Raw genomic sequence first — 52,466 nt, 5'->3', positions numbered from 1 at the left:
TCGCTAACGTTTGCAGCCAGACGGCGAACATCGCCTGATTTTGCTGCATGTTATCGCTGCCGATATACCTGACCATTGGGTTATGCGCGGTCACGATGGCATGGACCGGCACTTTCGGTTTTTTACGCTGAGCTTCAACGATGGCTTCGCTATGGGGGACAGCGCTGTGCACCGGCCGGCTATCGAGGATCACCCGGTTAACGGAACGCTCAAGCAGGCCGCGATTGAGCGCTTTTTCTGCTTCGCCCTTCGCAAAAAATTCAGGATGCCTGACTTCAACGCCGTAGGCGAATTCACGGGGCAGGGCATCCAGGAACTGCCAGAGCGCAGGTAAATCGCGCGGGCCAAACGTGGCGGGCAGCTGGATCCAGTACTGACCGATGCGGTTCGCCAGCGGCGACATGCGCGTAAAAAACTCTTCGGTCAAATCCCCGCAGTTGCGCAGCGCGGCCTGGTGGGAAATGGTGGCCGGAAACTTAAAGCAGAAGCGGAAGTCGTCGGTCGTTTGTTCCCGCCAGCGCGTAACAATCTCGGCTTTAGGGAGCGCATACAGGGTGGTGTTACCCTCGACACAGTTGAAGTGCCGGGCATACTCCTCAAGGCTGGTGATGCCAAGGCGCACCCATTTCGGGTGCGACCACTGGGGCAGGCCCACGTACATCATAGCGCGCTGACAATCTCATCCGTGCTGCGCACGCGGCCGATGCGCGGGAAGATATGGGTCATGCTGCCCTGGTGCTGTTCCGCGGAGGCCGCGCTGCAGGCATCTTCGGCGATCACCAGGTTAAAGCCCAGCTCCCACGCGTTGCGGGCGGTAGACTCCACGCCGATGTTGGTGGAAATGCCGCACAGGATGATGGTGTCGATGCCGCGACGGCGGAGCTGCAGCTCGAGATCGGTACCGTAAAATGCCCCCCACTGGCGTTTGGTCACTTCGATGTCGCTGTCGCGTGTGCCGAGTGCGGCCGGGTACGTCCACCAGTTTTCAGGCAGGGCGCGTGCCGGAGCCTGGGCATCAATGGGCTGTTTTAACGCTTCAGCGTAATCAGCGGACCAGCCGACGCGCACCATGACAACAGGCGCACCGCTGGCACGACATGTTTCCGCCAGGCGAGCTGCGCGGCTGACCACATCATCCGCGGTATGCGGGCCGCCGGCGAAGGGCAGAATGCCTTCCTGTAAATCAATCACGACAAGTGCGGTTTTACTGGCATCAAGTGTTAACATCGTTACTCCCGTTAAATGAATCACTTCCAGACACCATACGATGTGATGGCCTGTTCCTGGGCGGATAATTTTGTTAATTTTTGTGAGAATGCGCAATAAGAGTGCAGCAAACGACCGCCAGGCCGTGGTTCGCTCTTATCGTCCGGCGGAATTTCCAGTATAATAGCCGCCTTTTTTCATCCAGTTGTGACATACAGAAAGCTGCGACATAGTAGCCTGCATACCAGGCGACATTTAGCCTGCGGCTAATTAAGGGATATCTCATGCGTACAGAATATTGCGGGCAGCTGCGTCAGTCCCACGTTGGACAGCAGGTAACCCTGTGTGGTTGGGTCAATCGTCGTCGTGATCTTGGTAGCCTTATCTTCATCGATATGCGCGACCGCGAAGGTATCGTTCAGGTGTTCTTCGATCCGGATCGCGCAGATGCGTTGAAGCTGGCCTCTGAGCTGCGTAATGAGTTCTGCATTCAGGTTACCGGCACCGTGCGCGCGCGTGACGAGAAAAACGTCAACGCCGACATGGCGACGGGCGCCATCGAAGTGCTGGCGTCCGATCTGGTGATCATCAACCGTGCAGAAGCGCTGCCGCTGGACTCCAACCACGTCAACACTGAAGAAGCGCGTCTGAAATACCGCTACCTGGATCTGCGTCGTCCGGAAATGGCTCAGCGCCTGAAAACCCGTGCGGAAATCACCAGCCTGGTGCGTCGCTTTATGGATGACCACGGTTTCCTCGACATCGAAACCCCGATGCTGACCAAAGCCACGCCGGAAGGCGCGCGCGATTACCTGGTCCCATCCCGCGTTCATAAAGGCAAATTCTACGCGCTGCCGCAGTCTCCACAGCTGTTCAAACAGCTGCTGATGATGTCCGGCTTCGATCGCTACTATCAGATCGTGAAATGCTTCCGCGACGAAGACCTGCGCGCTGACCGCCAGCCAGAATTTACCCAGATCGATGTGGAAACCTCCTTCATGACCGCCGAGCAGGTGCGTGAAGTTATGGAAGCCCTGGTGCGTAGCCTGTGGAACGACGTGAAAGGCGTTGAGCTGGGCGATTTCCCTATCATGACCTTCGCTGAAGCCGAGCGTCGTTACGGCTCTGACAAACCAGACCTGCGTAACCCGATGGAGCTGGTGGACGTAGCAGACCTGGTGAAAGGCGTTGAGTTTGCCGTCTTCGCTGGCCCGGCTAACGATCCTAAAGGCCGTGTGGCCGCCCTGCGTGTACCGGGCGGTGCGGCACTGAGCCGCAAGCAGATCGACGACTACGGCAACTTCATCAAGATCTACGGTGCGAAAGGTCTGGCCTATATTAAAGTGACCGAGCGTGCGAAAGGTCTGGAAGGCATCACCAGCCCGGTAGCGAAATTCCTTAACGCGGACATCGTGGAAGCGATCCTTGAGCGCACCGGCGCGCAGGACGGCGACATGATCTTCTTCGGCGCAGACAACAAGAAAGTCGTGGCGGATGCGATGGGCGCGCTGCGTCTGAAGCTCGGCAAAGACCTGAGCCTGACCGACGAAAACAAATGGGCGCCGCTGTGGGTTATCGACTTCCCAATGTTTGAAGACGACGGTGAAGGCGGCCTGACCGCAATGCACCACCCGTTCACCTCGCCAAAAGACATGACGGCGGCAGAGCTGAAAGCGGCACCGGAAGATGCGGTCGCGAACGCTTATGACATGGTGATCAACGGCTACGAAGTGGGCGGCGGTTCCGTGCGTATTCACAGCGGTGAAATGCAGCAGACCGTGTTCGGCATTCTGGGCATCAACGAGCAGGAGCAGCGCGAGAAGTTTGGCTTCCTGCTGGACGCCCTGAAATACGGTACGCCGCCGCACGCGGGCCTGGCCTTCGGTCTTGACCGTCTGACCATGCTGCTGACCGGCACCGATAACATTCGTGATGTTATTGCCTTCCCGAAAACCACTGCCGCAGCGTGTCTGATGACCGAAGCGCCAAGCTTTGCCAACCCGGCCTCTCTGGCCGAGCTGGGCATTGAAGTGGTGAAGAAGGAAGAGAAAAACTGATATGGCATATAAGCTTCCCGTTTCGGTCCTGGTGGTCATTTATGCAGAAGACACGAAGCGGGTGCTGATGTTGCAGCGGCGCGATGACCCTGATTTCTGGCAGTCGGTTACCGGCAGTCTGGAAGAGGGGGAAACCGCGTCGCAGGCCGCCGCGCGCGAAGTAAAGGAAGAGGTCACCATTGACGTTGCCCGCGAGCAACTGACCCTGAAGGACTGCCAGCGCACGGTGGAGTTTGAAATTTTTAGCCATTTACGTCATCGCTACGCGCCGGGTACCGAGCGCAATACGGAGTCGTGGTTCTGTCTCGCGCTCCCCCATGAACGGGAGATCGTGTTTACCGAACACCTGACCTACCGCTGGGTGAATGCGGCGGATGCCGCCGCACTGACCAAGTCGTGGAGCAACCGGCAGGCGATTGAAGAATTTGTAATTAACGCAGCCTGAGAAGGCGCGATTTTTGGAGAACTTTTTATGGCAGGTCATAGTAAGTGGGCCAACACCAAACACCGCAAAGCGGCACAGGATGCCAAGCGCGGTAAGATCTTTACCAAAATCATTCGCGAGCTGGTGACAGCAGCGCGTCTGGGCGGCGGCGACCCGGCATCTAACCCGCGTCTGCGCGCGGCGGTAGATAAAGCGCTGTCAAACAACATGACGCGTGACACCCTGAACCGTGCAATCGCACGTGGCGTGGGCGGTGATGAAGACGCGAACATGGAAACCATCATTTATGAAGGTTACGGCCCCGGCGGTACTGCGGTGATGGTTGAGTGTCTGTCCGACAACCGTAACCGTACCGTTGCGGAAGTGCGCCACGCGTTCACCAAAACCGGTGGCAACCTGGGCACTGACGGTTCCGTTGCTTACCTGTTCAGCAAAAAAGGCGTCATCTCCTTCGAGAAAGGCGACGAAGATGCGATCATGGAAGCGGCGCTGGAAGCCGGTGCGGAAGACGTGGTGACCTTCGATGACGGTGCTATCGACGTTTATACCGCGTGGGAAGAGATGGGTGCCGTGCGCGACGCGCTGGAAGCGGCTGGCCTGAAAGCGGACAACGCTGAAGTGTCCATGATCCCGTCCACCAAAGCGGACATGGATGCGGAAACGGCACCGAAACTGCTGCGTCTGATCGACATGCTCGAAGACTGCGACGACGTGCAGGAAGTGTACCACAACGGTGAAATCTCTGATGAGGTTGCAGCGACTCTCTGATGAGAGCGTTTAAACCCGTTACAGGAGACGCGTGATGTCGATTATTCTCGGGATTGACCCAGGCTCACGCGTCACCGGTTATGGCGTTATCCGTCAGGTGGGACGCCAGTTAACCTACCTGGGCAGCGGCTGTATTCGCACCAAAGTGGACGATCTTCCTTCGCGCCTGAAGCTCATTTATGCGGGCGTGTCGGAGATCATCACCCAGTTTCAGCCGGACTATTTCGCCATCGAGCAGGTCTTTATGGCGAAAAACGCCGATTCGGCGCTAAAGCTCGGTCAGGCGCGCGGTGTTGCCATCGTCGCTGCCGTGAACCAGGATTTGCCGGTATTCGAATATGCGGCGCGTCAGGTCAAGCAGACGGTGGTGGGCATTGGGAGCGCGGAGAAAAGCCAGGTGCAGCATATGGTGCGTACCCTGCTGAAGCTTCCCGCGAACCCGCAGGCCGACGCCGCGGATGCGCTGGCGATTGCGATTACCCACTGTCACGTCAGCCAGAACGCGATGCAAATGAGCGAGTCGCGGCTCAATCTGGCGCGAGGCAGGTTACGATAATCAGAAATCAGGCTGGATAAACATCCAGCCTTTTTTTATTATGTCGGCAGTTAATTTCTCCCAGAACGCAGGAGCGTCACGTGATAGGCAGACTCAGAGGCATCATCATTGAAAAACAACCCCCGTTAGTGCTGCTGGAAGTAGGTGGCGTGGGCTATGAAGTCCATATGCCGATGACCTGCTTCTACGAGCTGCCGGACGCGGGCAAAGAGGCGATTGTCTTTACCCAGTTTGTGGTGCGTGAAGATGCCCAGCTGCTGTACGGATTCAATAACAAGCAGGAACGCACCCTGTTCCGCGAGCTGATTAAAACCAACGGCGTCGGTCCGAAGCTGGCGCTGGCGATTTTGTCCGGCATGTCGGCACCACAGTTCGTGAATGCCGTTGAGCGCGAAGATCCTGCGGCGCTGATTAAGCTCCCGGGCATTGGTAAGAAAACCGCCGAGCGCCTGATTGTCGAAATGAAAGACCGCTTTAAAGGTCTGCATGGTGATCTGTTCACTCCGGCTGCCGATTTGGTACTGACCTCTCCTGGCGGCCCTGCAACGGATGATGATGCCGAGCAGGAAGCGGTTGCCGCGCTGGTGGCGCTGGGCTATAAACCTCAGGAGGCCAGCCGAATGGTGAGCAAAATTGCCAAACCGGACGCCAGCAGTGAAACCCTGATTCGTGAAGCGCTGCGCGCTGCATTGTGAGGTAAAGGATGATTGAAGCAGACCGCCTGGTGTCGGCAGGCACTATTCAGGCAGATGACGTGGTGGATCGCGCGATCCGCCCAAAACTGCTTGATGAGTATATCGGCCAGCCGCAGGTTCGTTCCCAGATGGAGATTTTCATCCAGGCGGCAAAGCTGCGCGGCGATGCGCTCGATCACCTGCTTATTTTTGGCCCTCCGGGTTTAGGCAAAACCACGCTGGCGAATATCGTTGCCAATGAAATGGGCGTCAACCTGCGCACCACCTCCGGTCCTGTGCTGGAGAAGGCGGGCGATCTCGCGGCGATGTTGACCAACCTCGAACCGCATGACGTGCTGTTTATCGATGAGATCCACCGCCTGTCGCCGGTGGTGGAGGAAGTGCTCTATCCGGCGATGGAAGATTACCAGCTGGATATCATGATCGGTGAAGGCCCGGCCGCGCGCTCCATCAAAATCGATCTGCCGCCGTTTACCCTGATTGGCGCCACCACCCGCGCCGGGTCGTTGACCTCTCCGCTGCGCGACCGTTTCGGCATCGTGCAGCGTCTTGAGTTTTACCAGGTGGCGGACCTCCAGCACATCGTTGGCCGTAGCGCTCGCTATATGGGGCTCGAAATGAGCGAAGAGGGCGCGTTTGAAGTGGCGAAGCGTTCCCGCGGTACGCCGCGTATCGCCAACCGTCTGCTGCGCCGCGTGCGTGACTTTGCCGAGGTGAAGCACGATGGCTCCATTTCCGCGGAGATCGCCGCTCAGGCGCTGGATATGCTGAACGTCGATGCCGAAGGCTTTGACTATATGGACCGTAAACTGCTGCTGGCGGTGCTGGATAAGTTCTTTGGCGGCCCGGTCGGGCTGGATAACCTGGCTGCGGCTATTGGGGAAGAGCGTGAGACGATTGAAGATGTGCTGGAGCCGTATCTGATTCAGCAAGGCTTTCTGCAACGCACCCCGCGTGGACGTATGGCAACGGTGCGGGCGTGGAATCATTTCGGCATTACGCCACCGGCAATGCCGTAATGTTGTGTTCCCTCTCCCCGAGGGAGAGGGCCGGTGAGGGCTTCTGCGCCCTCCATGTTAATTCGCGGTCTTTTTCATCATACTGAAGATAAACAGCACCGCCGCACTGAGCACCACTGACGGTCCCGCAGGCGTGTCATAGAACGCCGAGAAGGTTAATCCTCCCGTTACCGCAATCATTCCGATAATCACGGCTATGCCGGCCATCTGCTCCGGCGTACGGGCAAAACGACGCGCCGTGGCGGCAGGGATGATCAGCAGCGACGTAATAATCAGCGCGCCGACAAACTTCATTGCGACACCAATCGTTAACGCCGTCACCAGCATCAGCAGCAGTTTTACGCGCTGCAGCTTCACGCCGTCGACAAAGGCCAGATCAGGACTGACGGTCATGGCCAGTAAATTCCGCCACTGCCAGAGCAGAATAGCGAGCACCACCACCACGCCAACGGCGATAGCGATGAGATCTTCCGGCGTCACGGCCAGCAGGTCGCCGAAGAGGTAGGCCATCAGATCCACGCGGATGTTCGACATCAGGCTGACCACCACCAGGCCCAGAGACAGGGCACTGTGCGCCATAATGCCAAGCAGCGTATCAATGGCGAGGTGAGGGCGCTTTTCCAGCCAGACCAGACCGGCGGCCAGCAGCAGCGTGACCACAATCACCGCGTAGAAGGGGTTCACATCCAGCAGCAGACCAAAGGCTACGCCCAGCAGGGACGCATGCGCCAGGGTATCGCCAAAATAGGACATTCTGCGCCAGACAACAAACGAGCCGAGCGGACCCGCGGCGCAGGCAAGCATAATCCCGGCCAGCCAGCCGGGCAGTAACAGTTCAATCATGAGTGTCCATTTCCCCGACGCAGTACGATTCGTCCCTGTAAATCATGGCGATGATTATGATGATGACGGTAAATACCCAGCTGTTCAGCGCCGCGAGGGCCGAACATGGAGATAAATTCCGGGTGCATTGACACCACTTCAGGCGTACCGGAGCAGCAGATGTGGTGGTTGAGGCACAGCACTTCGTCGGTTTTTGCCATCACCAGATGCAGGTCGTGAGACACCATCAGCACGGCGCAATCAAGCTCCCGACGGAGCTGGTCGATCAAATCATAAAGCGCAACCTGACCATTCACATCCACACCCTGAGTTGGTTCATCCAGTACCAGCAGCTGCGGGCTGCTCAGCAGCGCGCGGGCAAGTAAAACACGCTGAGTTTCACCGCCGGACAGTTTTTGCAGCGGCGCATCGACAAGATGGCCCGCCTGCACGCGTTTTAGCGCCGGGAGAATATCGGCTTTTCGGGTGCCGGGGCGCAGGCGCAGGAAACGGCTGACCGTCAGCGGCAGCGTTGCGTCGAGATGAAGTTTTTGCGGCACATAGCCAATACGCAATTTTTCCTCGCGCTTAATCACGCCTTCATCGGGTGCGACCAGACCCAGCACCACGCGCACCAGGGTGGATTTGCCTGCGCCATTGGGGCCGAGCAGCGTCAGAATTTTGCCGGGCTTCAGATCGAGCGACACGTCAGAGAGGACGCGGCGCTGCCCGAATGAGACCGAAATATTTTCAAGAGAAACCAATGTCGTCATGTCATTTTAAGCTTGAAGAAGTCAACGAATGTTATAATATCACATTCCACGCATTCACTACGATGATTAGTCGCATTATGTTACATAAAAATACGCTTCTTTTCGCAGCATTATCCGCTGCCCTTTGGGGTACAACCGCACAAGATGTTAACGCTGCGGTTGTCGCTTCGCTTAAACCACTCGGATTCATCGCGTCGGCCATTGCCGATGGGGTAACGGAAACCCAGGTTCTGCTCCCTGATGGTGCATCTGAGCATGACTATTCCCTGCGCCCGTCAGATGTAAAACGCTTACAAAACGCGGACTTAGTCGTCTGGATTGGTCCTGAAATGGAAGCGTTTATGCAAAAGTCAGCAAAACAGGTCGCTGGCGAAAAACAGGTCGCGATTGCCGAACTCTCCGGCGTGAAACCGTTGCTCATGAAAGGGGCGGATGACGACGGCGACGAACATGACCATCATGCCGCAGACGGCGAAAAAGGTGATGGAGATCACCATCACGGCGAGTACAACATGCATCTTTGGTTATCCCCAGAGATAGCGCGGCTTTCAGCGGTTGCAATCCACGACAAATTAGTGGAACTTATGCCGCAAAGTCGAGCCAAACTAGACGCCAACCTGAAGGATTTTGAGGCACAATTAGCCGCAACCGATAAGCAGGTTGATAATGAGCTCGCACCGTTGAAAGGTAAAGGGTATTTCGTTTTTCATGACGCCTACGGCTATTACGAAAAACACTACGGTTTGACCCCACTGGGCCACTTCACCGTCAACCCTGAAATTCAGCCTGGTGCGCAGCGTTTACATGAAATCAGAACACAGTTGGTTGAGCAGAAAGCGACATGCGTTTTTGCTGAGCCACAGTTCAGGCCAGCGGTCGTAGAAGCCGTGGCCAGGGGAACATCCGTGCGCATGGGAACCCTTGACCCGCTAGGTACGAATATCCAGTTGAGCAAAGCGAGCTATTCGCAGTTCCTCAGCCAACTGGCGAACCAGTATGCGAGCTGCCTGAAAGGAGATTAACGAGGAAGTGAATACGTGCAACAGATAGCCCGCTCTGTCGCCCTGGCATTTAACAATCTGCCACGACCCCACCGCGTTATGCTGGGGTCGCTTACAGTTCTCACCTTAGCGGTCGCCGTCTGGCGGCCCTATGTTTACCACCCGAGTTCTGCCCCTACCATTAAAACCATTGAGCTTGAAAAGAGCGAAATCCGTTCTTTGCTGCCTGAAGCCAGTGAGCCTATCGACCAGGCGGCTCAGGAAGATGAAGCTATCCCGCAGGATGAGCTGGACGATAAAACCGAGAACGAGGCGGGTATCCACGAATATGTTGTCTCTACCGGGGATACGCTGAGCAGCGTGCTGAACCAGTACGGCATCGACATGGGCAATATCAGCCAGCTGGCGGCTGCGGATAAAGATCTTCGTAACCTGAAAATCGGACAACAGCTCTCCTGGACACTAACGGCGGATGGCGATCTCCAGCGTCTGACCTGGGAAATGTCCCGCCGCGAAACCCGCACCTACGATCGCACTGCAAACGGTTTCAAGATGACCAGCGAAATGCAGAAGGGCGACTGGGTTAACAGCGTTCTGAAAGGTACCGTGGGCGCGAGCTTTGTCTCCAGCGCGCGCGATGCAGGCCTGACCAGCGCTGAAATCAGTTCGGTGATCAAAGCCATGCAGTGGCAGATGGATTTCCGCAAGCTGAAGAAGGGCGATGAGTTCTCCGTCCTGATGTCCCGCGAAATGCTGGACGGTAAGCGCGAGCAAAGCCAGCTGCTGGGCGTACGTCTGCGCTCCGAGGGCAAAGATTACTACGCGATTCGTGCCGAAGACGGTAAGTTCTATGACCGCAGCGGTACGGGCCTTGCGAAAGGCTTCCTGCGCTTCCCGACGGCAAAACAGTTCCGCGTCTCCTCTAACTTTAACCCGCGTCGTCTGAACCCGGTAACCGGGCGCGTCGCGCCGCACCGTGGCGTTGACTTTGCCATGCCGCAGGGCACGCCGGTACTGGCGGTTGGCGATGGTGAAGTGGTGGTGGCCAAGCGTAGCGGTGCCGCCGGATATTATGTCGCGGTACGTCATGGTCGTACTTATACGACCCGCTATATGCACCTGCGTAAGCTGCTGGTGAAGCCGGGCCAGAAGGTGAAGCGTGGTGACCGTATCGCGATCTCCGGCAATACCGGACGCTCTACCGGCCCGCACCTGCACTATGAAGTGTGGATCAACCAGCAGGCCGTGAACCCGCTGACGGCGAAACTGCCGCGCACCGAAGGCCTGACAGGTAAAGATCGTACTGATTATCTGGCGCAGGTGAAAGAGGTGATGCCGCAGCTGAGCTTAAACTAAGCCCTCTGTTTTTGTTAAAAAAGCCGGCGCACACTGACGCCGGCTTTTTCTTTTGTGCGTGGACGACTGCCTCGCTACACTATCTGAATAAAATTTTGCGTCATCAGACCCTGGATCCAGCATGGAAACCAAAAAAAACAATATTGAATACATTCCTGAGTTTGAAAAATCCTTCCGCCATCCGCGCAACTGGGGCGCCTGGCTTGGTGTCTACGCCTTTGCGGGGATGGCGATGCTGCCTGCCTCTGTTCGCGATCCTGTTCTGGGTAAAATTGGCCGTCTGGCCGGGCGTTTAGGCAAGAGCGCCCGCCGCCGCGCGCAGATCAACCTCTATTACTGTTTTCCTGAGAAAAGCGACGCCGAGCGCGAGGCAATCATTGATGAAATGTACACCACCGCCCCGCAGGCAATGGCGATGATGGCGGAACTGGCGCTGAAAGGGCCGGATAAAATCGTCGATCGCGTTGACTGGAAAGGGCTGGACATCATCGAGGAGATGCGCCGCAATGACGAGAAAGTCATTTTCCTTGTTCCCCACGGCTGGGGCGTTGATATTCCGGCGATGCTGATGGCGTCTCAGGGCCAGAAAATGGCGGCGATGTTCCATAACCAGGGAAATAAAATCTACGATTTTGTCTGGAATACGGTGCGTCGTCGTTTTGGCGGACGTTTGCATGCGCGTAACGATGGCATTAAGCCCTTCATTCAGTCGGTGCGTCAGGGGTACTGGGGCTACTATCTGCCGGATCAGGACCACGGCCCAGAGCACAGCGAGTTTGTCGATTTCTTTGCGACCTATAAAGCGACGCTCCCCGCGATTGGTCGCCTGATGAAAGTCTGTCGTGCCCGCGTGATCCCGCTGTTCCCGGTCTATGACGGCAAAACGCATCGCCTGAGTATTGAGGTCCGTCCGCCGATGGATGATCTGCTGACCGCGGACGACCACACCATTGCGCGTCGAATGAACGAAGAGGTGGAAATCCTGGTGGGGCCGCATGCCGAACAGTACACGTGGATCCTGAAGCTGCTTAAAACGCGTAAGCCGGGTGAAACTGAGCCCTATAAACGCAAAGAGCTTTATCCGCGGAAATAAAAAAAGCCCTCTCCATCTGGAGAGGGCTTTTTAACACAGACATTATTACTCGACGGTCATAACGCGCGTGGTGTTGGTTGAGCCGATGGTGCTCATCACGTCGCCCTGGGTCACAATGACGATATCACCGGACACCAGATAGCCTTTGTCGCGCAGCAGGTTTACGGCATCGTGCGCCGCAGCTACGCCGTCACTGGTGCTGTCGAAGTGAACTGGCGTCACGCCGCGGTACAGCGCCGTCAGGTTCAGGGTACGTTCGTGACGGGACATGGCGAAGATCGGCAGACCAGAGCTGATACGAGAGGTCATCAGCGCGGTGCGGCCAGATTCGGTCATGGTGATGATCGCGGTAACGCCCTTCAGATGGTTTGCCGCGTACATCGCAGACATCGCAATCGCTTCTTCCACGTTGTCGAACTGCACGTCCAGACGGTGTTTAGAAACGTTGATGCTTGGGATCTTTTCAGCGCCCAGGCAGACGCGCGCCATAGCGGCCACGGTTTCTGCCGGATACTGGCCCGCAGCGGTTTCCGCAGAGAGCATCACCGCATCGGTACCGTCCAGCACGGCGTTAGCCACATCCATGACTTCTGCACGGGTTGGCATTGGGTTGGTGATCATCGATTCCATCATCTGAGTCGCGGTGATCACCGCGCGGTTCAGCTGACGTGCGCGACGAATCAGCGCTTTCTGGATCCCTACCAGCTCAGGGTCGCCAATTTCCACGCCCAGGTCACCACGCGCAACCATTACCACGTCGGACGCGAGGATCACATCGTCCATGGCATCCTGATCGCAAACGGCTTCCGCGCGTTCAACTTTCGCGACGATTTTAGCATCGCAGCCTGCATCACGTGCCAGACGACGCGCATAGTTTAGATCTTCGCCGCAGCGCGGGAAGGAGACCGCCAGGTAGTCAACGCCGATCAGCGCAGCCGTCACGATGTCCGCTTTGTCTTTATCGGTAAGCGCTTCTGCAGAGAGGCCGCCGCCCAGTTTGTTGATGCCTTTATTGTTGGAGAGCGGGCCGCCGACGGTGACTTCGGTGAACACTTTCATGCCCTGAACTTCCAGCACCTTCAGCTGTACGCGACCGTCGTCGAGCAGCAGGATATCGCCTGGCACCACGTCAGCCGGCAGGCCTTTATAGTCGATACCGACTTTCTCTTTATCGCCTTCGCCTTTGCCCAGGTTGGCATCAAGCAGGAATTTGTCGCCGATATTGAGGAAAACCTTACCCTCTTTAAAGGTCGATACACGAATTTTTGGACCCTGCAAATCGCCGAGGATAGCAACGTGGCGGCCCAGTTTGGCTGCGATTTCACGCACTTTATCGGCACGTAATTTATGGTCTTCTGGCGTACCGTGAGAGAAGTTCATACGCACCACGTTGGCGCCGGCGGCGATAATTTTCTCGAGATTATTATCGCGGTCGGTGGCCGGGCCTAAGGTGGTTACGATCTTGGTTCTGCGAAGCCTTCTGGACATGTAATACTCCGTTGACTGAAACAACTTTGGTGTTGCGTGAACATTGAATCGGCCTTCATCTGCTGCAAGGCAGCGGAGAGTGGACCGAATGCCGTAAATCGTTACATCGTAATTATTGGTTACGTCTTCGTTATCAACTATCAGGGAACATCGCTCTTTATAAGCAATTCTTTATCAAAACGCGATTCCTTCAGCGCTTCCTTGACCCGCTTCAAGTTATCCCGGAATTTTGCGCCCCGACGCAAGGTAAAACCGGTTGCCAGCACGTCAATCACGGTGAGCTGCGCCAGTCGGGAGACCATCGGCATATAAATGTCGGTGTCTTCCGGCACGTCGAGGGTGATCGCCAGCGTCGCTTCACGCGCCAGCGGCGTACCTGCCGTGGTGAGGGCAATCACCATGGCATCGTTTTCACGGGCTAGCTGCGCCAGCTCTACCTGACTCTTGGTGCGCCCGGTGTGCGAAATCAGTACCACGACGTCATCTTCACTGCAATTCATACAGCTCATGCGTTGCAGCACAATGTCATCGGAATAAATAACCGGGACGTTAAAGCGGAAAAATTTGTTCATGGCGTCATGCGCCACGGCGGCCGACGACCCGAGACCAAAGAACGCAATCCGCTTGGCCTGGGTGAGCAAATCCACCGCGCGATTCACGGAACTCATGTCCAGCGACTGGCGGACGTGGTCAAGCGAAGCCATAGCCGATTCAAAAATTTTCGCGGTATAGGCATCAACGCTGTCGTCTTCATCCACATTACGATTAACATATGGGGTGCCGTTAGCCAGACTTTGTGCCAGATGCAGTTTAAAATCAGGAAAGCCGCGCGTTTCGAGGCTGCGGCAAAAGCGATTGACCGTCGGTTCGCTAACACCCGCTTCCTGTGCCAGAGCGGCGATGCTTGAATGAATCGCCTGAGCGGGGGAGGCGAGAATGACCTCGGCCACTTTTCGCTCGGATTTGCTAAGGTGTTCCAGTTGAAACTGGATTTTTTCCAGCATGTTCATGTTAACAGGACGCTCATGGGTGTAAACGATTTCATAAATTGATGAAATCGTGATTCGATTTAGCCGATATTACCCTTGTGGCTTCCATTAAGGGTAACAATCGACAAGATAATGTTGTTGTTTTTTTTCATTACTTGATCGGTGTCGGGTTTTGCTGTGACCCCGTTGCGCAAAGAAACGACGGTTGTTGCGTCATTGCGCCGTCGTAATCCTCCAAAGGAGGAAAAATCGCGTTATCGCACGCGACGATAAGCGCTAATGGTTTCGGGAATGACGTAAAAGCAGTACAGTGCATTGTAATAAAATTACAACGATACCTGGCAGAAGTACCAGGTGATCCAACTGAGGAGAATGACATGGCGGTAACGCAAACAGCCCAGGCATGTGACCTGGTCATTTTCGGCGCGAAAGGCGACCTTGCACGCCGAAAATTGCTGCCTTCCCTGTATCAACTGGAGAAAGCGGGCCAAATTCATCCGGATACCCGTATCCTGGGTGTTGGGCGCGCGGACTGGGATAAGGACGCTTATACCAAAGTCGTCCGCGAGGCGCTCGAAACTTTCATGAAAGAAAAAATTGATGAAAGTTTGTGGGATACCCTGAGTGGACGCCTCGATTTCTGCAACCTGGACGTCAACGACGTCAGCGCGTTTACCCGCTTAGGCGCGATGCTGGATCAGAAAAACCGTGTCACCATTAACTATTTCGCCATGCCGCCAAGCACCTTCGGCGCCATCTGCAAAGGTCTGGGTGAAGCCAAACTGAACGCCAAACCGGCGCGCGTCGTGATGGAGAAGCCGCTGGGTACGTCGCTGGCAACCTCGCGTGAAATCAACGACCAGGTGGGCGAGTTCTTTGAAGAGTGCCAGGTCTACCGTATCGACCACTATCTCGGTAAAGAGACGGTACTGAACCTGCTGGCGCTGCGTTTCGCTAACTCCCTGTTTGTGAATAACTGGGACAACCGCACTATCGACCACGTGGAAATCACCGTGGCGGAAGAGGTGGGGATTGAAGGTCGCTGGGGTTACTTTGACCAGGCCGGTCAGATGCGCGACATGATCCAGAACCACCTGCTGCAAATTCTGTGCATGATTGCCATGTCTCCACCGTCTGACCTGACGGCTGACAGCATCCGTGATGCAAAAGTGAAAGTGCTGAAGTCACTGCGCCGCATCGATCGCTCCAACGTGCGTGAGAAGACCGTCCGCGGCCAGTACACCGCCGGGTTTGCGCAAGGCAAAAAAGTGCCGGGCTACCTGGAAGAAGAGGGCGCGAACAAGTCCAGCAACACCGAGACGTTCGTGGCGATCCGCGTGGATATCGACGACTGGCGCTGGGCGGGCGTTCCGTTCTACCTGCGCACCGGTAAACGTCTGCCGGCCAAATGTTCCGAAGTGGTTGTTTACTTCAAAAACCCGGAACTGAACCTGTTCAAAGAGTCCTGGCAGGAACTGCCGCAGAACAAGCTGACCATTCGACTGCAGCCGGACGAAGGGGTGGATATCCAGATCCTGAACAAAGTGCCGGGACTGGATCATAAACACAACCTGCAGACCACCAAGCTGGATCTGAGCTACTCCGAAACCTTTAATCAGACGCACCTGGCCGATGCTTACGAGCGTCTGCTGCTGGAAACCATGCGCGGTATCCAGGCGCTGTTCGTGCGTCGCGACGAAGTGGAAGAGGCGTGGAAATGGGTCGACTCCATCACCGAAGCCTGGGCTGCCGATCAGGATGCGCCAAAACCGTATCAGGCGGGTACCTGGGGACCTGTCGCGTCGGTGGCAATGATCACCCGCGATGGCCGCTCCTGGAACGAGTTTGAGTAAGATAATCCTCTAGCTCGAAAGTGTTATTTTACCGGTAACATGATCTAACACAGCTAGTGGCACAATTTTCAACTTTTAAGCTCCGCGTGGATTCACCCGCGGAGCTTTTTTTATTACACTGCCGGAAGTGATTTTGCCCCTGAGCTCCGGACAGCAAGCGTTTCAGCGTTGTTAACAACTGCCAGCGACTTTGTAAACTCCCGAGCCGGACAGATAATTTAGAGGAGCTTCTATGAATCCGACATTGTTACGCGTAACACAACGCATTATCGAGCGCTCGAAAGAGACCCGTTCGGCCTACCTCGCCCGGATTGAACAGGCAAAGAGCAGCACCGTCCACCGATCACAGCTGGCCTGCGGGAACCTGGCGCACGGCTTCGCCGCCTGCCAGCCTGATGATAAAGCGTCGCTGAAAAGCATGTTGCGTAACAATATCGCCATCATTACCTCCTATAACGATATGCTTTCCGCGCACCAGCCGTATGAGGTCTATCCCACTATCATCCGCAACGCGCTGCACAGCGTAAATGCGGTGGGCCAGGTGGCGGGCGGTGTACCTGCCATGTGCGACGGCGTGACGCAGGGGCAGGACGGCATGGAGCTGTCCCTGCTGAGCCGCGAAGTGATTGCGATGTCTGCCGCGGTGGGCCTGTCACACAACATGTTTGATGGCGCGCTGTACCTCGGCGTGTGCGACAAGATTGTCCCGGGCCTGGTGATGGCGGCGTTGTCGTTTGGGCATCTGCCTGCGATCTTCGTCCCGTCCGGCCCAATGGCGAGCGGTCTGCCGAACAAAGAAAAAGTGCGTATCCGCCAGCTGTACGCGGAAGGGAAAGCAGACCGTCAGGCGCTGCTGGAGGCGGAAGCCGCGTCCTATCATGCGCCGGGGACCTGTACGTTCTACGGTACGGCTAACACTAACCAGATGGTCGTGGAATTTATGGGGATGCAGCTTCCGGGCTCGTCCTTTATCCAGCCGGATGCGCCGCTGCGCAAGGCGCTGACCGAGGCCGCGGCCCGTCAGGTCACGCGTCTGACCGGCAACGGCAACGAATGGATGCCGATGGGCAAAATGGTTGACGAAAAAGTCATCGTCAACGGGATTGTTGCGCTGCTGGCAACCGGGGGCTCAACCAACCACACCATGCACCTGGTGGCCATGGCGCGTGCGGCGGGCATTCTGATTAACTGGGATGACTTCTCCGAGATCTCTTCCGTGGTGCCGCTGATGGCACGGCTGTACCCGAACGGTCCGGCGGATATTAACCACTTCCAGGCCGCAGGCGGTGTACCGCTGCTGATGCGCGAGCTGCTGAAAGGCGGGCTGCTGCATGAAGACGTGAATACCGTGGCGGGCTTTGGCCTTCAGCGCTACACCCAGGAGCCGTGGCTGAACAACGGCGAGCTGGACTGGCGTGAAGGGGCGAGCGCGTCTCTTGATGCGCAGGTGATTGCCACTATCGACAAACCGTTCTCTCCTCACGGCGGCACCAAAGTGCTGAGCGGCAACCTCGGTCGTGCGGTAATGAAGACCTCTGCCGTACCGGAAGAGAACCAGGTTATCGAAGCGCCGGCGGTGGTATTTGAAAGCCAGCATGACGTGTTACCCGCCTTTGACGCCGGTCTGCTCGATAAAGACTGCGTGGTGGTGGTGCGTCACCAGGGACCTAAAGCCAACGGGATGCCAGAATTACATAAACTTATGCCACCACTTGGTGTATTATTGGACCGCCGTTTCAAAATTGCGCTAGTCACCGATGGACGCCTCTCCGGGGCATCCGGTAAAGTGCCTTCAGCCATCCACGTGACGCCGGAAGCCTACGACGGCGGTCTGCTGGCGAAAGTGCGCGACGGTGACATGATCCGCGTGAACGGCCAGACGGGCGAGTTAACCCTGCTGGTGGATGAAGCCGAGCTGGCGGCACGTCAGCCCCATATTCCTGACCTGAGCGCATCGCGCGTGGGGACCGGACGCGAAATGTTCAGCGCGCTGCGTGAGAAACTCTCCGGTGCGGAGCAGGGCGCAACCTGTATTACGTTTTAAGACGACTTGATTTTAACGATCTGGCGAGAGAAAACTCTGATGAAAAACTGGAAAACAAGTGCAGAAGCAATCCTGACCACTGGCCCTGTCGTGCCGGTTATCGTGGTAAACAAGCTGGAGCACGCTGTACCGATGGCGAAAGCGCTGGTTGCGGGTGGCGTTCGCGTTCTGGAAGTGACCCTGCGCACCGCCTGCGCGATGGATGCTATCCGCGCTATCGCGAAAGAAGTACCGGACGCCATCATCGGTGCGGGCACCGTTCTCAACGCGCAGCAGCTGGCGGAAGTGACCGAAGCGGGCGCGCAGTTCGCCATCAGCCCTGGCCTGACCGAGCCGCTGCTGAAAGCCGCCACGGAAGGTACTATTCCGCTGATCCCTGGCATCAGCACCGTCTCTGAACTGATGCTGGGCATGGACTACGGTCTGAAAGAGTTCAAATTCTTCCCAGCTGAAGCGAACGGCGGCACCAAAGCGCTGCAGGCGATTGCGGGTCCTTTCTCTCAAGTACGCTTCTGTCCGACGGGCGGTATCTCTCCTGCCAACTACCGTGACTACCTGGCGCTGAAAAGCGTGCTGTGCATCGGCGGTTCATGGCTGGTTCCGGCGGATGCGCTGGAAGCGGGCGACTGGGATCGCATCACCAAACTGGCTCGTGAAGCGGTTGAAGGCGCGAAGCAGTAAGCCACTCGCCGCATGAAAAACGGGCCTTCTGGCCCGTTTTTTTATCCTGCAACCTTGACGCTCACAGCAGCCGCTTTCGCTCTTGCCACTGCGTCGTCAACGTTATCTCCGGTGGCTAATGCCACGCCAAGACGGCGAGTTCCGTCGATCTCCGGCTTGCCGAACAGACGTACCTGCAATCCTGCGCCCACTGCCCCGTCGACGTTATCAAACGTGACGTTCTGGCTGGTTAACTGCGGCAGGATCACCGCCGAGGCGGCAGGGCCATACTGACGTACACCGCCGACGGGCAGGCCGAGGAACGCGCGCACGTGCAGGGCGAACTCGGAGAGATCCTGCGAAATCAGCGTGACCATGCCGGTGTCATGCGGGCGAGGGGAGACTTCGCTGAAAATCACCTCATCACCGCACACAAACAGCTCCACGCCGAACAGGCCATAGCCGCCCAGCGCCAGGACGGTTTTACGGGCGATCTCCTGAGCACGCTCCAGCGCCAGGGTGCTCATCTGCTGCGGCTGCCAGGATTCGCGGTAATCGCCATCCTCCTGACGGTGACCAATCGGGTCGCAGAAATGGACGCCGTCAACGGCGCTGACGGTCAGCAGGGTGATTTCGAAATCAAACTTCACGACGCCTTCGACGATCACGCGACCGGCCCCGGCACGGCCGCCCTGCTGGGCATAATCCCACGCGTTATCCAGGGTACCGCTGTCGCGAATAAAGCTCTGTCCTTTTCCGGAGGAGCTCATCACCGGCTTAACGATGCACGGGTAACCAATTTCCTCGACGGCCTGCAGGAACGCGGCCTTATCGCCAGCAAAACGGTAGCTCGAGGTGGGCAATCCCAGCTCTTCCGCCGCCAGGCGACGAATGCCTTCGCGGTTCATGGTCAGCTTTGCGGCTTTCGCACAGGGCACCACGCGCTGGCCTTCCTGCTCCAGGGCGATCAGCGTATCGGTGGCAATGGCCTCAATTTCCGGCACGACAAAATCGGGTTTTTCGCGCGTAATCAGCTCGCGAAGGGCATCGCCATCCAGCATGTTAATCACATAAGAACGATGGGCGACGTGCATGGCGGGTGCGTCGGCGTAACGGTCTACGGCAATGACTTCCACACCTAAACGCTGGCACTCAATGGCGACCTCTTTCCCCAGCTCGCCCGATCCCAACAGCATCACTCGCGTCGCCGCAGGTCGCAGCGCAGTTCCTAAACGAATCATAACAATCCCCCTGAAAAAGTTGCGCGCAGTATAAACGAAAACGTTTGCGTCTGTCTCGTGCACGGCTAAACGAGGGGACAGAAATTTGCGCTTCTTTAGCCCGACCAGACATTTCCTGACGCCTGCTCGCTTACGCTGTGAAACATGTTCACCGTTAAGTGAGGGAAACCATGTCTGGCTGGTTAAATCAATTGCAATCCCTGTTAGGGCAGAAAACATCGTCTGGCGAGCGGGACCTCAGCAAACTGCTGGTACCCGGAGCGCTCGGCGGGCTGGCAAGCCTGCTGGTCGCGAATAAATCCTCACGCAAGCTGCTGGCAAAGTATGGTACAGGCGCGTTGCTGGCCGGCGGCGGCGCCATCGCGGGCTCCGTGCTGTGGAATAAATACAAGGACAGAATACGGACCGCGCACAGCGATGAACCGCATTACGGCGAGCACACCTCGCCGCTGGATCTGCGTACCGAACGGCTCATTCTTGCGCTGGTTTTTGCCGCGAAAAGCGACGGGCATATTGACGATAAGGAACGAGCGGCGATCGAGCAGCAGCTGCGCGAAGCCGGCGTTGAAGAGAAGGGAAGAGTGCTGGTGGCGCAGGCGATAGAACAGCCGCTCGAGCCGCAGCGTCTTGCCCAAAGTGTGAAAAATGAGGAAGAGGCGCTGGAGCTCTATTTCCTCAGCTGCGCAGCCATCGATATCGATCATTTTATGGAGCGGAGCTACCTTAACGCCCTGGGCGATGCGTTAAAGATCCCTCAGAACGTGCGCGAGGGCATTGAGCGGGATATCCGGGAGCAAAAACAGGCGTTACAGGGATAGTCGTCGCCGTCGCGACGCTGTTTCGCTTGCATCATGCGTGGGTTTTGCCAACCTTATAGGGTGTAAAACTTAAAAGAATGATGACATGCCACCGAAAGCCCGACGTACTCCTTATGCGATCACCACGCATGGCGATACGCGTATAGACAACTATTACTGGCTGCGGGACGATTCGCGCTCCCGGCCAGAGGTACTCGACTACCTGCACGAGGAAAACGACTATGGCCGCAAGGTCATGTCCAGCCAGCAGACGCTTCAGGACCAGCTCCTGAATGAAATGGTGCAGCGTATTCCCCAGCGCGATATCTCCGCGCCCTGGACCAAAAACGGCTATCGCTATCGCCATATTTACGAGCCCGGCAATGAGTATCCCATCTACCAGCGTCAGTCGGTGTTAAGCGCCGAATGGGATGAGTGGGATATTCTGCTGGATGCCAACCAGCGCGCCGCCCACAGCGAGTTTTATACCCTGGGCGGCATGTCCATTTCCCCTGACAACGCGGTGATGGCGCTGGCGGAGGATTATCTCTCCCGCCGCCAGTACGGCCTGCGGTTTCGCAATCTGGAGACCGGCAACTGGTATCCGGAAATGCTGGAAAACGTCTCCCCGGATTTTGTCTGGGCGAATGATTCCGAGACGGTTTACTACGTCAAAAAGCACGCGTCGACGCTGCTGCCTTACCAGGTGTGGCGACATACCGTGGGAACGGACTCCGCTGACGACGAGCTGGTTTATGAAGAGAAAGACGAAACCTTCTATGTCAGCCTGCATAAAACCTCCTCACGCCACTATGTGATTATCTTCCTTGCCAGCGCGACGACGTCGGAAGTCCTGCTGCTGGATGCCGAACTGCCGGACGCCCAGCCGCTCTGTTTCCTGCCGCGCCGCAAGGATCACGAGTACAGCCTGGACCACTTCCAGCACAGCTTTTATTTGCGCTCCAATCGCGAGGGCAAAAACTTTGGTCTCTATAAAACCAAAGTGCGCGATGAGCGCAAGTGGGAGGTGCTTATCCCCGCGCGGGATCAGGTGATGCTGGAAGGGTTCACCCTCTTTACCGACTGGCTGGTGGTGGAAGAGCGTCAGCGCGGGCTGACCAGTATCCGACAAATCAACCGAAAAACCCGGGAAGTGGTGGGGATTGCGTTCGATGACCCGGCCTACGTGACGTGGATTGGGTTCAACCCTGAACCCGAATCGTCGCGGTTGCGCTACGGCTACTCCTCCATGACCACGCCGGACACCCTGTTTGAGCTGGATATGGATACCGGGCAGCGCCAGGTGATTAAACAGACCGAGGTAAAAGGGTTTGAGTCCGAAAACTACCGCAGCGAGCACCTGTGGGTCACTGCCCGTGATGGCGTGGAGGTGCCGGTCTCTCTTGTTTACCATCGGGCTCATTTCCAGAAAGGCAAAAACCCGATCCTGGTATACGGCTACGGCTCGTATGGCTCAAGCATGGACGCCGATTTCAGCAGCAGCCGGTTAAGCCTGCTCGATCGCGGTTTTGTTTTCGCCATCGCCCATATTCGCGGCGGCGGTGAGCTGGGCCAGCACTGGTATGAAGACGGGAAATTCCTGAAGAAGAAAAACACCTTCAATGACTACCTCGACGTCTGCGATGCGCTGATTGAGCAGGGCTACGGCGATCCGCAGCTCTGCTTTGGGATGGGGGGCAGCGCGGGCGGTATGCTGATGGGGGCAGCGATCAACCAGCGTCCCGACCGCTTTAAGGGGATTGTCGCGCAGGTTCCGTTTGTCGATGTGGTCACGACCATGCTCGATGAATCCATTCCCCTTACTACCGGGGAGTTTGAGGAGTGGGGGAATCCGCAGGATGAGATGTACTACCGCTATATGAAAGAGTACAGCCCGTACGATAACGTGGAGGCGAAATCCTACCCGCATATGCTGGTCACCACCGGTTTGCATGATTCTCAGGTGCAATACTGGGAGCCGGCAAAATGGGTGGCAAAACTGCGTGAGCTGAAAACCGATGACAATCTGCTGCTGCTGTGTACCGACATGGATTCCGGACACGGGGGGGAATCGGGGCGATTTAAATCGTACGAAGGGGTTGCTCTGGAATATGCCTTTTTAATAGGCCTGGCGCAGGACACGCTGCCAGGCCGTGCGGAGCGTTAAGCGTCGCCCAGATAATGTTTCAGCGTTAAGCGCAGCTCCGGGCTCATTCTGTCGAGGTTGTTATACAGCCAGCGCAAATAGCCCGGGTCTTTATCCGCCACCTCGGACACCGGCTTCCCGCGATATTTACCAAAGGTAAACGTGGTCAGCAGCGCGGGACGTCCTGTGATCGTCGCCATGTCATCCGGCGTCCAGCCAGAGATATTCATAATATCAATCAGCAACGCGGCGGTGATATAGCAGTCATACAGGGCGCGGTGATGGTGAAGCCCCTCAGGGGTACGAACGCTGAGCTTGCGGGACTTGTACAGCGCCATGTTGCTGTATTTAATCCCCGGCCAGAGACGACGCGCCAGCTTCATGGTGCAAATCCATTCCCCCGGCATTTCAGGCAATACCCGGCGGTCAAAGCTGGCGTTATGCGCGACGTACCACGGGCTACCGTAGTAGTGCGGAATGATCTCTTCGATCCACGGCTTATCCGCCACCATCGATTCGGTAATGCGATGGATAGCCATCGCCTGAGGGCTGATGGGGCGATCGGGACGCACCAGATGGCTCATTGGGTTGACGATTTTACCATCAACCACGTCGACAGAGGCCACTTCCACTATTCCGCCCTGAAGATCGCAAGTTTCGGTATCGATGACGCGCAGCATTGAAAACTCCTGAGCTTAAAACGCCTAGCCTAAAGGAATGATATCGCCTTGCCAACCCTCTCCGCCGAGCGTGCCGGTCACCAGAAGCTCGCCCTTATCCGCGCGCACGATCAGCTGGCCTTTTTCATCCCAGAGCGCGCTGCCGCCGCAGGCGTTCGCCATCAGCACCGCAATGGCATATTTATGCGCGAAGCGCTGCAGGTTACTGATGGACTGCCGCCAGCGATTATCCCCCACCGACTGGCAGCTGGTAACAAGCGTTGCCCGGGGATCGAGATTGGGCGAATCGGGATGTGCATCAAGGATGGTAAGGTGTTTATCCCCCGGCACGAGGCTGGCACCGCCCCCTTGCGGATAGCGCAAAATGCGATGGCGAGCGGGCGAAAACAGCACAAGGCCTTTCTGGCGCTGGCCATTCTGTTCCAGGGGGAGCCCGGCAATAACGGTGATCTGGTGTTGATGTGCCGCGTTGAGCAGCGGCTCCAGCTGCGCGTCATCGGGCGGGGGAGGTAACGTCGGCGAGCCAGAGCCCGTTAATGAGAGTTCAGGGAAAACCAGCAGATCGCACCGCTGCCGTGCTGCTTCGGCGATGAAGCGCAGGTGGTGCGTAACATGGTCATCTACAGTCTGATGCAGCCCGCCATACTGGGCTGCCGCTATATTCCAATGTGACATCGTGACTTCCTTATACACTGAGTCGCAGAGATTTAAGAATACACCTAAAATAAACAGGGTTTTCTTATCCTGCCAGATTCCGCGTAAGGAAATGTAACGACTCGTTAAGCTTATTTAACTTTAGGCTCGTACGGTAAACGGGAGAGGTTGACCGAGGCGAGGCGGTGGGCGATGAGTCTTTCGCGAAACCAGTCGCGCAGATGGGCGGGCTGTTCCCGTTCCACGACTTCAGCCACGACGGGCATGTTGTAACGCTCTTTGAACGCGACGCCAGCGGCAGCGAGATCGACATTCACTTTATCCATCTCGTCCTGCGGAAGGGCGGCCAGATTGATCTTCATTACCTTCTCCTTTTTATGCGGCGGCAACGTTACCGCGATTGCACGACGATGACAAGCGGAGGCAGGATGATCCTCGACTCGTTTATTATACAGCGTTATTCTTTAGCATACAGACATAACAAAAAGGAATGATAGGATGGGTTTCTCCGCTTCCCGCGCGGTCTGCGCACTGGTTTTTGTGGCCTCGACAATGATGACGCCTTCCGTGCTGGCACATGCACATCTTAAACAGCAGATCCCGGCAGCAGACAGCGTGGTGACCGCACCGCAGGCACTTACGCTGAATTTTTCAGAAGGTATCGAACCTGGATTTAGCGGTGTGGTGGTAACGGATGCGCAAAAGCAGGTCATCAAAACGGGAACCGCTACGCGCGACGAAAAGAACAAAGCTCAGCTTACCGTGCCGCTGGAACAAACGCTGGCATCAGGGACTTACCAGGTGGACTGGCATGTGGTCTCCGTGGACGGCCATAAAACCAAAGGCAGCTATCACTTTAGCGTGAAATAGCATGCTGACGCTGTGTTATATCGGGCTACGCTTTATCCATTTCGGGGCGCTGATGCTGGTGTTTGGCAATGCGCTTTACAGCGTCTGGTTTGCGCCTTCGTCTCTTCACCGTCTGCTGTCCCGGCGTTTTCTGTCGCAGCAGAAAGTGGCGGCCTTAGTGAGCCTGGCGGCTGCGGTCCTGATGTTTGTGCTGCAGGGCGGATTGATGGGCAACGGCTGGGGAGATGTGTTTGCGCCACAGGTATGGTTCAGCGTGATGGGAACCCGGTTTGGCGGCGTCTGGCTGTGGCAAATAATCCTCGCTGCGCTGACGGTCGGTGCGGCATGGCTTGCGCCGCTGAAAGGTTCGCGGCTGCTGCTGCTCGCAATGGGACAGCTTATCCTGCTGGCTGGGGTAGGGCATGCGGCGATGAACGACGGTCCGACGGGGGCGCTGCAGCGTCTTAATTATGCTTTTCACCTGATATGTGCCGCCACCTGGCTTGGCGGATTAATGCCCCTGCTGTTCTGCATGCGTCTGGCGAAAGGGCGCTGGCAGAATGCCGCCATCTTTACCATGATGCGCTTCTCGCGCGTGGGGCATTACGCCGTTGCGGGCGTGCTGCTCTCCGGGGTGATAAATGCGCTCATGATACTGGGCCTCGATATTCCCTGGCAGGCTGGCTACGTGCGGTTTTTGTTGTTCAAATGTGCGCTGGTGGCGTTGATGGTGGTAATTGCGCTGGCAAATCGGTATTTTCTGGTGCCACGGTTTCGTCCGGAGAGCGGGCGAGCACAACAGATTTTTATCAGGATGACACAGGCAGAAGTGGTGCTGGGAGCGCTGGTGCTGGCAACGGTCAGTCTGTTTGCCACCTGGGAACCCTTCTGACAAGGTTAAATATCATATGAAAAAGACAGTACTTTCTCTCTTATTGCTGGCCTGTACGGGGAGCGCGCTTGCCGCACCGCAGGTCATCACCGTGAGTCGTTTTGAAGTGGGTAAGGACAAATGGGCGTTCAATCGCGAAGAGGTGATGCTGACCTGCCGTCCGGGCCATGCGCTGTATGCCATCAACCCGAGCACGCTTGTGCAATACCCGCTGAATGATACCGCAGAGCAGCAGGTAGCCAGCGGCAAGAGCAGCGGCCAGCCGATTAGCATTATTCAAATCGATGACCCGGCGCATCCGGGACAAAAAATGAGTCTGGCACCGTTTATCGAGCGCGCCGACAAGCTCTGCTAACGTTCGGGTTTCCAATAAAAAACCGCAGATGCTTGCGAAAGCACTGCGGTTTTTCACTTTTAATGATGCTCTGGCGCTTTTTTTCCGACCGCTTTTGCTGTGGACTGGAAAACCTGGCGTCGTCATCTATTCTTAAAAGGCAAGGCGACTTAGCCTGCATTAATGCCAACTTTTAGCGCACGGCTCTCTCCCAAGAGCCATTTCCCTGGACCGAATACAGGAATCGTATTCGGTCTCTTTTTATCTATTTGTTTCTCAAGGTTTTTTTCGGTCTCAACACGAAATTCCCCGAAAATTACTCGAATATTCCATATCCTGTCTAAACCATAACATACTCTGCACCGCGTGCGTCCAGGTATTTTTTGGTCATTGTTAAATTTTTGTGGCCGAGTAAACGCTGAGCAAATTCTTCCCCTCGCTCCTTTTCATAGAGCCTGCTCGCCAGACTTCTGATCTCATGAAACGGCGGTGGGTTAGGGCCGAATTTTAACCCGGTCGAATCCCTTATCTCTGCGAACGCCTGGGTGAGTCCGTCAGGAGTTAGCGGCCCTGGCTTTCTTCCCCCGCGGCGAACCGGCGAGTAGAGCATAAAATCGGAAGGGTTGTTCACCCGGCATCGATCAATGACATCCTGCAACACAAGCCCGGCGACGTCCAGCCTCAAATCAAGGGGGAGCGCCAGTTTGTGACCTGTTTTCTCCTGAGTAACGAAAAGCCTCCCGTCTTTAACGTCACTGAACCTGAACAGTGAGATATCCTCCCGCCGCTGGCCGGTGATTAGCGCAAGATCGCATGCGTTAGGTGCCCAGTCAGAATGAGTTAACGCGGCCTGGCGGATGACGGTGAAATGCTCGAGCAGCAGGCGCTCTCGCTTAACTTTCGGCGTCGGCGTTCGCGTCGGCTCTGCCGGGTTCCTGTCGACATGTCCTTCTACGATCGCCTCCCTGAAGATGTCCATCAGAACAGACCGCAGCCCGGAAGCCATGCTCTTTTTATCGCAGAGAATGTACGATTCAAGAAATAAGGCGATATCCTTTGTCGTGACGGAAGCGAGGGGAATTTTGCCGAACTCTTCCTTTATGGTGGCGATCTGGTTTCGCCTGACCTTCATCGTGTTTGGTTTCAGCTCGCGCCGTTCGAGAATTACCTCGTAACGCTCCAGCCATGCGGCCACTGTGAAAGTGGGCACGTCTTTTATGCGATCCAGGAGAGAAGAGGGAAGGTAATTCTGGTCGATGTAGTTGTTGGCCTCAATGGCCTGGGCAACAGCATCCTTGCGATCAATCCGGCCAAGAGATATTTCCTGCCCGGTCACCGGATTGCGCCAGCTGTAAAGTCTGTCTCTTTTACGATAGGTCAGGTTACGGGGCAGGTTAGCGTCGTAACGTACTGGCCTTTTCGCCATGAGTCAGTCTCTCCAGTAAGGTGCCGCCGGACGGCAGTTTAGTGTGTTTCGGTTTGGCGCGCAGATTCTTCTTGCGCGGATCCACGTAGATAGCGTCAGGCTTAACCTTATATTCCTTTCCGTGCAGCTCCGGCGCGGGATAAATTCTCCCCTCCCGCGTCCATCGACGCAGAGTAGAAAGGGAGGGTGGAGTCGTGTAGACCTCAGCAGCCCATTCCTGCAAGTTGAGAAGCTTAGCCATGAGAACTCCTTAGCCGCCAGGCATTTTAAGCGAGGCCGCGTTGACGTGTTGATTAATCGAAATCAGGCAAAAAGAAGCCCGGCGCGGGGCCGGGCAAAAGGGATAACGGAGCAGTGCTTTCGCACCAAATAGCCAGCTCATAACTGGCTATCAGTTGCGTCATGGTTTGATGTGAAGGCGCGGTTCGCCGTCTTTCGGCTCCGGCCACTGGCGAGCCATATTCACCTTTAGCTTTTCTTCCAGCGCCGCGGTGATCTGCTCATCGGTGATACCAGCGCGCCGCTGCGCGTCCCATAGCAGGAACTGCATATCAGCCCATTCACTGAGGTCGCCAGGATCGGCAGCAGCTTCCAGCGCCTCTTTGGAAAGGTGCTTCAGCGGGCCGATGGGGCCAACATGACCGAAGGTTTTTTCTGACCATTCAGCATGGTACCGCCGGATCAGGTTTCTGGTGAACTGTGATTTCTTCGATTCGTAAGGTTTCACGTTCCCTCCTCATGCTGCACGCTGGCAGCAGTTAGTTTTCGGTATCTGGTAAATAAAAGCCCCGACGAAGCGGGGCACGCAAATTTTGAGAAAATTAGTTGGGTAAATCCAATATCTGCCGATATGTTAGGAGTTACATTTGAGGGAACGACATCCATGAAAACAAAGCAGTTGCTGCTTGTGCTCTTAACATTGGCCCAATGTAGTCATGCTCAAGAACAATACAATTTTGAAGATGTAAAACCTGCAGTTATTGAATTCTTCAAGCGCGGGGCAGGGAATCCTGATGGCTGCGATGTGTTCAAACAACAACTAGCCAAAAATCCTGAAGATGAGCAAGCAAGGAAAATGATGATTGGTTTTTGTGACAGTGACTTAGATACATCTAAGCCAGTAACTTTCACAGAAATGACATCGCATAGCTCTGAAGGGCGTCCATATGTTTGCGGCATCATATCTGGCCAGACACAACTAGGCAGAAAAATAGGCGCGCGTTTTATTGCAGCCGAACCATATCATTTAGTGCTGGGCTTCAAGTATTCACGACGACCGATAGCTTACGTAACGGATGATGGGTTTTTGGTCGATGAGTTTCGTTCTCAGCTGAAAGCCTACAACGAGCTATATGCAAAAGCATGTAAATGAATTAAATCCCTCTCTGCTTATTCTTCAACTCGATAACAGATTGGCACTCTGCGCACGTCTGGCATCCCGGAACGGCAGCGCGCCGTGGCGCCGGGATATCCTCGCCGCAGTCTTCACAACGCTCAGCTGATACAGCGTTACGGTCGATGCGGTGAGCGGAAAGGGCAGCGTTACGCTGAAGCTCTTCAATCTCTGCTGCGGTGTCGATGATATCGGCCATGGTCAATGCTCCAGGAACTGTCGGTTAATTCGGTTGAAGGTGAACGCCAGCAATAAAAAGGGAGCCATAAGCTCCCGAGTTTTAAATATCACCATTACGGCTTCGCCCTTAGCCAGATGCAGACCGCGCCATCTTCCGTGTCGTGAATTGAACCGACAAACCAACCATCGCCGGCAGGTGTTTCTGGCTGCCAAGCCGAAATGTCATAGCCGTCAACATCTGGATCAGCGTCGTCCTCATCGCGGTAAATCACTTTCCACTCGAGGCCGTTCTTCTCCAGCCACGCGTTGAACTCAATGGGCGAAATGGATTCGCGGCCATCGCAAAACTCATCGTAAAGTGGGTGAGTCCAGTAACCGTATTGGTTGCGTTCTACGGGTAGCGCTTTAAATTCTGTTGTCATTGTTCGGCCCCAAACCGCCCATTAAGGCGGCCAGTTTTGACGACGAACTCAAGGAGGCTAACTCCCAGAGCTTCAATTTTCTTATGATGCTTGTTGATGATGGGAGGCACCGTTTCGTTCCAGTTAGGTTTTGGATTCTTGCGCATGGCCTGCTGTATTTCTTCGGTGCAGCGTCGGCAAGCGGCGCGGACGGCGTTTTCTGATTCTGGTCTCATGCGGCCTCCGTTTTCACAACATCGATGGCGCAGCCTGGTAGCAATTCAACCGCGGCGGTGGCGCACTGATTTCCCCAATGGTGCCAGCCTGGCGCCGCGCTACGGCTGAACAGCTCAATGCGCGGCACATCCCCATAAAGCAGCTCCAGCCGGTGGCGCACTTCCCACGGCTTTTCGCTGTGTGCGCCCAGCGGGCTGTATACCACTTGCTTAATCCCGGCGTGCTTTCGTTCCAGCCCGGCGCCGCGGGTAGCAATCAGCAGATCTTCGGTATTGGCCCGGGTGTGGTTGCCGCCGTTCATGCGCGTCTCGGCGTTAAGCAGATCGAGGAAGTCGTAAAAGTCGGTGATTTCACCCTCGGCCAGCGCCTTGTTGATGCGCAGTTCCGCATTCTGGTTCAGCTTCACCCAGGTAAAGCCCTTCATCGTGCGAACGGTAAAGCCCCAGGCCTCGGCCAGTTCTATCGCCTCCTGGTTATGCGTGCCGGTGTACCACATCGCCAGCACCGCGTTTTCGGCGGCAAGTTCCCATACCGGAAGGCGCTTGATGTCGATTAACTTCATGGTGGAGTAGTGGTCGGCAGCGGCCCCGTTACTGATGGTGTTTCCGTAAGACCAGGGCGGATCAGCGTAGATAAGAGAGTATTTTCCTGTCATTTCGCGCCGCCTTTCACAAAAATAACCCAGTGGGTTTTGTCGGCTTTTCCTGTTCGTTGCCATATGGCCGGCTTCTCGTCAGTCAGCACCAAAATATTGCTTACCGGGATCTGCGTTTCGTTCCATTTGAAGATGAGCACGCCGTGTGGCCACAACACCCGAAATGCTTCTGCGAAGCCGGCACGCAGATCATCGCGCCACGTTTCTTTGTTCAGTCGGCCGTACTTTTTCCCCATCCACGCGTTATCTCCGACGCGCTCAAGGTGTGGCGGATCGAACACGACCACAGGGAAAGTGTTGTCGGCAAAGGGAAGGGCACGGAAATCAGCTATAAGGTCCGGGCTTATGATTAACTGGCGGCCGTCGCAAAGTTCATGCTGCTCGGCCCGGATATCACTGAAAACCGCGCGCTCATCCTGCTTATCGAACCAGAACATGCGAGAACCGCAGCACATGTCCAAGATTGTTGAATCAGTCATGCCGCCTCCTGCCTTTCCCGATATTCCTCAGCGAGCCGCTGCGCCTTTAATGGATTGCTGACTACTTCACCCCATGGCATTAGCCAGCCGTTACCAATGAAGGGAAGGCACAGTGTGCCAACCCTGATGTCGTCGTGAGCGTGAGTCATAGGATGGACTCCATTTCGTCGATGTAGAGTCCCTGAGCAATCAGGCGGCGACGGCGGGCGGCACGCGCTATGCACTCCTGCCGTCTGCCTTCCTGCGACTGCTCTATGGCGCGCCGGGTGAACAGCCGTGATTTACCCTGCGGCGTTAGGACCTTTGGCTTTGTGACCAGGTCGAAAGTGCGGTCGCAGATGCCGTCCTCGTTGAGCCATTTTTCCGACTCAACAATCTGTGCTATCTGTCCGGCGCCGCGGGTAATGCCGTTGGCGACCCGATTAAACTCGATGAGCGTTACGCCAAACTTCTCGGCGATTTCGCTACCGATGACCGGGCGGCCGCGCGTCTGAATCATCCAGATAACGCGCTCACGGAGGCCGGAAAATTGCCCGGTTCGCCCGGGCCTGCGATAGAAGGGGGTGCGTTTCATGCTGCACGCTCTGTGATTTTCTGAATTTCCGATTCCAGATCTGCAAGGAAGCTCTTAACCTCATACTCGATTTCGCGCGCCAGCTCTTCATTGAAATGAATGCGCTTCTTGAAATAGGCGAGGTCAGGCGGCAGGCGATCATCGAAACTAACGAAATCACACCATTTCCGCCCGGTACACATCATCTGTGCATGCATTTGCAGCATGTACTGGCGCTTTGGCTCGCCAGTTTTCAGCGTTTCAAGATGGGTCCAGGTGTTGGGGCATTTGATTTCGATAAGCCCGTCGTCGTTAACAAGTCCGTCCGGGCTGGCTGCGAATCCGGGTATGGTTGGGTGATCGATGAGTCCAACTTCAGTGATTTCCGCATCGAACTCATTCAGCGCGTACATCTCACGCGCCACTGGCTCCAGTTCGGTACCGCGCATCATCGCGGCATTTGAAAACCCTTCCTCCAGCTTCCCGGTCAGCCGTTGGCAAATTAGCTCGGCCATGTAGTTCTGGCGGCTGGTGGAGTAGCCCGACTTAGTCCGGGCCATGACATCAGCCAGGCGACTGGCAGTGACCTTGCCGCAGCGCGCAGCAAACCATTCAGGGGTGCGTTGCTCCATCATTCAGCCTCCGTCTCTGCAACATTGACAGGTTCGGCGTTGTCGACAGCAAGACTCATGTCATACATGCGTCGCTTCTCAACCGCGCCGATTACCTGCTTCTCTTCAGCGCTCAGCGCTACCCAAAACTCCTGATACTTAACGGTTCCAAGGCGCGCGGCGGACTCACCTTTTGCGATCAGATCCGGGCGACGGCTATCTGATTCATGGCCCGCATGAACCTCTGCCGTTGTTCCTTCAATAACTCGCTCTGCCTCGTCCTGGTCGAAGATGCCAGCGAAACCAAAGGCCAGGCGCGCACACTGGATAAGCGTCTTGTGGCGTAGCATGCGGGTAGGATGGGACTGCCATGGCTGAGTGTTTCGTTTACACTCTCCCATGTACTCAGTGACAATGGTCGGGTGCTTACGGTCTTTGCGGTAAATCTTGCAGGTGCACGCGCCTTCCTCTTTGTCGTAAGAGAATTCCATGCCGTCAAACTGAGGATGTTCGTTGATAATGCGAGCCCATCCATCAACGCCGACGACCGGGACAATCCCGCCTTTATCTGGGAAGGCATAAATCTCTTTGGTCCATGGGTTCAGGCCGTACTGGTTGGCGACGATTAGCAGGGCTGTAAATTGCTCGTCCGTGACGTTGCCACCTTTAAATGCTGTGTTCTTCAGCGTATTCATCAGGTCTGTACCGGCATCCATGCCGAGGCGAGCGGCCAGTTTCCCGGCCATGGTGGAAAGTGCAGTGCTCATTGTTAATCCCCTCAAAAATTAAAACGGGCAGCCAGTACGGTGTTCCCAGTCGTATTCCGCCTGGGCGTAAGCAACTGCCGAAATGAAATCGTTGTAGGCCTCGTCAGCTTTATCGCTGCGAAGTCCTTCGTATGGGCTGGAGTCAATCGGTACGGAGAAGTGGAAGAGGCTTGACGGCTCTTTTGGCATCATGTCGATGATTTGCTGCGCCCGGTCGCCGATCCACTTCTCTTTCTCGTCGGTGAGCTGCTGCTCAACCCAGCGCCGATCTTCGATGCGGTCGAAAGTGAGGTATGCGTTCATGGTTGCCTCAGTAATGAATTTTCGCGCAAGGGATCAGGTCATCCTTCAGGGCGGTGAGCACTTCGATAGCCTGTTCGCGGGTTAAGCTGGTGTGGCTGGAGAGCGCGTTAACGATGTTGGTGCCGACCGTCTTGCGGTGCTTAACGTCAGCTTCACGCTTTGCCTGCTCATCGGCGATGCGCTTCTGCTCAGCCAGTCGAGCATCTTCAGCCTGTTTTGCTTTCAGTCGCTCAGCTTCAATCGCCGCGGCTTTTTCGCGTTCCGCCCGTGCTTCCGCTTCCTGCTTCTCGCGAGCTGCACGCTGTTCCGCTTCGACGCACTGGCGTTCGGCCTGCTCTGCACGTGCTTTCTCTTCAGCTTCACGGCGCGCTGCAGCTTCTATCTCTGCTTTGTGCTTCGCTTCGGCATCGCGGCGGGCTTGTTCTGCCGCTTCGCGCTTAATGCGTTCTTCGTGCTCACGCTGAGCCTGTTCCGCCAGGCGGCGCTGCTCTTCGCGGTCACGGTCAAACTTGTCATTCATCAGCAGAGCCATTTCGTGGTCTGCCTCGATTTGCGCGGCGCGCTGGCGGTCGAACTCTTCGTTCAACACCAGCGCTTCGGCGTGCATCGCGTTCATGGCTTCTTCAGCCTTAATGCGTTCCTGCTCGGCTTCCCATTCGGTTAGTGGGCGGCGTACTTCATCTTTAAGCGCGTCCAGGCGCTCACGCACAATGCGGCGGCTTTCGTCGATCTGCTTCGGCAGGGCTTTAAGCTCGGCAACCAGATCTTTACCGGCGTTGTCGATGTAGGTTTTGGAACGGGCAACCTTGTGCGCCATGGATGCGATAGCGTCGCGGCCTTTGCGGGTCGACACATCCGGCACTAGGCTGCGAGCTTCTTTCTCGATCGCCTCAATAATCGGGTCGAGCTGCTCTTTGGTGGTGAATACCGCCATTGCGTTCTGTTTCTCAATGACGACTAAATCCGTTACTTCGCTCATGGCTGAACTCCTGAAATTTGGATGCGCAGATCCCGCCCGCGTAATGCCAGGCCGATCGGTTGAATAGGGGGTTAGGCTGTTTTTCTATGCCACGGATAACCGATGGCAACCTTCATTTCGTCGTATGCTGCCATCCACATGGCGCCATCACCAATAAACAGGGCAATGGCTGCTTTACTCTGCGCGGCGCGCAGCAGGTGATGATTGATCATGCATTCACCTCAACCTGTTTCAGGAGGCCAGCGATATGCATCTGCCAGCGGTTAAGTATCAACTTTTCACGCGGTGCCGATACCGACGTCAGCTGCCACTCGTTATCGTTGAGCTTTTTGGCGGTGTACTGCTTGCCGTTGTGGGTGACTGTCATGATGCCTCCCGGGCGCGGAGCATTGCGTCAGCCATTTTGTAAGACTGTTTCGCCAACTCATCTTCTGCACCATCCAGACCGCCGATAATGCATGGGCCGCCAGCTGTTGAGATATACCCGTGCATAGCCTCAGCCGCGAAATAGTCGCGCACAGTTAAGCCTCGCCCTCCAAAATCTTCGCTATCCCATGAGTTAATTTCAGGAGTGCATACGCCTGATTGTGGAAATGCTGGACCTCCAGTTTTGTTGCTCATAAATCCTCTTGGCCTTATCGCGGCGAACGGAACGGTTAATACAAGACTTCAACGCATTTATTCAGTGTTTCAATGGGCGGTGGATGGCCGCCGGTTGTCATAACTAAGCCGCCTCGGTGAAGCGACTGAGGTATGAGGCATTAAAAAACCCGCCGTGGCGGGTTATTCGTCTTCACTATCACCAACAAGCTGACTTAGCTGCGGCTGTGTTGGCTTCTGCCAGTTAAGGATTTGCCCTGTCTCGATATCAATATCCAGCTCCAGATAGTCCCCGTAATGCGTACCAGGGAAGCAGTCAGGAACATATTCATCCTCGATGCTTCGCACCGTGTTGCCATCCGAATCAATAACTTCGGCGGTGAATCTATCGCACACCTTGATGCAGGTCTTAATGCGCTTCACATCTACATCAACCTTCACGCCCATCTGTGTTTTCATACCCTTACCCTCTGTCGTTACCCGCTGATGCGGGAGAAATGCTTTGGTGGTGTGGTGTCGGGAAACACGGTGTTAACGACTTGTCTGCTGTCTACTACGTTCAGAGCGCCGACATACCGAGCTGTATACTGAACTTCGCTACCAAATATTTGGCCCACTAACACCCCAAAACATTCCAGTTACGCACCATTGCCGCTCTCCCTGAGCCCGCCGGGCGTCCGACGCATGGTTTACTGTCGCGCCGTTCGACTGACCGAATCTCCACTTCGCTGCTGGCTAACTTCGCTCAGCTGTCGATGTTTCGTTTCGATGGGCTAACAATAGCTAAAGCGATTATTTGAGTCAATCGCCAAAACGATAATGCATGTCGATAAAGTGATAATCAATTGAATGTTAAAGCGATATTTTTTTGCAAATGGCGAAAAAAGTGATAGCTGTTGAGTTAAAAGTTGGGGTAAGGGGAGGAGTGGGTGGGTTAGGACAATAAAAAACCCGCCGGAGCGGGTCGGATGTTATTCTGATTCTGGATTTATTTCTGGGGTTGAATATCCATTCAAATCGAAAGTGAACTGGCGAGCCCCGGATTGATAAAAATCGGCCTCGATAATCAGTTTCTTATGTTTGGCTATGTCCTGGAGAAACACTTTTGGGTCTTCTAAGTAAATAACATCAGTACTACCATTATTTGGCTTGAGTGTTTTGTATTTCTGTATTTTCTCGTTATCAAATTTCACATTGATATAACAACCATCATGTGAAGGGCAATTGAATTGACCTTTAGTGATGATGAGGATTGCTTTATCTAGCTGAATATTGTCAGGGTTTTCACCTTCTTTTAGTTCGACTCTAGGGGAGCGCAGAACCATAGCCAGCCATGAGCCGCCTTGATATGGTGGCTGTAAATCAACAGGTCGCTTTGAGTTAGTCTGTAGAATTTTCTCAGTTGTACCACGCATCTCATCTTTAGAATATGTTAACAACCATCTCGCAGACATTGCCTGAGAAGAAATCAAAGCTGTGCTTAAAATTGCAAATTTCAACCATTTCATAATTTTGTTATTTCCGTATTTTATATTTAAGCGAATCTTTTATAGTCAACAGACTGCCTAAGCAGAACCTTGGCCATCACATAAAATGTATCTTCATCTTCAGGTTCAACGTACCACTTTTCGTAAATCGGGTTGTCGGATATTACCGCGAGGCGGTCTCGCTGCATCTGAAGGCGCTTAACGTGAAGGGTTTTGCCGAAGACAAATACATAAACCCCATCACCGTCAAAATGCGTAACGCCGGTATCAACGAAAATCTGATCGCCAGGTGATATGGTGCCATCCATGCTGTCGCCGTTAACCGTAATGACTTTGACGTGTGCAGCGGGTCGGTTGCCGAACAACGCGCGCGCTTGTTCAGTTGTGTATTCAATGGCTCGGATAGTTTCAATGAAATCGCTGGTGACAATTGCACCCGGCCCAGCACTGGCTTTAACGTCGAGAACATCCACGCGGTAAACCCCATTCAGTGACGGCTTAACCTGGTATAGCGCAGTCGGCTCTCTTGCGCCATTGGAAGACATTTCCCCTTCGCCAGTAGACAGCCATTCCGGCCGAACACCCAGAACAGAAGCGATCTCAACGGTTTTACGAGAGCCGTTCGCATCCTTGAGTAACTTATTTACGCTGGACTGAGCCATGCCGACATCTTTGGCTAATCGGCCCTGTGTATATCCAGCATGTTTCATTGCCTGCGCCAGGCGCTCCGAGAATCCCATATTCACCTCTATTACTGATCCCTTTAACTGTATCGCTCAAGCGATTATTTAGCAAAAAATCGCCTATGCGATTGACATTCGCTAATGTGATAATCATAATCGCTTTAAACTGATAGCTGAGGTGATTATGAAGACCCCAACAGTAGAGAAGAACTCCGCAGTAGAGAAAGCGATCGCCATCGCTGGCAGCCAGAAAGAGCTGGCAAAACGTTGCGGTAAAGCCCAGTCCACTATCTGCGACTGGCTTAACGGAAAGAAACGCATCTCCCCGGTTCACGTTCCTGAACTGGTGAAGGCGGTTGGTGGTGAAATCCAGGCTCACGAATTCCGCCCGGACCTCCCGTCCATCTTTCCACACCCTGACAACCATGCCGCTTAACGGCGGCCCTAACCACGAAAGGGAAAGCAATGCATTCACTTGCGTATCAACAAGGTAACAAATTTTCGCCAACGGCGATGATTTACCAGAATCGCCGGGAGACTGATTCCGCGGTGTTAAATATCGATGGGATCCGCGCAGCTGTTCGCGCCTGGGCAGCAGATTGCCGCAGCCGTGAATTTGTCGCTGCGCTGATTGTTGAAGAGTGGCGGGCAACGGGTGGCACTGGTCTGGATATCCCGACTGACTCACACCGCCAGATGCAGAAGGTATTCCGCTGGATCGACGGCGACACCGAATATGCGGCCAACAACATTCGCCAGCTTGCGCCGGCAATCATGTCCGTCCTGCCGCTGGAGTATCGAAACCGCCTGGCGCCGCAGAATGACACGATGTCGCTGATCGCCTCTGCGATGAAAGAGTGTGCCGAAGCTAAACAGGCCGTTCTGCTGGACGCTCCAGAGCATCAGAAGCTGAAAGAGGTAAGCGAGGGTATAGCGTCGCTGTTCCGCCTCATGCCGGAGCAAGTAGGGCCGCTGATGACAATGGTTACGTCGATGCTGGGGGTTATGTGAGAAGTACAGAAATGGCGAAAGCCGGTCTGCGCGAACAGAACCGACTTTCTGATGCAAATCACTTGGACTCTTTGCAGGAGTAAGTATGTCAAACACCGCCAAAGTAATCAAATTCCCTGCGCAACAACCGGCGCAGCAGGAGAATCGCATGGCCGATCTGGAAAATGGCTATCTTCGCCTCGCTAACCAGATTCAGGATGCCCTGTGTTTCGTAGAGCTTTCGGGGCGTGAGTTCCGCGTGCTGAATGCTATTGTTCGCCTGACGTATGGCTGGTCCAAGAAAGAAGACCGGATCACCAACAGCCTCATTGCAGATATAACCAGACTGGCCGTTAAGCACGTTTCTGAAGCTGTGCTCAGCCTGGCTTATCGCAACATCATCAAAATGCGCAGAATCGGGCAGACACGTTACATCGGGATCAACACGCTTCTGGATAGCTGGGCTTACACAAAGCCAAAATGTGCAAAGTGCCCGGTCCGTTTCCCGGTCGCTGAAGTTGTAACGCAGGTTATTACCATCCCTGAAACCGGGGATAGCAAAATCACATCTAAAACCATCCCTAAAAACGGGGATAACCATCCCCAAAAACAGGGAGAGGTATCCCTGAAAGCAGGGAACACCAAAGACATTCTTCCAAAGACAAATATAAAACCTAATACCCCCTCTAATCCCCCAAGGGGGAAGGGCAAGTTTGATCCCCTCGAGATTGAAGTTCCTGAGTGGCTAAATCTAACCGCCTGGCAGGAATGGGTTGCTTACCGCAAACAGTCTGGAAAACCCATCAAAACTGAGCTGACCGTCACGAAGGCATTCAAGCTGCTGAAAGAGTGTCTGGAAGATGGACACAATCCGGTCGACGTGATCAACACCAGTATTGCGAACGGTTACCAGGGACTTTTTAAGCCGAAGTTCGCTGTCAAACCAGCTGCCAAGCCGGATCTGGACTTCAACAACACTGACTGGGTCTATGGGGTGATGCGATGAAATCTCTTGCAGAGCAGATGCGTAACCACGACCGCGAGCAGATGAGTCGTATGGCCCATAACCTGCCAGAGCAGTACCAGGAGCGTGCGCCGGTCGAACAGGTGGCTCAGGTATTCAACAAGCTGTTCAACGAGCTGCGTGCAGCGTTTCCGGCCAGCTTGGCGAACTTCCGTACCCAGGACGACCTGAATGAATTCCGCCGTCAGTGGCTGCTGGCGTTTCAGGAGAACGGCATCCACTCAATGGCACAGGTTGATGCCGGTATGCGCATTGCCCGCCGCCAGGAGCGCCCATTCCTGCCGTCGCCGGGACAGTTCATCGCCTGGTGCAAACAGAGTGGCGGGGCGCTGGGTGTCACCGTTGACCAGGTGATCGCCGAATACTGGAACTGGCGTAACCGTTCGTTCGAATTCACCTCCAGCGAGCATTTCCCCTGGTCGCAGCCGGTCATGTACCACATCTGCGTTGAACTACGCCACCGCAGCACAGAGCGCCAGTTAACGCATGGTGAGCTGGCTCGTGAGGCGGGCGATCTGCTGGACATGTGGGAGAAGTGCGTCAACGAGGGTAAGCCAGTTCCGCCGGTACGCCGGGCGATTGCCGCACCGGCTGCCGAGCACGGCCCGACACCGATCCAGTTACTTCTGGCGAAGTACAACCGCAACAAAAAGAATTAAAAAATACACGAGGGGAATATTGCTAATAATATTAAAAAATGGGGGTGTTACATGTGTCTTTTATAATTTAAAGTGGAGTGAACCTTATTCACTCCGTCGGAAAGTTTATATTACTTCTTTGCGCAGCTCAATTGCTTTATCCATAATAGATGTCGTGGTTAATAGTTCGCCGATGGATTTTATATAGCCATCCTCAGATACAGGGTAGCTGGATTTAAGTTTGTTAATAATTAAAGACATAGAATCACCGTCTTCACTTACTGCCCATCCAGCTATCATTTCTGATTTTATGTCATTTGTTAGGTAAATGTATTTTTTACCTTTTTGATTGGTTGACATAAAACTAATCATTAATGAAGAAATAGCAGGGAGAGTGTTGTCAGGCACGTTTGTTGTTAGTTTTATATGATTCGGGCCTATGATTAATGTATTCAAAGCCTCACTTGCTTGCTCAAGATATTTTTCGAGATCGGCAATCGCTTTATCAATTTTGCTAGTGGTCATTAGTGTGTCGTTTACAATTTTTGTAAATGGATTATCAGACATTTTAGTACACCTCTAAGCTGATAGGTAAATGGTCAATTAATGTATCTTTGCCATAAATAAGTTGTTTTAGCAAATCATTATAAATGATTTTAGTACTACCTTCCTTCAATAGCCATGGTCCTTCATTCAAAAATGCCGATGATACGTGTGCATGATCAAGAACAGCACAGCCGTTTTCGCTTGCTCTACTTGATCTAGAAACAAATGTACCGAAACCATTTTGATTAACAATCCCATACATATTGTTGTTAAGTAAAGAATGTTGCCCGTTAAAGCTGAATGAAAGGTTATATAATCGTTTACTATCTCTCAAAACATAAAATTTGTTATTATATGATTTTAAATTTGTATCTCTTATAATTTCCTCTGGGGTTTTGTTGTAATCCCCAATTAAAATAACTTGCTTTCCATATTCTAATAATTGAGTGCATTCTCTTCTGAGTTCTTCTGCTGCGTCTTTGTGTTTAAATTCATACCCTGGTGTTTTTTTGGAGGACCAATGGGAAACTATTATTGAAAGATCTGGATTATTCTCACTTGAGGAGACGCTAAACTCTACCCCAACTTTAATGTTGGTGCCTGTATTTTGGCGTCCATCATCTAAGTCATTAAATATATTATATTTAATTAGATCTAAGGAAATGTGTTTTTTATACAGAGCACAAATGCCAAAACAAAGATTTCGTGAAAATTTTTCTGTTGCGGGGATTAAATTCACACTGTCGAAAATCTCATGGGATTGTGATATTTGAGTTATGAAGTCGTCATCAATTTCACAGAGAAATAAAATGTCTGTGTTTTCATCAGTAAAAATACTATATATAACTTGCAGGACTTGTAATTCTTGACTTGTTCTGTCGTTGCTATGAATAATTCCAGTATTCCAAAAAGATATTATCATTTAAAAAGCCCAAATTAACTTAAAAAGCTACCATGTTGAAATTTCTTACTTATTATATTGTTTCAACAATTTAGTGTCATTTTCAATGATTATACTAAAAAGGTTGTATCATGTATAATAGTCATTTGACCTTCTTAATTCAACCCGCCATAATCATGTCATCGGAGCCTGAACAACTCCGGTGACTTCTGCGCATTTAAGGGGACTTAAATGCGACCACAATCTGAACTGCTCACCTTGTCACAGATGCAGAAATGCACCTGCGATTTTCTGCATTCTGCGTTACCTCTCGGAGGTGGCGTATGAAACAGCACTACTGCATCGTTAACGACACCGTTAAAGCCAACCTCATAGCGTACATTCGCGCCCTCCCGGTAAACCCTCGCGCGCCGATGGTGGTCGAGGCCCGGGAAGAGACTCGCACAGACAAGCAAAATCGTCTTATGTGGCCGCTACTGAAAGACCTGTCTGACCAGGTTGTCTGGCATGGCGAAAAGCTTACCCGCGAAGAGTGGAAGGACCTCATCACCGTTCTGGTAAACCAGACACAAGACCAGGAACAGAAATCCGCGCCGGGAATCAACGGCGGTCGCGTTTATTTCGGCGTCCGCACTTCGAAATCCAGCAAGCGCTACATGGTCGACGTCATCGAGGCGATTTACTGGTTCGGCACCGACCGCGGCGTGAAGTTCTCTGAGGCATCCAGTAAGCGCATCGCCTGGGCTCAGGAATGGAGGGCTTCCCGTGGGTAGTCCTCTCGCACGCGTCATCACGAACGAAATCTTCCGCGTTCCGGCGCGCCGCCAGTGCAAGCCAGCGGTCAAGCCGTCCGACATCCCGACCTTGAAAGGATACACCGCCCGCCTGGTGGATCAGAAATGGCTGCGTCTCGCGGCGAGGAGGGGGCATGCGTAAACCAACCCGTCGCACCTGCAAGGTCTGCAAACAGAAGTTCACCGCCACCTTCGACAACGTCTGGTGGTGTTGTCCTCAGCATGGAGCCATCTACGCGCTGGAGTTGCGGGCAAAACAGAAGGTAAGAGAGGCTGCTAAGCGCATTAAGGATCAGAAAGAGGCAGAGAAGGCCGGGCGCAAACGCCGCAAGGAGCGGCTGGCAGAGCTACGGCCTGCCGGGTACTACAAGGCCCAGGCTCAGCAGGCATTCAACGCCTACATCCGCGCGCGTGATGCTTGCTTGCCATGCATCAGCTGCGGAAAGACCAATCCACCTGATCTACATGGCGGCCAGTGGGACTGCGGCCACTTTAAAACGGTAGGCGCCAACCCTGAGCTGCGCTTTGAAGAGCGCAACGCCCATAAGCAGTGCAAATCGTGTAATGCCGGAGCAGGCAAATACACCGCCAAAGAGGCGACTGTCGCGCAGCAATACGAAGCTGGCCTGGTCGCTCGTTACGGGCAGGAGTACGTCGACTGGCTCAACGGCCCCCACGAAATGACCAACTACCGCCGGGAAGACTTCATTCGGATCCGCAATGAGTACCGCGCCAAGCTCAAAGCACTGAAACAGCGGGAGGCTGCATGAACCACGCCGACTTCCTGCGATACCAGGCCGAAAGCGTTAAGCGCGCCAACATGCCGCCGGTAGCAAAGCACAGCAGGACCAAAACCAACCAGCCACAGAAGGAAGCCGCATGAACAGTCAGCAACTGGAATACGTACGTCAGCAGCTCATTGTGGCGACCGCAGACCTCTGCGGGGCGACGAAAGGGCAACTGGTAGCTTTCGCTGAGAACGCACAATTCACCGCTACGGCGCGCAGCCGGGGGCGGAAGAAAATAACCGACCCGGTCACCGGCCGGAAAGTTAACCCCGACTGCCCGGCGATGAGCGGCAATCAGTCGCGCGCCAAGGGCTCGTCCATCGCGCTGGTTAGCCCGGTAGAGTTTGGCACTGCATCCTGGCGGCGCGCAGTTCTGTCGCTTGAAGAGCACCAGAAAGCGTGGCTACTCTGGAATTACAGCGAGAATATCCGCTTCGAGTACCAGGTGGCGATCACTCAGTGGGCGTGGGAAGAGTTCAGGGAGCAGCTCGAAGCGAAGAAGGTGGCCGGCAAGACGATGGAGCGCCTGAAAAAGCTTATATGGCTGGCGGCGCAGGATGTCAAAGCGGAGCTGGCAGGGCGTGAGACGTACGAATATCAGGAGCTGGCGGAACTGGTCGGTGTAACGCCAAAAAACTGGTCTGAGACGTTTACGGACCGCTGGGTGGAGATGAGGCGTATTTACCTGCGCCTGGATCATAGGGCGTTATTGCAAGTTACGCGATCACGTTCACAACAAAAGGCTACAAATTTCGATAGAAGTCTTGCAAAACTGGATTGAAACGCATATATTCCATGTAAATCTGATATCGTCGCCATAGCTTCGTAGGTCGACAAAGAATTAAAAGCCTCGCCATCGTGCGAGGCTTCTTTGTTTATGTGCCTAATTAGTTGGGAAGGAATAAGACGTTATAATTCCATCAAAACCTTTCCCGGCCCGTTCTTCAACTAAAGCTGGAATAAATTTGTTAGCAGTTTTATTCCCTTTTCTTAACATTTCAAGAACAGTACCTGCGATATAAAAATCGCCGTGTTTGGAGCAGCTATAAACGAAGTAATCTCCTTTTGATAATTCTGGAGTTGGTAGATCCATTCCGCAAGCTGGGCAGGTTTTAAGGTGTATTGACATATTACCTCCTATAAAGTGAGTACAAGAGGATTCCATATATTCAGAATTCGACTTTAGTTAAGAGTGCTGATTTTGTATCTGATTTTAAATAGAACTACTCATTCAGCCTTGAATCCCTCATGGACTTTGCGCACCCACGCCTTCCCGGACCTTATTGCCGGTTTTTTTATTTCAGGCTCCGGGAACCATCATCGACACGCCTACTTGTTAAATCGTCCCGAGGGCCTGACCCTTTTCAAACTCACACAGCACCCGCTAACTACGCGAGGTGAGAGCATGTATCGCATGGAAAAAATAACCACTGGTGCTGCCTATGGCGCTTCAGCCGGGAGCATCCTCAACGGCATGCTTAATGCCTACAGCCCCGAGCAGTGGAACGCTATCGGCGTGCTGGTGGGTATCATCATTGCCGTACTGACGTATCTGACAAATCTCTATTTCAAGATCCGCGAAGACAACCGCCGCAGCAGGAGCCGAGATGAACCCGACACTCAGGAATAAGCTGGTTGGTGCCATTGTTGGCGGATCCGGAGCAATCACCATTGCGGCAGTAATGCTGGGCAATGCGGATGGGCTGGAAGGGCGGCGCTATTACGCCTATCAGGATGTGGTCGGCGTCTGGACTGTTTGCGATGGGCATACCGGCGCCGACATTCGCCGCGGCCACCGCTACACCGACAAAGAGTGTGACAACCTGCTTAAGGCAGATCTGCGAAAGGTGGCAAACGCCATCGACCCGCTGATCAAGGTTCGCATCCCTGAGCCAACTCGCGCTGCTCTTTACTCCTTTACCTATAACGTTGGCTCTGGTGCCTTCGCCAGTTCCACGCTGCTGAGGAAATTGAACGCTGGTGATGTGCCGGGGGCATGCAAAGAACTGCAGCGCTGGACGTATGCCGGTGGCAAGCAGTGGAAGGGACTGAACACCCGACGCGAGATTGAGCGTGAAGTTTGCGAGTGGGGCCAGAAATGAGCCGATTAACCGCAATTATCTGCGCTGTCGTTATCTGCCTGCTGGTTTCCATGGCCTGGACCATTAACCACTACCGCGGCAGCGCCATCACCTACAAAGACCAGCGCGATAAGGCAACTGAAAAGCTCAGCCTTGCGAACGCCACCATCAAAGACATGCAGACCCGCCAGCGCGATGTCGCTGCACTGGATGCCAAATACACCGGAGAACTGGCTGATGCGAAAGAAATTATTGAGCGTCTGCATAACGATGTCATTGCTGGCCGTAAGCGGCTGCAGCTCAACGCAAACTGTCCCGCGAACGGAACGACCGGCCCCGGCGGCTTGGGCGATGCTTCCAGCCCCCGACTTACTGACTCCGCTGAACGGGATTATTTCACCCTCAGAAAGAGAATCGTCACAGTGATGAAGCAGGTTGGATATTTGCAGGATTACGTCAAAGAGCAATGTTTGAATTGATGCTAAATTAACCCTTTTGAACGGAGGGGTTATGAAAATAGATCAAGATTATCTTAAAGGGTTGCTTGAGGCATTTGAGGCCTCTGACTCACCTGATACGGATATCCTTCGCCTTAATGAGCTTGGCTTCAACTGTGAAACTGACACCTTTGTTTTCCATATGCGCCTGCTGGAGGATAGAGGGCTGATAGTCAGAAGTGATGGCGAGCCAGGGTTTGGTGCTTTTGGTTCTTTAGATGGCTCTACTCACTGGGCTGTAATGCCACTGAGGTTGACTGCGATAGGGCATGATTTTTTGGATGCACTTAGAAACCAAGAGGTATGGTCCACCCTGAAAACAGGCTTTAAAGATGCGAGCATGGGTACTTTAATGACAGTGTCAAAAGAGCTGTTTAACCGAGCCCTAAACAAGCAACTTGATAAGATATTCGACTAACCGCCTTCGGGCGGTTTTTTGTTGTCATCACTATAGGTAGGCTCATCGTAATGGCAATATCCCCGTAAGCGGATAAAGAGGCTCTCAATGTCCGACATCTACCAAATCACGCTAACCACCCAAACAGGCGAAACCTTCACGGGAAAGATGTCACGACGTCAACCTGAGCTGGTTAATGGCTTCGTTCCGCTGGCGACCGAGACGGGCGAGTGGCTGTATTTCACACCTGCAGACGTAAAGCGCGTGCAGTTCACGCCATTACCAGCCGAGCAGCCAATTGGAGAAGAAATTAAGTAATCAATGAGTAAATGTATCGACCCTCATAAAATGATACATATAGTTAGGTTGCAAATTGGTTATCTACAGGCCCGTACAGTAAGGGGCTGTAAAATTGGGTGATCCTTCCTCTAGCACTTAGGTGTGAATGTTATAGAATATGTAAAATTCTATAAGGGGAGCCAAATGTTAAAGGATTACTTAGATTTACAAATGTTGGAAGCCACTCGTTCTTCTGCTAGTGCGGCGTGGGAAGCAGTGAGTTGGACGAAGACTGCTTCAATCTCTTCTATATTTTCAACTGTAGTTTCATTTGCGACTTTTTGTGCGGCTATTTATGCAATGAATACTTGGAGGTCGCAAGAGAAAGTAAGCGCTAAACGTGAAATAAAAAAGGCTGCAAGTAAGTTCTTCGTAGAGCTTGAACTGATGCCAGAAAAATTCTCAAAGAGTAATGTAAATGGAGGGTTTATTTGTTCTCGTTCAGAGAATATCGAAGTTCATGCCAGATTCAAAGATAATATTAATGAATGGGCTATGCATGAAAAAATTTCGGAATTGTATCTGAGTCTCAAATATTTGGGGCATGCTATTGAAGACGATCTTAATGATAAACAGAAAACGCTCCTGAAGGAAATAGATCAGAATTATAAGGGGTATTATACCTACGAAGAGAGTAAAACTTTACTTGAGCAGGCATTAAAACAATTATTGGAAGAGCTTGAAATATACAAAAATTAACCTTTACTCCAAAAGGTTAAATTTAATTATCGCAAAATTGTTGAACTGCTTTTTTACAGGATAATGCCACCTCTGGGTGGCTTTTTTATGGTTTTTTTACAGGAAAAGACTTATGCATAACCAAAACGAGCATAGGCCATATCCGCCAGTTAACTTCATCGCCTCCGACAACTGGCAGCCATACACCAGACTGATCCCAGCTAACGAAGTGCATGAGTGGATAAATCGCCAAATCCTCAGCGATACCGGCAGCATCCATAACCCTGACCACGAACACCTGCTAGAGGCTGATCTCTGCTTTATGTGGGCGTCAGACTCATTCGCCAAAAAGGGGCGATATGTCCTCGGCCAAGCCGAGCAGGTAATGCTCCGCGCCGGTGGATGGCAGAAAGCAAGAATGGAACAGCAGATGCATGAATGGTTCGGTCGAATCCCGAAGTTCATCATCACGCTGGCAGCCGACTACTGCTCACAATGCAGTGACCTCGAGTTCTGCGCACTGGTAGAGCATGAGCTTTACCACATCGCACAGGCCACTGATGATTTCGGCGCGCCGAAGTTCAACAAAGAGACCGGGCAGCCAGTGCTTACACTGCGTGGCCACGACGTCGAAGAATTCACTGGTGTCGTACGTCGCTATGGTGCCAGCAAAGAAGTACAGGAGCTCGTTGATGCGGCCAATGCGCCAGCAGAAGTGGCTCACATCGATATAGCCAGGTCATGCGGCACATGCATGTTAAAGCTGGCCTAACAATATGACTGATTATGACAGGCAGGTAATCTATGGCGACACTGAAAGGTGAGGTCAAAGCCTTCATCGTTCAGTCCCTTGCCTGCTTCGATACTCCATCCCAGGTGGTTGAGCTGGTCAAAAAAGAATTTGGCCTGAGCATCACTCGTCAGCAGGTCGAATCCCATGACCCGACGAAAGCAAACGGCAGGGGGCTGGCGCAGAAGTGGGTTGAGCTATTCCACGAAACCCGTAAACGCTTCCAGACCGAATTAAGCGACATTCCGATCGCCAACAAAGCCTATCGTCTACGTGCGCTTGACCGGATGATGACGAAAGCTGAGAGCATGCGAAACATGGCTCTGGCTGCTTCTCTGATGGAGCAGGCCGCCAAAGAGGTTGGCGACGCGTACAGCAACAAACAGAAGGTCGAGCACACCAGCCCGGACGGCAGCATGTCACCGAGACCGACGACAATTCGCCTGGTAGGAGTTGACCCAGCCAATGGAAAGCCAAGTTGAACTCCAGATACCCGCAAAATTAGTACCCGTATTCGCGACAGAAGGCATTCGTTATCGTGGGGCTCATGGTGGGCGCGGTTCCGCAAAGACGCGCACGTTTGCACTAATGACCGCCGTTAAAGCGTACCAGGCTGCAGAGGCCAATATCAGTGGCGTGATCCTCTGTGCACGCGAATACATGAACTCGCTTGAAGAGTCCTCCATGGAGGAGGTGAAACAGGCCATTCGCTCCGTTCCGTGGCTTGATGATTACTTCGACATCGGCGAGAAATACATCCGGACAAAGAACCGCAGAGTCAGCTACGTATTCTGTGGTCTTCGCCATAACCTCGACAGCATCAAATCCAAAGCGCGCATTCTTGTGGCCTGGGTTGATGAGGCCGAGTCTGTATCAGCCACTGCGTGGAAAAAGCTTCGCCCGACAATTCGTGAAGAAGGCTCAGAGATATGGGTCACATGGAACCCGGAGAAAGACGGCAGCGCCACCGATAAGCTCTTCAGAAAGAACCCGCCAAAAAGCTCGATGATCGTCGAGATGAACTATGTGGACAATCCATGGTTCCCTGCGGTGCTCGAGGAGGAGAGGCAGGAAGACCTGGCAAACCTCGATTACGCAGACTATGCGTGGATCTGGGAAGGCGCTTACCTCGAAAACTCCGACAAGCAGGTGCTGGCAAACAAATACGTCGTGCAGAGCTTCGAAGACGATCTCTGGCAGAAATCAGAGCGCTTGTTGTTCGGCGCCGACTTCGGATTCGCAAAAGACCCCAGCACGCTTATTCGCATGTTTATCCTGGATAACAACCTCTACATCGAATACGAGGCTTACGGAAACGGCGTTGAGCTCGACGACATGTGGAAGTTCTACGCCGGGAAAACCGACGCCACGCAGAAGCAAATTGCCGATTGGAAGGTTACAGATGAAGCTAAATTCCCTGGCATCCCTGAAGCGCGTAAATGGCCTATCAAAGCCGACAACTCCCGCCCTGAGACTATCAGCCACATAAAAGGGCAGGGGTTCAATATCTCCGCCGCTCAGAAGTGGCAGGGTAGCGTAGAGGACGGCATCACCTGCCTGCGTGGGTTTAAGAAGATCATCATCCATCCTCGCTGCAAAGAAACAGCGAAAGAGGCGCGGCTTTACTCGTACAAAACAGACCGTATCACTGGTGAAGTTCTGCCGGTTATTGAAGACAAAAATAACCACTGCTGGGATGGCGTCCGGTACGGTCTCGACGGGTACATTAAGCACAAAGCGCAAGTCGGCGCAGTATTCTTCTAAGGAGCATCGCCAGTGAGCGAACAAGATAACGGCCTTAAACTGGCTGTGAACAACCTCGCCACTGAAATGAGGCGAGCGAATTACCTGACCGCCATCGGCATCGGTGGCGGGAACACGAAGCGACCGACGCTTTACCAGGAATTTGGCTACCCGCGCACGATCACCTTCAACGACTTCTACAACATGTACCGCCGCAACGCCGCTGGCTTCGCTGTGGTGCATCGTTTGCTGGATGGTTGCTGGCAGGATTACCCAATCATTGTGGACGGTGATGAAGCTCAGGAGGCGGAGAAAACAAACGCCTGGGAAAAGAAAGTCACCAAGTTCATGAAGAAGCTGTGGCCGAAGGTGAAGGATGCCGATCGCCGCAATATGGTTGGGCGTTACTCAGCGCTCCTGCTGCAGGTGAAAGACAATCGGAACTGGGATCAGGAAGTCGATACTGCTTTAGTAAAACGACTCGGCGAGTCAGCGCTGGTAAAACTTATCCCGGTATGGGAGCCGCAGTTAACTGTCGCCGAATGGGATAACGACCGTCAGTCAGAAACGTTCGGCCAGCCGAAGATGTTCAACTTCAACGAGCAGCCGGTTGGTGATGAGCCTTTTGTCGGTCCGATGCGCGGCGAACCGGTACACCCGAGCCGCGTCATCCTGTTCTGCGAAGGATCTGAAGACGACAACGTCCTGTCCGGCATCCCGCTGCTGGAGGCTGGTTTCAACAAAGGCCTCGATATCGAGAAGATTTCCGGCGGTGGCGCCGAGGGCTTCCTGAAGAACGCCAGCCGTCAGATCTCCGTCGAGTTCAGCAAAGAAACCGACATGAACACGCTGGCGGACCAGGCTAAACAGGCTGGCTATGCCGATCTTGGCGAAGCGATGGGTGACAAGGTCAATAAGCTGAACCGCGGCACCGATGCGGCCGCCGTGATGCAGGCCGGGCAGATGCGCGTTCTGAGCGTTACGCCCGGCGACCCGGGGCCGACCTGGGAGGTTACCGCGAACGAACTGGCCGCCTCCGTACAGATCCCGTTCACCATCCTGTTCGGTCAGCAGACCGGACGACTGGCGAGCGACGAGGACAAAACAGACTGGGCTATCCGACGTAACACGCGACGCAATGGCTTCCTGACAGACCGGATTACCGCGCTTCTGGAGCGATTCTGGACGCTGGGAATTATTGACCCACCTACTAAAGGCGAGGTCACTATCTCGTGGAGCGACCTGCTGGCTCCCGGCGAGAAAGAGAAGATCGAGAATGCTTCGAAACTCGCTGACATCGTGCAGAAAACCACGCCTTACTATGGTGGAGACGCACCGTTTACCGCAAATGAGCTGCGCGAGATTGTTGGGCTTGACCCACTGCCTGAGCCGAAAGAGCCACCGAAACCGGAAGAGAAGGTGACAACCGATGATCCACTGGCCGATGACACCAGAACAGACGGCAAAGGTGGGGCTGCCTATAGTTCCGCGCAGCAAGGTTGACCCTACCCGTTCGGCAGAGCAGGTAACCGCGATGTACCGGGATATCGAAGAGCGGTATCTCGGCATCAAGCGCGCGCTGAAAGCTCTGTTCGACCAGCGCCTTACCGGGCGAGAGCGAGAGGTAAACAGCCATAACTGGCATTTCCTGTGCCATGACCATGGCGAGGATATGCGGCTCTATCAGGTAAACGCCGGCAAGTTCATCTACGACATGTCGTCGCAGGAACTGGCTGACCTGCTGGAGGCGGTGCAGTCGATTCTCGACGATTACCTGCTGGAAGGTGGCGAGCAAAACCTCTGGGCGATGGATTATGTCGTCGCAGAAGCGCAGCGCGGCACGCTGGAGGCATTCAACAACCTCTCGCAGCAGTCGCAGGTGTACGCCAGCCAGACGACGCTGCAGCAGCTTTTAAGCAGTCCCGGTCACCTTAATCAGATAGCGGCGGCCAGGCTGACAACGTTCAGTGACTGGAAGGTCATCAGCGACACCGCCCGCGGAGACCTGACCAACATCATCACTGATGCGGTCGCGCGCGGCGTTAATCCTCGCAAGACGGCCAGCGTCATCAGCAAGCGCCTCGATGTGTCGATGTCGAAGGCCAAGACCATAGCACAGACTGAGCAGGTAGGCGCGCTGCGGCAGGCGCAATGGAACGAAACGGACTGGGCTGCTGACCGGCTGGGGCTGAATACCGGTCTGCTGTGGCTGTCAGCGCTCAAGCCTACGACGCGTACATGGCACGCCAGCCGTCATGGCAAGGTCTACACCACCGAAGAGGTGCGGGACTTCTACGCTGAAAACGGTAACCGATACAACTGCTATTGCAGCCAGATTCCGGTGCTACTCAACGACGACGGCAGCATCTTCAACGAAGGGCTGGCTGACAAGTTGGCGAAGGAACGCAAGCAGTGGAAGGTAAGTTCATGATATAACGAACATGAGCATTAACTAATAAGGAGAGCTCATGTTTTTCAATACTACTTTGTTTGTTGGTATCCCTTCAAACCAAACAGCAACCAATGCTGGCCCTGTGGGAGTTATCACAGCATTCAACTCACAAAACGGCGAAAATGAGAACATCATTTCCATCACCGCCAAAGGTGAGAATGAACAAGATACTAAGCTTCGTGCTCAATATCTCATAAAATTAAAAAACCAGACCATTTGGGTTTGGATTGGCGAGAAAGCAAACCCAATTGAAGGGACTTTGCTTGATGTTAAAATCCACTCTGATCTTTCGAATGGGGTGATGTCTGATAAAATTGAGGTTATTTTTAAGACTTCATTCTAAGCACAACTTTAATGTAAAGGTCGCCACGGCGGCCTTTTTTATTGCCTGAAATCCACCTATGAGGACCCAGCATGAAACGCAACCGCGTTAACGTGCTGACCGTCGTCAACTCCGCTTCAAACATCACCACTGAAACCATCGACGGCAAGCCACATATCGTGGTTCGCGGCATCACGCCTGTCGTGGACGATATCGTGATGAACCGGAAGTTGTACCCGGCAGCAGAAATCGAAAAGGCCTACAACACGCTTGAGCGTAACCCGATGCCGCTGGGCCATCCGAAAGTGGACGGC

71 protein-coding genes and 1 pseudogene (2 of these 72 running past the window's edge) are annotated in these 52,466 nt (G+C 54.1%); 39 read left to right on the top strand and 33 right to left on the bottom strand.

Features of this window, described 5'->3' with window-relative positions:
- Both HB664_RS16690 and HB664_RS16685 read right to left on the bottom strand, forming a co-directional pair.
- Window positions 1–664, bottom strand: the 5' portion of a protein-coding gene (locus HB664_RS16690; RefSeq protein ID WP_045887970.1) for a DUF72 domain-containing protein. 155 nt of this gene lie to the left of the window's left edge; only the first 664 of its 819 coding nucleotides appear in the window; it begins with the start codon at window positions 662–664; the stop codon falls past the left edge of the window.
- Window positions 661–1,227: a hydrolase gene (locus tag HB664_RS16685; RefSeq protein ID WP_143346828.1), complete on the bottom strand. Its 567-nt coding sequence runs from the start codon at window positions 1,225–1,227 to the stop codon at window positions 661–663. The genes HB664_RS16690 and HB664_RS16685 overlap by 4 nt, the downstream gene beginning before the upstream one ends.
- Before the next feature lie 263 nt (window positions 1,228–1,490).
- Between HB664_RS16685 and aspS the strand changes: the two genes are divergently transcribed.
- The 6 genes from aspS (at window position 1,491) to ruvB (ending at window position 6,746) form a co-directional block, all read left to right on the top strand.
- Window positions 1,491–3,263 carry an aspartate--tRNA ligase gene (gene aspS / locus HB664_RS16680; protein WP_219939857.1) on the top strand — a complete coding sequence of 591 codons (1,773 nt, stop codon included), beginning with the start codon at window positions 1,491–1,493 and terminating at the stop codon, window positions 3,261–3,263.
- Window position 3,264: 1 nt separating this feature from the next.
- Window positions 3,265–3,708: a dihydroneopterin triphosphate diphosphatase gene (nudB, locus tag HB664_RS16675; RefSeq protein ID WP_033145850.1), complete on the top strand. Its 444-nt coding sequence runs from the start codon at window positions 3,265–3,267 to the stop codon at window positions 3,706–3,708.
- Window positions 3,709–3,735: 27 nt separating this feature from the next.
- On the top strand, window positions 3,736–4,476 hold the full coding sequence (locus HB664_RS16670) for a YebC/PmpR family DNA-binding transcriptional regulator (protein ID WP_008500447.1): 741 nt from the start codon (window positions 3,736–3,738) through the stop codon (window positions 4,474–4,476).
- A 34-nt stretch (window positions 4,477–4,510) separates the two neighbouring features.
- Complete coding sequence (ruvC, locus tag HB664_RS16665; protein ID WP_003859749.1) at window positions 4,511–5,032, top strand: crossover junction endodeoxyribonuclease RuvC; 522 nt, start codon at window positions 4,511–4,513, stop codon at window positions 5,030–5,032.
- 80 nt (window positions 5,033–5,112) lie between these two features.
- On the top strand, window positions 5,113–5,727 hold the full coding sequence (gene ruvA / locus HB664_RS16660; RefSeq protein WP_023312236.1) for a Holliday junction branch migration protein RuvA: 615 nt from the start codon (window positions 5,113–5,115) through the stop codon (window positions 5,725–5,727).
- An 8-nt stretch (window positions 5,728–5,735) separates the two neighbouring features.
- Window positions 5,736–6,746, top strand: a complete 1,011-nt coding sequence (ruvB, locus tag HB664_RS16655; protein ID WP_023312235.1) for a Holliday junction branch migration DNA helicase RuvB — start codon at window positions 5,736–5,738, stop codon at window positions 6,744–6,746.
- A gap of 57 nt (window positions 6,747–6,803) precedes the next feature.
- Here the strand turns inward: ruvB and znuB are convergent, their stop codons facing one another.
- A complete protein-coding gene (gene znuB, locus HB664_RS16650; RefSeq protein ID WP_047061093.1) occupies window positions 6,804–7,589 on the bottom strand; it encodes a zinc ABC transporter permease subunit ZnuB in 786 nt (261 codons plus the stop codon).
- Window positions 7,586–8,341, bottom strand: a complete 756-nt coding sequence (gene znuC, locus HB664_RS16645; RefSeq protein WP_023312233.1) for a zinc ABC transporter ATP-binding protein ZnuC — start codon at window positions 8,339–8,341, stop codon at window positions 7,586–7,588. The genes znuB and znuC overlap by 4 nt, the downstream gene beginning before the upstream one ends.
- A 77-nt stretch (window positions 8,342–8,418) precedes the next feature.
- Between znuC and znuA the strand changes: the two genes are divergently transcribed.
- From znuA to lpxM, 3 genes are all read left to right on the top strand, one after another.
- Entirely contained in the window at window positions 8,419–9,363 is a 945-nt protein-coding gene (znuA, locus tag HB664_RS16640; RefSeq protein ID WP_219940841.1) for a zinc ABC transporter substrate-binding protein ZnuA, read from the top strand.
- Window positions 9,364–9,378: 15 nt separating this feature from the next.
- Window positions 9,379–10,698, top strand: coding sequence for a murein DD-endopeptidase MepM (gene mepM / locus HB664_RS16635; protein WP_219939856.1), 1,320 nt, complete (start codon window positions 9,379–9,381; stop codon window positions 10,696–10,698).
- A gap of 121 nt (window positions 10,699–10,819) precedes the next feature.
- Complete coding sequence (lpxM, locus tag HB664_RS16630; RefSeq protein ID WP_023312230.1) at window positions 10,820–11,791, top strand: lauroyl-Kdo(2)-lipid IV(A) myristoyltransferase; 972 nt, start codon at window positions 10,820–10,822, stop codon at window positions 11,789–11,791.
- Window positions 11,792–11,836: 45 nt separating this feature from the next.
- Here lpxM and pyk read toward each other — a convergent pair whose 3' ends face one another.
- Both pyk and HB664_RS16620 read right to left on the bottom strand, forming a co-directional pair.
- Window positions 11,837–13,279 carry a pyruvate kinase gene (gene pyk / locus HB664_RS16625; RefSeq protein ID WP_039263653.1) on the bottom strand — a complete coding sequence of 481 codons (1,443 nt, stop codon included), beginning with the start codon at window positions 13,277–13,279 and terminating at the stop codon, window positions 11,837–11,839.
- 140 nt (window positions 13,280–13,419) lie between these two features.
- Complete coding sequence (locus HB664_RS16620; RefSeq protein WP_023312229.1) at window positions 13,420–14,289, bottom strand: MurR/RpiR family transcriptional regulator; 870 nt, start codon at window positions 14,287–14,289, stop codon at window positions 13,420–13,422.
- A gap of 356 nt (window positions 14,290–14,645) precedes the next feature.
- On the opposite strand from HB664_RS16620, the gene zwf reads away from it, so the two are divergent.
- The 3 genes from zwf to kdgA all read left to right on the top strand — a co-directional run bounded on the left by zwf (window position 14,646) and on the right by kdgA (window position 18,846).
- Window positions 14,646–16,121, top strand: coding sequence for a glucose-6-phosphate dehydrogenase (gene zwf, locus HB664_RS16615; RefSeq protein WP_023312228.1), 1,476 nt, complete (start codon window positions 14,646–14,648; stop codon window positions 16,119–16,121).
- 232 nt (window positions 16,122–16,353) lie between these two features.
- Window positions 16,354–18,165 (top strand): phosphogluconate dehydratase, encoded by a 1,812-nt coding sequence (edd, locus tag HB664_RS16610; protein WP_047061092.1) that lies wholly within the window; start codon window positions 16,354–16,356, stop codon window positions 18,163–18,165.
- A 39-nt stretch (window positions 18,166–18,204) separates the two neighbouring features.
- On the top strand, window positions 18,205–18,846 hold the full coding sequence (gene kdgA / locus HB664_RS16605; RefSeq protein ID WP_014884307.1) for a bifunctional 4-hydroxy-2-oxoglutarate aldolase/2-dehydro-3-deoxy-phosphogluconate aldolase: 642 nt from the start codon (window positions 18,205–18,207) through the stop codon (window positions 18,844–18,846).
- A 41-nt stretch (window positions 18,847–18,887) separates the two neighbouring features.
- Here the strand turns inward: kdgA and purT are convergent, their stop codons facing one another.
- Window positions 18,888–20,066: a formate-dependent phosphoribosylglycinamide formyltransferase gene (gene purT / locus HB664_RS16600; RefSeq protein ID WP_219939855.1), complete on the bottom strand. Its 1,179-nt coding sequence runs from the start codon at window positions 20,064–20,066 to the stop codon at window positions 18,888–18,890.
- A 170-nt stretch (window positions 20,067–20,236) separates the two neighbouring features.
- Here purT and HB664_RS16595 point away from each other — a divergent pair, with 170 nt between their 5' ends.
- Together HB664_RS16595 and ptrB are read left to right on the top strand one after the other, a co-directional pair.
- Window positions 20,237–20,884: a tellurite resistance TerB family protein gene (locus tag HB664_RS16595; RefSeq protein WP_219939854.1), complete on the top strand. Its 648-nt coding sequence runs from the start codon at window positions 20,237–20,239 to the stop codon at window positions 20,882–20,884.
- An 85-nt stretch (window positions 20,885–20,969) separates the two neighbouring features.
- The gene (gene ptrB, locus HB664_RS16590; protein WP_219939853.1) at window positions 20,970–23,030 is read left to right on the top strand and encodes an oligopeptidase B; all 2,061 of its coding nucleotides are present in this window, start codon (window positions 20,970–20,972) and stop codon (window positions 23,028–23,030) included.
- Here ptrB and exoX read toward each other — a convergent pair.
- The 3 genes from exoX to HB664_RS16575 form a co-directional block, all read right to left on the bottom strand.
- Window positions 23,027–23,689, bottom strand: a complete 663-nt coding sequence (exoX, locus tag HB664_RS16585) for an exodeoxyribonuclease X (RefSeq protein WP_010432611.1) — start codon at window positions 23,687–23,689, stop codon at window positions 23,027–23,029. The genes ptrB and exoX overlap by 4 nt on opposite strands.
- Before the next feature lie 24 nt (window positions 23,690–23,713).
- Complete coding sequence (locus HB664_RS16580; RefSeq protein WP_033145843.1) at window positions 23,714–24,364, bottom strand: carbon-nitrogen hydrolase family protein; 651 nt, start codon at window positions 24,362–24,364, stop codon at window positions 23,714–23,716.
- A gap of 110 nt (window positions 24,365–24,474) precedes the next feature.
- Window positions 24,475–24,705, bottom strand: a complete 231-nt coding sequence (locus HB664_RS16575) for a DNA polymerase III subunit theta (RefSeq protein WP_008500465.1) — start codon at window positions 24,703–24,705, stop codon at window positions 24,475–24,477.
- 136 nt (window positions 24,706–24,841) lie between these two features.
- Here HB664_RS16575 and yobA point away from each other — a divergent pair, with 136 nt between their 5' ends.
- From yobA to HB664_RS16560, 3 genes are read left to right on the top strand one after another with little or no spacing between them, the layout of a single operon-like run.
- A complete protein-coding gene (gene yobA, locus HB664_RS16570; RefSeq protein ID WP_033145842.1) occupies window positions 24,842–25,213 on the top strand; it encodes a CopC domain-containing protein YobA in 372 nt (123 codons plus the stop codon).
- Between the two features lies 1 nt (window position 25,214).
- Window positions 25,215–26,084, top strand: coding sequence for a copper homeostasis membrane protein CopD (gene copD, locus HB664_RS16565; protein WP_033145841.1), 870 nt, complete (start codon window positions 25,215–25,217; stop codon window positions 26,082–26,084).
- Between the two features lie 16 nt (window positions 26,085–26,100).
- Window positions 26,101–26,439 carry a YebY family protein gene (locus HB664_RS16560; RefSeq protein WP_033145840.1) on the top strand — a complete coding sequence of 113 codons (339 nt, stop codon included), beginning with the start codon at window positions 26,101–26,103 and terminating at the stop codon, window positions 26,437–26,439.
- 319 nt (window positions 26,440–26,758) lie between these two features.
- Here HB664_RS16560 and HB664_RS16555 read toward each other — a convergent pair whose 3' ends face one another.
- The 3 genes and pseudogenes from HB664_RS16555 to HB664_RS16545 all read right to left on the bottom strand — a co-directional run.
- A complete protein-coding gene (locus HB664_RS16555) occupies window positions 26,759–27,844 on the bottom strand; it encodes a tyrosine-type recombinase/integrase (protein ID WP_219939852.1) in 1,086 nt (361 codons plus the stop codon).
- Window positions 27,813–28,085, bottom strand: a complete 273-nt coding sequence (locus HB664_RS16550; protein WP_219939851.1) for an excisionase — start codon at window positions 28,083–28,085, stop codon at window positions 27,813–27,815. Before HB664_RS16550 ends, HB664_RS16555 begins: the two co-directional genes overlap by 32 nt.
- A 165-nt stretch (window positions 28,086–28,250) precedes the next feature.
- Window positions 28,251–28,523, bottom strand: a pseudogene (locus tag HB664_RS16545) (dATP/dGTP pyrophosphohydrolase domain-containing protein); the annotation flags it as partial.
- A 204-nt stretch (window positions 28,524–28,727) separates the two neighbouring features.
- Between HB664_RS16545 and HB664_RS16540 the strand changes: the two are divergent.
- Window positions 28,728–29,216: a hypothetical protein gene (locus HB664_RS16540; protein WP_219939849.1), complete on the top strand. Its 489-nt coding sequence runs from the start codon at window positions 28,728–28,730 to the stop codon at window positions 29,214–29,216.
- Between the two features lies 1 nt (window position 29,217).
- Here HB664_RS16540 and HB664_RS16535 read toward each other — a convergent pair whose 3' ends face one another.
- The 17 genes from HB664_RS16535 to HB664_RS16455 all read right to left on the bottom strand — a co-directional run bounded on the left by HB664_RS16535 (window position 29,218) and on the right by HB664_RS16455 (window position 37,229).
- The gene (locus HB664_RS16535; RefSeq protein WP_219939848.1) at window positions 29,218–29,436 is read right to left on the bottom strand and encodes a TraR/DksA family transcriptional regulator; all 219 of its coding nucleotides are present in this window, start codon (window positions 29,434–29,436) and stop codon (window positions 29,218–29,220) included.
- Window positions 29,437–29,530: 94 nt separating this feature from the next.
- Window positions 29,531–29,839, bottom strand: a complete 309-nt coding sequence (locus tag HB664_RS16530) for a hypothetical protein (protein ID WP_219939847.1) — start codon at window positions 29,837–29,839, stop codon at window positions 29,531–29,533.
- On the bottom strand, window positions 29,836–30,054 hold the full coding sequence (locus tag HB664_RS16525; RefSeq protein ID WP_219939846.1) for a hypothetical protein: 219 nt from the start codon (window positions 30,052–30,054) through the stop codon (window positions 29,836–29,838). Before HB664_RS16525 ends, HB664_RS16530 begins: the two co-directional genes overlap by 4 nt.
- Window positions 30,051–30,710, bottom strand: a complete 660-nt coding sequence (locus tag HB664_RS16520; RefSeq protein WP_219939845.1) for an MT-A70 family methyltransferase — start codon at window positions 30,708–30,710, stop codon at window positions 30,051–30,053. The genes HB664_RS16525 and HB664_RS16520 overlap by 4 nt, the downstream gene beginning before the upstream one ends.
- Window positions 30,707–31,189 (bottom strand): class I SAM-dependent methyltransferase, encoded by a 483-nt coding sequence (locus HB664_RS16515; RefSeq protein WP_219939844.1) that lies wholly within the window; start codon window positions 31,187–31,189, stop codon window positions 30,707–30,709. Before HB664_RS16515 ends, HB664_RS16520 begins: the two co-directional genes overlap by 4 nt.
- Window positions 31,186–31,338 carry a DUF1317 family protein gene (locus HB664_RS16510; protein WP_006809793.1) on the bottom strand — a complete coding sequence of 51 codons (153 nt, stop codon included), beginning with the start codon at window positions 31,336–31,338 and terminating at the stop codon, window positions 31,186–31,188. The genes HB664_RS16515 and HB664_RS16510 overlap by 4 nt, the downstream gene beginning before the upstream one ends.
- The gene (locus tag HB664_RS16505) at window positions 31,335–31,763 is read right to left on the bottom strand and encodes a regulator (protein ID WP_219939843.1); all 429 of its coding nucleotides are present in this window, start codon (window positions 31,761–31,763) and stop codon (window positions 31,335–31,337) included. Before HB664_RS16505 ends, HB664_RS16510 begins: the two co-directional genes overlap by 4 nt.
- Window positions 31,760–32,377, bottom strand: coding sequence for a lambda exonuclease family protein (locus tag HB664_RS16500; protein ID WP_219939842.1), 618 nt, complete (start codon window positions 32,375–32,377; stop codon window positions 31,760–31,762). Before HB664_RS16500 ends, HB664_RS16505 begins: the two co-directional genes overlap by 4 nt.
- Window positions 32,374–33,120, bottom strand: coding sequence for a phage recombination protein Bet (gene bet / locus HB664_RS16495; RefSeq protein WP_044856898.1), 747 nt, complete (start codon window positions 33,118–33,120; stop codon window positions 32,374–32,376). Before bet ends, HB664_RS16500 begins: the two co-directional genes overlap by 4 nt.
- An 18-nt stretch (window positions 33,121–33,138) precedes the next feature.
- A complete protein-coding gene (gene gamL, locus HB664_RS16490) occupies window positions 33,139–33,423 on the bottom strand; it encodes a host nuclease inhibitor GamL (RefSeq protein WP_219939841.1) in 285 nt (94 codons plus the stop codon).
- A gap of 7 nt (window positions 33,424–33,430) precedes the next feature.
- Window positions 33,431–34,402: a hypothetical protein gene (locus tag HB664_RS16485; RefSeq protein ID WP_219939840.1), complete on the bottom strand. Its 972-nt coding sequence runs from the start codon at window positions 34,400–34,402 to the stop codon at window positions 33,431–33,433.
- Window positions 34,403–34,473: 71 nt separating this feature from the next.
- Window positions 34,474–34,614: a host cell division inhibitory peptide Kil gene (locus tag HB664_RS16480; RefSeq protein ID WP_023327239.1), complete on the bottom strand. Its 141-nt coding sequence runs from the start codon at window positions 34,612–34,614 to the stop codon at window positions 34,474–34,476.
- A complete protein-coding gene (locus HB664_RS16475; RefSeq protein WP_219939839.1) occupies window positions 34,611–34,769 on the bottom strand; it encodes a hypothetical protein in 159 nt (52 codons plus the stop codon). Before HB664_RS16475 ends, HB664_RS16480 begins: the two co-directional genes overlap by 4 nt.
- Entirely contained in the window at window positions 34,766–35,023 is a 258-nt protein-coding gene (locus HB664_RS16470; RefSeq protein ID WP_258235818.1) for a hypothetical protein, read from the bottom strand. Before HB664_RS16470 ends, HB664_RS16475 begins: the two co-directional genes overlap by 4 nt.
- Window positions 35,024–35,185: 162 nt before the next feature.
- A complete protein-coding gene (locus HB664_RS16465; protein ID WP_219939838.1) occupies window positions 35,186–35,461 on the bottom strand; it encodes a hypothetical protein in 276 nt (91 codons plus the stop codon).
- A gap of 512 nt (window positions 35,462–35,973) precedes the next feature.
- Window positions 35,974–36,510, bottom strand: coding sequence for a hypothetical protein (locus HB664_RS16460; RefSeq protein WP_213729852.1), 537 nt, complete (start codon window positions 36,508–36,510; stop codon window positions 35,974–35,976).
- 26 nt (window positions 36,511–36,536) lie between these two features.
- Window positions 36,537–37,229, bottom strand: coding sequence for a helix-turn-helix transcriptional regulator (locus tag HB664_RS16455; protein WP_219940840.1), 693 nt, complete (start codon window positions 37,227–37,229; stop codon window positions 36,537–36,539).
- Window positions 37,230–37,356: 127 nt separating this feature from the next.
- On the opposite strand from HB664_RS16455, the gene HB664_RS16450 reads away from it, so the two are divergent.
- The 4 genes from HB664_RS16450 (at window position 37,357) to HB664_RS16435 (ending at window position 39,845) form a co-directional block, all read left to right on the top strand.
- Window positions 37,357–37,608: a helix-turn-helix domain-containing protein gene (locus HB664_RS16450; RefSeq protein ID WP_001514164.1), complete on the top strand. Its 252-nt coding sequence runs from the start codon at window positions 37,357–37,359 to the stop codon at window positions 37,606–37,608.
- 29 nt (window positions 37,609–37,637) lie between these two features.
- On the top strand, window positions 37,638–38,183 hold the full coding sequence (locus HB664_RS16445) for a toxin YdaT family protein (RefSeq protein ID WP_219939837.1): 546 nt from the start codon (window positions 37,638–37,640) through the stop codon (window positions 38,181–38,183).
- A gap of 85 nt (window positions 38,184–38,268) precedes the next feature.
- Window positions 38,269–39,168 carry a replication protein gene (locus tag HB664_RS16440; RefSeq protein WP_219939836.1) on the top strand — a complete coding sequence of 300 codons (900 nt, stop codon included), beginning with the start codon at window positions 38,269–38,271 and terminating at the stop codon, window positions 39,166–39,168.
- On the top strand, window positions 39,165–39,845 hold the full coding sequence (locus HB664_RS16435; protein WP_219939835.1) for a replication protein P: 681 nt from the start codon (window positions 39,165–39,167) through the stop codon (window positions 39,843–39,845). The genes HB664_RS16440 and HB664_RS16435 overlap by 4 nt, the downstream gene beginning before the upstream one ends.
- A gap of 105 nt (window positions 39,846–39,950) precedes the next feature.
- Here HB664_RS16435 and HB664_RS16430 read toward each other — a convergent pair whose 3' ends face one another.
- A complete protein-coding gene (locus HB664_RS16430) occupies window positions 39,951–40,391 on the bottom strand; it encodes a hypothetical protein (RefSeq protein ID WP_219939834.1) in 441 nt (146 codons plus the stop codon).
- Window position 40,392: 1 nt separating this feature from the next.
- On the bottom strand, window positions 40,393–41,292 hold the full coding sequence (locus HB664_RS16425; RefSeq protein WP_219939833.1) for an endonuclease/exonuclease/phosphatase family protein: 900 nt from the start codon (window positions 41,290–41,292) through the stop codon (window positions 40,393–40,395).
- Between the two features lie 302 nt (window positions 41,293–41,594).
- Here HB664_RS16425 and HB664_RS16420 point away from each other — a divergent pair, with 302 nt between their 5' ends.
- The 4 genes from HB664_RS16420 to HB664_RS16405 all read left to right on the top strand — a co-directional run bounded on the left by HB664_RS16420 (window position 41,595) and on the right by HB664_RS16405 (window position 43,634).
- The gene (locus tag HB664_RS16420) at window positions 41,595–42,044 is read left to right on the top strand and encodes a recombination protein NinB (RefSeq protein WP_219939832.1); all 450 of its coding nucleotides are present in this window, start codon (window positions 41,595–41,597) and stop codon (window positions 42,042–42,044) included.
- Complete coding sequence (locus HB664_RS16415) at window positions 42,037–42,207, top strand: NinE family protein (RefSeq protein WP_219939831.1); 171 nt, start codon at window positions 42,037–42,039, stop codon at window positions 42,205–42,207. Before HB664_RS16420 ends, HB664_RS16415 begins: the two co-directional genes overlap by 8 nt.
- Window positions 42,200–42,835, top strand: coding sequence for a recombination protein NinG (locus tag HB664_RS16410; protein WP_219939830.1), 636 nt, complete (start codon window positions 42,200–42,202; stop codon window positions 42,833–42,835). The genes HB664_RS16415 and HB664_RS16410 overlap by 8 nt, the downstream gene beginning before the upstream one ends.
- A gap of 109 nt (window positions 42,836–42,944) precedes the next feature.
- Complete coding sequence (locus HB664_RS16405; protein WP_219939829.1) at window positions 42,945–43,634, top strand: bacteriophage antitermination protein Q; 690 nt, start codon at window positions 42,945–42,947, stop codon at window positions 43,632–43,634.
- 102 nt (window positions 43,635–43,736) lie between these two features.
- Here the strand turns inward: HB664_RS16405 and HB664_RS16400 are convergent, their stop codons facing one another.
- A complete protein-coding gene (locus HB664_RS16400; RefSeq protein ID WP_219939828.1) occupies window positions 43,737–43,982 on the bottom strand; it encodes a hypothetical protein in 246 nt (81 codons plus the stop codon).
- 276 nt (window positions 43,983–44,258) lie between these two features.
- Between HB664_RS16400 and HB664_RS16395 the strand changes: the two genes are divergently transcribed.
- From HB664_RS16395 to HB664_RS16335, 13 genes are all read left to right on the top strand, one after another.
- The gene (locus tag HB664_RS16395; RefSeq protein WP_001752682.1) at window positions 44,259–44,483 is read left to right on the top strand and encodes a class II holin family protein; all 225 of its coding nucleotides are present in this window, start codon (window positions 44,259–44,261) and stop codon (window positions 44,481–44,483) included.
- Window positions 44,461–44,955, top strand: coding sequence for a lysozyme (locus HB664_RS16390; RefSeq protein ID WP_219939827.1), 495 nt, complete (start codon window positions 44,461–44,463; stop codon window positions 44,953–44,955). The genes HB664_RS16395 and HB664_RS16390 overlap by 23 nt, the downstream gene beginning before the upstream one ends.
- Window positions 44,952–45,413, top strand: coding sequence for a lysis protein (locus HB664_RS16385; protein WP_219939826.1), 462 nt, complete (start codon window positions 44,952–44,954; stop codon window positions 45,411–45,413). Before HB664_RS16390 ends, HB664_RS16385 begins: the two co-directional genes overlap by 4 nt.
- Before the next feature lie 31 nt (window positions 45,414–45,444).
- Window positions 45,445–45,849, top strand: coding sequence for a DUF2513 domain-containing protein (locus HB664_RS16380; RefSeq protein ID WP_085841683.1), 405 nt, complete (start codon window positions 45,445–45,447; stop codon window positions 45,847–45,849).
- 87 nt (window positions 45,850–45,936) lie between these two features.
- Window positions 45,937–46,146: a hypothetical protein gene (locus HB664_RS16375; RefSeq protein ID WP_219939825.1), complete on the top strand. Its 210-nt coding sequence runs from the start codon at window positions 45,937–45,939 to the stop codon at window positions 46,144–46,146.
- Window positions 46,147–46,311: 165 nt separating this feature from the next.
- Window positions 46,312–46,866, top strand: a complete 555-nt coding sequence (locus HB664_RS16370) for a hypothetical protein (protein WP_219939824.1) — start codon at window positions 46,312–46,314, stop codon at window positions 46,864–46,866.
- A 112-nt stretch (window positions 46,867–46,978) separates the two neighbouring features.
- The gene (locus HB664_RS16365; protein ID WP_219939823.1) at window positions 46,979–47,617 is read left to right on the top strand and encodes a putative metallopeptidase; all 639 of its coding nucleotides are present in this window, start codon (window positions 46,979–46,981) and stop codon (window positions 47,615–47,617) included.
- A 32-nt stretch (window positions 47,618–47,649) separates the two neighbouring features.
- On the top strand, window positions 47,650–48,117 hold the full coding sequence (locus HB664_RS16360; RefSeq protein ID WP_032141944.1) for a DUF2280 domain-containing protein: 468 nt from the start codon (window positions 47,650–47,652) through the stop codon (window positions 48,115–48,117).
- Complete coding sequence (locus HB664_RS16355; RefSeq protein WP_219939822.1) at window positions 48,101–49,399, top strand: PBSX family phage terminase large subunit; 1,299 nt, start codon at window positions 48,101–48,103, stop codon at window positions 49,397–49,399. Before HB664_RS16360 ends, HB664_RS16355 begins: the two co-directional genes overlap by 17 nt.
- A gap of 12 nt (window positions 49,400–49,411) precedes the next feature.
- Window positions 49,412–50,881, top strand: a complete 1,470-nt coding sequence (locus tag HB664_RS16350) for a DUF1073 domain-containing protein (protein WP_219939821.1) — start codon at window positions 49,412–49,414, stop codon at window positions 50,879–50,881.
- Window positions 50,808–51,809 (top strand): phage minor head protein, encoded by a 1,002-nt coding sequence (locus tag HB664_RS16345; protein ID WP_219939820.1) that lies wholly within the window; start codon window positions 50,808–50,810, stop codon window positions 51,807–51,809. The genes HB664_RS16350 and HB664_RS16345 overlap by 74 nt, the downstream gene beginning before the upstream one ends.
- A 37-nt stretch (window positions 51,810–51,846) precedes the next feature.
- Window positions 51,847–52,173, top strand: coding sequence for a hypothetical protein (locus HB664_RS16340; protein ID WP_219939819.1), 327 nt, complete (start codon window positions 51,847–51,849; stop codon window positions 52,171–52,173).
- A gap of 71 nt (window positions 52,174–52,244) precedes the next feature.
- On the top strand, window positions 52,245–52,466 hold the start of the coding sequence (locus HB664_RS16335) for a DUF2213 domain-containing protein (RefSeq protein ID WP_219939818.1). The gene runs 1,167 nt beyond the window's last position; only the first 222 of its 1,389 coding nucleotides appear in the window; its start codon is at window positions 52,245–52,247; its stop codon lies off the right edge, out of view.

Source organism: Enterobacter sp. DNB-S2, from assembly GCF_019443845.1.
GTDB lineage: Bacteria > Pseudomonadota > Gammaproteobacteria > Enterobacterales > Enterobacteriaceae > Enterobacter > Enterobacter asburiae_B.
This window is presented reverse-complemented; position numbering and strand designations above follow the sequence as displayed.

Excerpts from the sequence above, each read along its gene's own strand:
- HB664_RS16685 (WP_143346828.1), bottom strand. The coding sequence starts at position 1,227 with ATGTTAACACTTGATGCCAGTAAAACCGCACTTGTCGTGATTGATTTA.
- aspS (WP_219939857.1), top strand. The coding sequence starts at position 1,491 with ATGCGTACAGAATATTGCGGGCAGCTGCGTCAGTCCCACGTTGGACAG.
- nudB (WP_033145850.1), top strand. The coding sequence starts at position 3,265 with ATGGCATATAAGCTTCCCGTTTCGGTCCTGGTGGTCATTTATGCAGAA.
- HB664_RS16670 (WP_008500447.1), top strand. The coding sequence starts at position 3,736 with ATGGCAGGTCATAGTAAGTGGGCCAACACCAAACACCGCAAAGCGGCA.
- ruvC (WP_003859749.1), top strand. The coding sequence starts at position 4,511 with ATGTCGATTATTCTCGGGATTGACCCAGGCTCACGCGTCACCGGTTAT.
- ruvB (WP_023312235.1), top strand. The coding sequence starts at position 5,736 with ATGATTGAAGCAGACCGCCTGGTGTCGGCAGGCACTATTCAGGCAGAT.
- znuB (WP_047061093.1), bottom strand. The coding sequence starts at position 7,589 with ATGATTGAACTGTTACTGCCCGGCTGGCTGGCCGGGATTATGCTTGCC.
- znuC (WP_023312233.1), bottom strand. The coding sequence starts at position 8,341 with ATGACGACATTGGTTTCTCTTGAAAATATTTCGGTCTCATTCGGGCAG.
- znuA (WP_219940841.1), top strand. The coding sequence starts at position 8,419 with ATGTTACATAAAAATACGCTTCTTTTCGCAGCATTATCCGCTGCCCTT.
- lpxM (WP_023312230.1), top strand. The coding sequence starts at position 10,820 with ATGGAAACCAAAAAAAACAATATTGAATACATTCCTGAGTTTGAAAAA.
- pyk (WP_039263653.1), bottom strand. The coding sequence starts at position 13,279 with ATGTCCAGAAGGCTTCGCAGAACCAAGATCGTAACCACCTTAGGCCCG.
- HB664_RS16620 (WP_023312229.1), bottom strand. The coding sequence starts at position 14,289 with ATGAACATGCTGGAAAAAATCCAGTTTCAACTGGAACACCTTAGCAAA.
- zwf (WP_023312228.1), top strand. The coding sequence starts at position 14,646 with ATGGCGGTAACGCAAACAGCCCAGGCATGTGACCTGGTCATTTTCGGC.
- edd (WP_047061092.1), top strand. The coding sequence starts at position 16,354 with ATGAATCCGACATTGTTACGCGTAACACAACGCATTATCGAGCGCTCG.
- kdgA (WP_014884307.1), top strand. The coding sequence starts at position 18,205 with ATGAAAAACTGGAAAACAAGTGCAGAAGCAATCCTGACCACTGGCCCT.
- purT (WP_219939855.1), bottom strand. The coding sequence starts at position 20,066 with ATGATTCGTTTAGGAACTGCGCTGCGACCTGCGGCGACGCGAGTGATG.
- HB664_RS16595 (WP_219939854.1), top strand. The coding sequence starts at position 20,237 with ATGTCTGGCTGGTTAAATCAATTGCAATCCCTGTTAGGGCAGAAAACA.
- ptrB (WP_219939853.1), top strand. The coding sequence starts at position 20,970 with ATGCCACCGAAAGCCCGACGTACTCCTTATGCGATCACCACGCATGGC.
- exoX (WP_010432611.1), bottom strand. The coding sequence starts at position 23,689 with ATGCTGCGCGTCATCGATACCGAAACTTGCGATCTTCAGGGCGGAATA.
- HB664_RS16580 (WP_033145843.1), bottom strand. The coding sequence starts at position 24,364 with ATGTCACATTGGAATATAGCGGCAGCCCAGTATGGCGGGCTGCATCAG.
- HB664_RS16575 (WP_008500465.1), bottom strand. The coding sequence starts at position 24,705 with ATGAAGATCAATCTGGCCGCCCTTCCGCAGGACGAGATGGATAAAGTG.
- yobA (WP_033145842.1), top strand. The coding sequence starts at position 24,842 with ATGGGTTTCTCCGCTTCCCGCGCGGTCTGCGCACTGGTTTTTGTGGCC.
- copD (WP_033145841.1), top strand. The coding sequence starts at position 25,215 with ATGCTGACGCTGTGTTATATCGGGCTACGCTTTATCCATTTCGGGGCG.
- HB664_RS16560 (WP_033145840.1), top strand. The coding sequence starts at position 26,101 with ATGAAAAAGACAGTACTTTCTCTCTTATTGCTGGCCTGTACGGGGAGC.
- HB664_RS16555 (WP_219939852.1), bottom strand. The coding sequence starts at position 27,844 with ATGGCGAAAAGGCCAGTACGTTACGACGCTAACCTGCCCCGTAACCTG.
- HB664_RS16550 (WP_219939851.1), bottom strand. The coding sequence starts at position 28,085 with ATGGCTAAGCTTCTCAACTTGCAGGAATGGGCTGCTGAGGTCTACACG.
- HB664_RS16540 (WP_219939849.1), top strand. The coding sequence starts at position 28,728 with ATGAAAACAAAGCAGTTGCTGCTTGTGCTCTTAACATTGGCCCAATGT.
- HB664_RS16535 (WP_219939848.1), bottom strand. The coding sequence starts at position 29,436 with ATGGCCGATATCATCGACACCGCAGCAGAGATTGAAGAGCTTCAGCGT.
- HB664_RS16530 (WP_219939847.1), bottom strand. The coding sequence starts at position 29,839 with ATGACAACAGAATTTAAAGCGCTACCCGTAGAACGCAACCAATACGGT.
- HB664_RS16525 (WP_219939846.1), bottom strand. The coding sequence starts at position 30,054 with ATGAGACCAGAATCAGAAAACGCCGTCCGCGCCGCTTGCCGACGCTGC.
- HB664_RS16520 (WP_219939845.1), bottom strand. The coding sequence starts at position 30,710 with ATGACAGGAAAATACTCTCTTATCTACGCTGATCCGCCCTGGTCTTAC.
- HB664_RS16515 (WP_219939844.1), bottom strand. The coding sequence starts at position 31,189 with ATGACTGATTCAACAATCTTGGACATGTGCTGCGGTTCTCGCATGTTC.
- HB664_RS16510 (WP_006809793.1), bottom strand. The coding sequence starts at position 31,338 with ATGACTCACGCTCACGACGACATCAGGGTTGGCACACTGTGCCTTCCC.
- HB664_RS16505 (WP_219939843.1), bottom strand. The coding sequence starts at position 31,763 with ATGAAACGCACCCCCTTCTATCGCAGGCCCGGGCGAACCGGGCAATTT.
- HB664_RS16500 (WP_219939842.1), bottom strand. The coding sequence starts at position 32,377 with ATGATGGAGCAACGCACCCCTGAATGGTTTGCTGCGCGCTGCGGCAAG.
- bet (WP_044856898.1), bottom strand. The coding sequence starts at position 33,120 with ATGAGCACTGCACTTTCCACCATGGCCGGGAAACTGGCCGCTCGCCTC.
- gamL (WP_219939841.1), bottom strand. The coding sequence starts at position 33,423 with ATGAACGCATACCTCACTTTCGACCGCATCGAAGATCGGCGCTGGGTT.
- HB664_RS16485 (WP_219939840.1), bottom strand. The coding sequence starts at position 34,402 with ATGAGCGAAGTAACGGATTTAGTCGTCATTGAGAAACAGAACGCAATG.
- HB664_RS16480 (WP_023327239.1), bottom strand. The coding sequence starts at position 34,614 with ATGATCAATCATCACCTGCTGCGCGCCGCGCAGAGTAAAGCAGCCATT.
- HB664_RS16475 (WP_219939839.1), bottom strand. The coding sequence starts at position 34,769 with ATGACAGTCACCCACAACGGCAAGCAGTACACCGCCAAAAAGCTCAAC.
- HB664_RS16470 (WP_258235818.1), bottom strand. The coding sequence starts at position 35,023 with ATGAGCAACAAAACTGGAGGTCCAGCATTTCCACAATCAGGCGTATGC.
- HB664_RS16465 (WP_219939838.1), bottom strand. The coding sequence starts at position 35,461 with ATGAAAACACAGATGGGCGTGAAGGTTGATGTAGATGTGAAGCGCATT.
- HB664_RS16460 (WP_213729852.1), bottom strand. The coding sequence starts at position 36,510 with ATGAAATGGTTGAAATTTGCAATTTTAAGCACAGCTTTGATTTCTTCT.
- HB664_RS16455 (WP_219940840.1), bottom strand. The coding sequence starts at position 37,229 with ATGGGATTCTCGGAGCGCCTGGCGCAGGCAATGAAACATGCTGGATAT.
- HB664_RS16450 (WP_001514164.1), top strand. The coding sequence starts at position 37,357 with ATGAAGACCCCAACAGTAGAGAAGAACTCCGCAGTAGAGAAAGCGATC.
- HB664_RS16445 (WP_219939837.1), top strand. The coding sequence starts at position 37,638 with ATGCATTCACTTGCGTATCAACAAGGTAACAAATTTTCGCCAACGGCG.
- HB664_RS16440 (WP_219939836.1), top strand. The coding sequence starts at position 38,269 with ATGTCAAACACCGCCAAAGTAATCAAATTCCCTGCGCAACAACCGGCG.
- HB664_RS16435 (WP_219939835.1), top strand. The coding sequence starts at position 39,165 with ATGAAATCTCTTGCAGAGCAGATGCGTAACCACGACCGCGAGCAGATG.
- HB664_RS16430 (WP_219939834.1), bottom strand. The coding sequence starts at position 40,391 with ATGTCTGATAATCCATTTACAAAAATTGTAAACGACACACTAATGACC.
- HB664_RS16425 (WP_219939833.1), bottom strand. The coding sequence starts at position 41,292 with ATGATAATATCTTTTTGGAATACTGGAATTATTCATAGCAACGACAGA.
- HB664_RS16420 (WP_219939832.1), top strand. The coding sequence starts at position 41,595 with ATGAAACAGCACTACTGCATCGTTAACGACACCGTTAAAGCCAACCTC.
- HB664_RS16410 (WP_219939830.1), top strand. The coding sequence starts at position 42,200 with ATGCGTAAACCAACCCGTCGCACCTGCAAGGTCTGCAAACAGAAGTTC.
- HB664_RS16405 (WP_219939829.1), top strand. The coding sequence starts at position 42,945 with ATGAACAGTCAGCAACTGGAATACGTACGTCAGCAGCTCATTGTGGCG.
- HB664_RS16400 (WP_219939828.1), bottom strand. The coding sequence starts at position 43,982 with ATGTCAATACACCTTAAAACCTGCCCAGCTTGCGGAATGGATCTACCA.
- HB664_RS16395 (WP_001752682.1), top strand. The coding sequence starts at position 44,259 with ATGTATCGCATGGAAAAAATAACCACTGGTGCTGCCTATGGCGCTTCA.
- HB664_RS16390 (WP_219939827.1), top strand. The coding sequence starts at position 44,461 with ATGAACCCGACACTCAGGAATAAGCTGGTTGGTGCCATTGTTGGCGGA.
- HB664_RS16385 (WP_219939826.1), top strand. The coding sequence starts at position 44,952 with ATGAGCCGATTAACCGCAATTATCTGCGCTGTCGTTATCTGCCTGCTG.
- HB664_RS16380 (WP_085841683.1), top strand. The coding sequence starts at position 45,445 with ATGAAAATAGATCAAGATTATCTTAAAGGGTTGCTTGAGGCATTTGAG.
- HB664_RS16375 (WP_219939825.1), top strand. The coding sequence starts at position 45,937 with ATGTCCGACATCTACCAAATCACGCTAACCACCCAAACAGGCGAAACC.
- HB664_RS16370 (WP_219939824.1), top strand. The coding sequence starts at position 46,312 with ATGTTAAAGGATTACTTAGATTTACAAATGTTGGAAGCCACTCGTTCT.
- HB664_RS16365 (WP_219939823.1), top strand. The coding sequence starts at position 46,979 with ATGCATAACCAAAACGAGCATAGGCCATATCCGCCAGTTAACTTCATC.
- HB664_RS16360 (WP_032141944.1), top strand. The coding sequence starts at position 47,650 with ATGGCGACACTGAAAGGTGAGGTCAAAGCCTTCATCGTTCAGTCCCTT.
- HB664_RS16355 (WP_219939822.1), top strand. The coding sequence starts at position 48,101 with ATGGAAAGCCAAGTTGAACTCCAGATACCCGCAAAATTAGTACCCGTA.
- HB664_RS16345 (WP_219939820.1), top strand. The coding sequence starts at position 50,808 with ATGATCCACTGGCCGATGACACCAGAACAGACGGCAAAGGTGGGGCTG.
- HB664_RS16340 (WP_219939819.1), top strand. The coding sequence starts at position 51,847 with ATGTTTTTCAATACTACTTTGTTTGTTGGTATCCCTTCAAACCAAACA.